Source organism: Propioniciclava sinopodophylli (assembly GCF_004324755.1).
GTDB lineage: Bacteria > Actinomycetota > Actinomycetes > Propionibacteriales > Propionibacteriaceae > Propioniciclava > Propioniciclava sinopodophylli.
The window spans coordinates 1-55,161 of the sequence record NZ_SDMQ01000012.1 but is presented as its reverse complement, the minus strand read 5'-3'; the positions used below and the strand labels follow the sequence as shown (position 1 = coordinate 55,161).

General features: G+C 71.6%; 49 protein-coding genes, 1 tRNA gene and 5 pseudogenes. 26 read left to right on the top strand and 29 right to left on the bottom strand.

Annotation, left to right across the window (positions count from 1 at the left end):
* Positions 1 to 97 precede the first annotated feature (97 nt).
* From ET989_RS15835 to arfB, 12 genes and pseudogenes are all read right to left on the bottom strand, one after another.
* The gene (locus ET989_RS15835; RefSeq protein ID WP_277751370.1) at positions 98 to 229 is read right to left on the bottom strand and encodes a hypothetical protein; all 132 of its coding nucleotides are present in this window, start codon (positions 227 to 229) and stop codon (positions 98 to 100) included.
* A gap of 163 nt (positions 230 to 392) precedes the next feature.
* Positions 393 to 905, bottom strand: a complete 513-nt coding sequence (locus ET989_RS11705; protein WP_131169171.1) for an FBP domain-containing protein — start codon at positions 903 to 905, stop codon at positions 393 to 395.
* Positions 906 to 1,006: 101 nt separating this feature from the next.
* Entirely contained in the window at positions 1,007 to 1,612 is a 606-nt protein-coding gene (locus ET989_RS11700; protein WP_131169169.1) for a TlpA family protein disulfide reductase, read from the bottom strand.
* 13 nt (positions 1,613 to 1,625) lie between these two features.
* Complete coding sequence (gene ccsA, locus ET989_RS11695; protein WP_131169166.1) at positions 1,626 to 2,552, bottom strand: cytochrome c biogenesis protein CcsA; 927 nt, start codon at positions 2,550 to 2,552, stop codon at positions 1,626 to 1,628.
* A 2-nt stretch (positions 2,553 to 2,554) separates the two neighbouring features.
* Complete coding sequence (locus tag ET989_RS11690) at positions 2,555 to 3,997, bottom strand: cytochrome c biogenesis ResB family protein (protein ID WP_131169164.1); 1,443 nt, start codon at positions 3,995 to 3,997, stop codon at positions 2,555 to 2,557.
* Positions 3,998 to 4,004: 7 nt separating this feature from the next.
* Positions 4,005 to 4,694 (bottom strand): tetratricopeptide repeat protein, encoded by a 690-nt coding sequence (locus tag ET989_RS11685; protein WP_131169161.1) that lies wholly within the window; start codon positions 4,692 to 4,694, stop codon positions 4,005 to 4,007.
* 219 nt (positions 4,695 to 4,913) lie between these two features.
* Complete coding sequence (locus tag ET989_RS11680; protein WP_131169159.1) at positions 4,914 to 6,365, bottom strand: ammonia-forming cytochrome c nitrite reductase subunit c552; 1,452 nt, start codon at positions 6,363 to 6,365, stop codon at positions 4,914 to 4,916.
* A 5-nt stretch (positions 6,366 to 6,370) separates the two neighbouring features.
* Positions 6,371 to 6,883: a cytochrome c nitrite reductase small subunit gene (nrfH, locus tag ET989_RS11675; protein WP_241656328.1), complete on the bottom strand. Its 513-nt coding sequence runs from the start codon at positions 6,881 to 6,883 to the stop codon at positions 6,371 to 6,373.
* A 142-nt stretch (positions 6,884 to 7,025) separates the two neighbouring features.
* The gene (locus ET989_RS11670) at positions 7,026 to 7,703 is read right to left on the bottom strand and encodes a response regulator (RefSeq protein ID WP_206662331.1); all 678 of its coding nucleotides are present in this window, start codon (positions 7,701 to 7,703) and stop codon (positions 7,026 to 7,028) included.
* Positions 7,700 to 7,942: pseudogene (locus ET989_RS11665) on the bottom strand (ATP-binding protein); the annotation flags it as partial. The pseudogene ET989_RS11665 and the gene ET989_RS11670, both read right to left, overlap by 4 nt.
* Before the next feature lie 21 nt (positions 7,943 to 7,963).
* Complete coding sequence (locus ET989_RS11660; RefSeq protein WP_131169155.1) at positions 7,964 to 8,602, bottom strand: sensor histidine kinase; 639 nt, start codon at positions 8,600 to 8,602, stop codon at positions 7,964 to 7,966.
* 57 nt (positions 8,603 to 8,659) lie between these two features.
* Positions 8,660 to 9,100, bottom strand: coding sequence for an alternative ribosome rescue aminoacyl-tRNA hydrolase ArfB (arfB, locus tag ET989_RS11655; protein WP_131169153.1), 441 nt, complete (start codon positions 9,098 to 9,100; stop codon positions 8,660 to 8,662).
* Positions 9,101 to 9,146: 46 nt separating this feature from the next.
* On the opposite strand from arfB, the gene ET989_RS11650 reads away from it, so the two are divergent.
* Complete coding sequence (locus ET989_RS11650) at positions 9,147 to 10,424, top strand: YibE/F family protein (RefSeq protein ID WP_131169152.1); 1,278 nt, start codon at positions 9,147 to 9,149, stop codon at positions 10,422 to 10,424.
* A 28-nt stretch (positions 10,425 to 10,452) separates the two neighbouring features.
* Here the strand turns inward: ET989_RS11650 and ET989_RS14995 are convergent, their stop codons facing one another.
* Entirely contained in the window at positions 10,453 to 10,629 is a 177-nt protein-coding gene (locus ET989_RS14995; protein ID WP_165490154.1) for a hypothetical protein, read from the bottom strand.
* Between the two features lie 174 nt (positions 10,630 to 10,803).
* Here ET989_RS14995 and ET989_RS15830 point away from each other — a divergent pair, with 174 nt between their 5' ends.
* Positions 10,804 to 16,335, top strand: coding sequence for an ATP-binding protein (locus ET989_RS15830; RefSeq protein WP_131169151.1), 5,532 nt, complete (start codon positions 10,804 to 10,806; stop codon positions 16,333 to 16,335).
* A gap of 132 nt (positions 16,336 to 16,467) precedes the next feature.
* Here ET989_RS15830 and ET989_RS11640 read toward each other — a convergent pair whose 3' ends face one another.
* Positions 16,468 to 17,067 (bottom strand): CueP family metal-binding protein, encoded by a 600-nt coding sequence (locus tag ET989_RS11640; protein WP_131169149.1) that lies wholly within the window; start codon positions 17,065 to 17,067, stop codon positions 16,468 to 16,470.
* A 130-nt stretch (positions 17,068 to 17,197) separates the two neighbouring features.
* On the opposite strand from ET989_RS11640, the gene ET989_RS11635 reads away from it, so the two are divergent.
* On the top strand, positions 17,198 to 18,766 hold the full coding sequence (locus tag ET989_RS11635; RefSeq protein ID WP_131169147.1) for an aspartate:alanine exchanger family transporter: 1,569 nt from the start codon (positions 17,198 to 17,200) through the stop codon (positions 18,764 to 18,766).
* A gap of 87 nt (positions 18,767 to 18,853) precedes the next feature.
* Positions 18,854 to 20,026 carry a nucleotide sugar dehydrogenase gene (locus tag ET989_RS11630; protein ID WP_131169146.1) on the top strand — a complete coding sequence of 391 codons (1,173 nt, stop codon included), beginning with the start codon at positions 18,854 to 18,856 and terminating at the stop codon, positions 20,024 to 20,026.
* 24 nt (positions 20,027 to 20,050) lie between these two features.
* Here the strand turns inward: ET989_RS11630 and ET989_RS11625 are convergent, their stop codons facing one another.
* Positions 20,051 to 21,127, bottom strand: coding sequence for an NADH:flavin oxidoreductase/NADH oxidase (locus tag ET989_RS11625; protein ID WP_131169143.1), 1,077 nt, complete (start codon positions 21,125 to 21,127; stop codon positions 20,051 to 20,053).
* A gap of 80 nt (positions 21,128 to 21,207) precedes the next feature.
* On the opposite strand from ET989_RS11625, the gene ET989_RS11620 reads away from it, so the two are divergent.
* Genes ET989_RS11620 through ET989_RS11610 form a run of 3 tightly spaced genes read left to right on the top strand, consistent with a single transcriptional unit; the run spans position 21,208 to position 23,158 of the window.
* Positions 21,208 to 22,062: a hypothetical protein gene (locus ET989_RS11620; protein WP_131169141.1), complete on the top strand. Its 855-nt coding sequence runs from the start codon at positions 21,208 to 21,210 to the stop codon at positions 22,060 to 22,062.
* On the top strand, positions 22,049 to 22,411 hold the full coding sequence (locus tag ET989_RS11615; RefSeq protein WP_131169139.1) for a GntR family transcriptional regulator: 363 nt from the start codon (positions 22,049 to 22,051) through the stop codon (positions 22,409 to 22,411). Before ET989_RS11620 ends, ET989_RS11615 begins: the two co-directional genes overlap by 14 nt.
* A gap of 12 nt (positions 22,412 to 22,423) precedes the next feature.
* Entirely contained in the window at positions 22,424 to 23,158 is a 735-nt protein-coding gene (locus ET989_RS11610) for a PIG-L family deacetylase (RefSeq protein WP_131169137.1), read from the top strand.
* 41 nt (positions 23,159 to 23,199) lie between these two features.
* Here the strand turns inward: ET989_RS11610 and ET989_RS11605 are convergent, their stop codons facing one another.
* Complete coding sequence (locus tag ET989_RS11605) at positions 23,200 to 24,882, bottom strand: DUF885 domain-containing protein (protein ID WP_131169135.1); 1,683 nt, start codon at positions 24,880 to 24,882, stop codon at positions 23,200 to 23,202.
* A gap of 67 nt (positions 24,883 to 24,949) precedes the next feature.
* Positions 24,950 to 25,873 (bottom strand): hypothetical protein, encoded by a 924-nt coding sequence (locus ET989_RS11600; protein ID WP_165490153.1) that lies wholly within the window; start codon positions 25,871 to 25,873, stop codon positions 24,950 to 24,952.
* A 182-nt stretch (positions 25,874 to 26,055) separates the two neighbouring features.
* On the opposite strand from ET989_RS11600, the gene ET989_RS11595 reads away from it, so the two are divergent.
* Positions 26,056 to 26,772 (top strand): glycerophosphodiester phosphodiesterase, encoded by a 717-nt coding sequence (locus ET989_RS11595; RefSeq protein WP_165490152.1) that lies wholly within the window; start codon positions 26,056 to 26,058, stop codon positions 26,770 to 26,772.
* A 4-nt stretch (positions 26,773 to 26,776) separates the two neighbouring features.
* Here ET989_RS11595 and ET989_RS11590 read toward each other — a convergent pair whose 3' ends face one another.
* Complete coding sequence (locus ET989_RS11590; RefSeq protein ID WP_131169129.1) at positions 26,777 to 27,436, bottom strand: GNAT family N-acetyltransferase; 660 nt, start codon at positions 27,434 to 27,436, stop codon at positions 26,777 to 26,779.
* A 39-nt stretch (positions 27,437 to 27,475) separates the two neighbouring features.
* Positions 27,476 to 27,715 carry a hypothetical protein gene (locus tag ET989_RS11585; protein ID WP_131169127.1) on the bottom strand — a complete coding sequence of 80 codons (240 nt, stop codon included), beginning with the start codon at positions 27,713 to 27,715 and terminating at the stop codon, positions 27,476 to 27,478.
* 114 nt (positions 27,716 to 27,829) lie between these two features.
* Here ET989_RS11585 and ET989_RS11580 point away from each other — a divergent pair, with 114 nt between their 5' ends.
* Both ET989_RS11580 and ET989_RS11575 read left to right on the top strand, forming a co-directional pair.
* Positions 27,830 to 28,162: a PadR family transcriptional regulator gene (locus ET989_RS11580; RefSeq protein ID WP_131169125.1), complete on the top strand. Its 333-nt coding sequence runs from the start codon at positions 27,830 to 27,832 to the stop codon at positions 28,160 to 28,162.
* Positions 28,159 to 29,037, top strand: a complete 879-nt coding sequence (locus ET989_RS11575) for a DUF1648 domain-containing protein (RefSeq protein ID WP_131169122.1) — start codon at positions 28,159 to 28,161, stop codon at positions 29,035 to 29,037. The genes ET989_RS11580 and ET989_RS11575 overlap by 4 nt, the downstream gene beginning before the upstream one ends.
* 136 nt (positions 29,038 to 29,173) lie before the next feature.
* Here ET989_RS11575 and upp read toward each other — a convergent pair whose 3' ends face one another.
* Positions 29,174 to 29,800 (bottom strand): uracil phosphoribosyltransferase, encoded by a 627-nt coding sequence (upp, locus tag ET989_RS11570; protein ID WP_180320783.1) that lies wholly within the window; start codon positions 29,798 to 29,800, stop codon positions 29,174 to 29,176.
* Positions 29,801 to 29,928: 128 nt separating this feature from the next.
* Between upp and ET989_RS11565 the strand changes: the two genes are divergently transcribed.
* The 4 genes from ET989_RS11565 (at position 29,929) to ET989_RS11550 (ending at position 32,898) form a co-directional block, all read left to right on the top strand.
* Positions 29,929 to 30,594: a tRNA adenosine deaminase-associated protein gene (locus tag ET989_RS11565; RefSeq protein WP_131169118.1), complete on the top strand. Its 666-nt coding sequence runs from the start codon at positions 29,929 to 29,931 to the stop codon at positions 30,592 to 30,594.
* A 26-nt stretch (positions 30,595 to 30,620) separates the two neighbouring features.
* Complete coding sequence (tadA, locus tag ET989_RS11560; RefSeq protein WP_206662335.1) at positions 30,621 to 31,076, top strand: tRNA adenosine(34) deaminase TadA; 456 nt, start codon at positions 30,621 to 30,623, stop codon at positions 31,074 to 31,076.
* A gap of 78 nt (positions 31,077 to 31,154) precedes the next feature.
* Positions 31,155 to 31,243: transfer RNA gene (locus tag ET989_RS11555), tRNA-Ser, on the top strand.
* A gap of 176 nt (positions 31,244 to 31,419) precedes the next feature.
* A complete protein-coding gene (locus tag ET989_RS11550) occupies positions 31,420 to 32,898 on the top strand; it encodes a potassium/proton antiporter (protein ID WP_131169114.1) in 1,479 nt (492 codons plus the stop codon).
* 12 nt (positions 32,899 to 32,910) lie between these two features.
* Here ET989_RS11550 and ET989_RS11545 read toward each other — a convergent pair whose 3' ends face one another.
* Positions 32,911 to 33,435, bottom strand: coding sequence for a LytR C-terminal domain-containing protein (locus ET989_RS11545; protein WP_131169112.1), 525 nt, complete (start codon positions 33,433 to 33,435; stop codon positions 32,911 to 32,913).
* A gap of 43 nt (positions 33,436 to 33,478) precedes the next feature.
* Positions 33,479 to 33,772, bottom strand: coding sequence for a type II toxin-antitoxin system VapB family antitoxin (locus ET989_RS11540; protein WP_131169110.1), 294 nt, complete (start codon positions 33,770 to 33,772; stop codon positions 33,479 to 33,481).
* 30 nt (positions 33,773 to 33,802) lie between these two features.
* On the opposite strand from ET989_RS11540, the gene ET989_RS11535 reads away from it, so the two are divergent.
* From ET989_RS11535 to ET989_RS11505, 9 genes and pseudogenes are all read left to right on the top strand, one after another.
* Positions 33,803 to 35,377 carry a helicase HerA-like domain-containing protein gene (locus ET989_RS11535; protein WP_131169107.1) on the top strand — a complete coding sequence of 525 codons (1,575 nt, stop codon included), beginning with the start codon at positions 33,803 to 33,805 and terminating at the stop codon, positions 35,375 to 35,377.
* Positions 35,378 to 35,622: 245 nt separating this feature from the next.
* The gene (locus ET989_RS11530) at positions 35,623 to 37,542 is read left to right on the top strand and encodes an ABC transporter ATP-binding protein (RefSeq protein ID WP_131169104.1); all 1,920 of its coding nucleotides are present in this window, start codon (positions 35,623 to 35,625) and stop codon (positions 37,540 to 37,542) included.
* Positions 37,535 to 39,472: an ABC transporter ATP-binding protein gene (locus ET989_RS11525; protein ID WP_131169103.1), complete on the top strand. Its 1,938-nt coding sequence runs from the start codon at positions 37,535 to 37,537 to the stop codon at positions 39,470 to 39,472. Before ET989_RS11530 ends, ET989_RS11525 begins: the two co-directional genes overlap by 8 nt.
* A 102-nt stretch (positions 39,473 to 39,574) precedes the next feature.
* A pseudogene (locus ET989_RS11520) lies at positions 39,575 to 39,972 on the top strand (TOBE domain-containing protein).
* A 1-nt stretch (position 39,973) separates the two neighbouring features.
* A pseudogene (locus tag ET989_RS16015) lies at positions 39,974 to 40,354 on the top strand (extracellular solute-binding protein); the annotation flags it as partial.
* Between the two features lie 26 nt (positions 40,355 to 40,380).
* Positions 40,381 to 40,692: a type 2 periplasmic-binding domain-containing protein gene (locus ET989_RS15640; protein WP_241656327.1), complete on the top strand. Its 312-nt coding sequence runs from the start codon at positions 40,381 to 40,383 to the stop codon at positions 40,690 to 40,692.
* On the top strand, positions 40,689 to 41,618 hold the full coding sequence (locus ET989_RS11510) for an ABC transporter ATP-binding protein (RefSeq protein WP_206662330.1): 930 nt from the start codon (positions 40,689 to 40,691) through the stop codon (positions 41,616 to 41,618). The genes ET989_RS15640 and ET989_RS11510 overlap by 4 nt, the downstream gene beginning before the upstream one ends.
* Positions 41,579 to 41,752, top strand: a complete 174-nt coding sequence (locus tag ET989_RS15295; protein WP_241656326.1) for a TOBE domain-containing protein — start codon at positions 41,579 to 41,581, stop codon at positions 41,750 to 41,752. The genes ET989_RS11510 and ET989_RS15295 overlap by 40 nt, the downstream gene beginning before the upstream one ends.
* 36 nt (positions 41,753 to 41,788) lie before the next feature.
* Entirely contained in the window at positions 41,789 to 42,859 is a 1,071-nt protein-coding gene (locus ET989_RS11505) for a hypothetical protein (RefSeq protein ID WP_131169097.1), read from the top strand.
* On the opposite strand, the gene ET989_RS11500 is transcribed toward ET989_RS11505, so the two are convergent.
* A complete protein-coding gene (locus tag ET989_RS11500; RefSeq protein ID WP_131169095.1) occupies positions 42,856 to 43,404 on the bottom strand; it encodes a DUF1697 domain-containing protein in 549 nt (182 codons plus the stop codon). The genes ET989_RS11505 and ET989_RS11500 overlap by 4 nt on opposite strands.
* A gap of 64 nt (positions 43,405 to 43,468) precedes the next feature.
* On the opposite strand from ET989_RS11500, the pseudogene ET989_RS15900 reads away from it, so the two are divergent.
* Positions 43,469 to 43,588 (top strand): annotated as a pseudogene (locus ET989_RS15900) (NAD(P)-binding protein); the annotation flags it as partial.
* Positions 43,589 to 43,845: 257 nt separating this feature from the next.
* Here ET989_RS15900 and ET989_RS11490 read toward each other — a convergent pair.
* From ET989_RS11490 to ET989_RS11470, 5 genes and pseudogenes are all read right to left on the bottom strand, one after another.
* Complete coding sequence (locus ET989_RS11490; protein WP_131169093.1) at positions 43,846 to 45,033, bottom strand: thiolase family protein; 1,188 nt, start codon at positions 45,031 to 45,033, stop codon at positions 43,846 to 43,848.
* 55 nt (positions 45,034 to 45,088) lie between these two features.
* Positions 45,089 to 45,850, bottom strand: a pseudogene (locus ET989_RS15635) (3-hydroxybutyrate dehydrogenase).
* On the bottom strand, positions 45,847 to 46,494 hold the full coding sequence (locus ET989_RS11480) for a CoA transferase subunit B (protein ID WP_131169091.1): 648 nt from the start codon (positions 46,492 to 46,494) through the stop codon (positions 45,847 to 45,849). Before ET989_RS11480 ends, ET989_RS15635 begins: the two are co-directional and overlap by 4 nt.
* Position 46,495: 1 nt before the next feature.
* A complete protein-coding gene (locus tag ET989_RS11475; protein ID WP_131169089.1) occupies positions 46,496 to 47,218 on the bottom strand; it encodes a CoA transferase subunit A in 723 nt (240 codons plus the stop codon).
* A 78-nt stretch (positions 47,219 to 47,296) separates the two neighbouring features.
* Positions 47,297 to 48,442 (bottom strand): PucR family transcriptional regulator, encoded by a 1,146-nt coding sequence (locus ET989_RS11470; RefSeq protein WP_131169087.1) that lies wholly within the window; start codon positions 48,440 to 48,442, stop codon positions 47,297 to 47,299.
* Positions 48,443 to 48,634: 192 nt separating this feature from the next.
* On the opposite strand from ET989_RS11470, the gene ET989_RS11465 reads away from it, so the two are divergent.
* Positions 48,635 to 51,625, top strand: a complete 2,991-nt coding sequence (locus ET989_RS11465) for a S8 family serine peptidase (protein WP_131169085.1) — start codon at positions 48,635 to 48,637, stop codon at positions 51,623 to 51,625.
* A gap of 64 nt (positions 51,626 to 51,689) precedes the next feature.
* Here the strand turns inward: ET989_RS11465 and ET989_RS11460 are convergent, their stop codons facing one another.
* Positions 51,690 to 53,408, bottom strand: a complete 1,719-nt coding sequence (locus ET989_RS11460; RefSeq protein WP_165490149.1) for an outer membrane protein assembly factor BamB family protein — start codon at positions 53,406 to 53,408, stop codon at positions 51,690 to 51,692.
* 746 nt (positions 53,409 to 54,154) lie between these two features.
* Here ET989_RS11460 and cysK point away from each other — a divergent pair.
* Positions 54,155 to 55,090 carry a cysteine synthase A gene (cysK, locus tag ET989_RS11450; protein WP_131169081.1) on the top strand — a complete coding sequence of 312 codons (936 nt, stop codon included), beginning with the start codon at positions 54,155 to 54,157 and terminating at the stop codon, positions 55,088 to 55,090.
* Positions 55,091 to 55,161 lie beyond the last annotated feature (71 nt).

The following is a 55,161-nucleotide window of genomic DNA, read 5'->3' as shown; positions in this document are numbered from 1 at the left end:
ATTCTTTCCCGTCCGCGCAAACACTGGACGCCCCGGCGAAGGGCCGGGGCGTCAAGCGTGGGGGCAGGTGACGGCGGCAGCCGTTGACCGAGTGTGCTCAGCGCCTGCAGAACATGGGGAACAGGTTGCACAGCCACGGCGGCAGCGAGTCGCCCTGGATGGCGGCGATGGGGATCACGCCGCTGCCGAGCACAGCGACGGCGACGATCGATGCGAGTAGAGACTTCATTGCCTTCTCCTGAACGGGTGCGCGCCTGATAGTCCACTCCGCAGGGTACGTGAGGACGGGGACCCTTGAAATGGGTCGAAGGTATGGCCTAGCTCATCCTTAAGGAGGAGCTAGGCACACGCCCGGGGGTGGTGCGGCGCGGCTCGGTGCCCATGGGCCGAGCCTAGGCCAGTCGCGGCGCGTCGCTGTCGACCACGCGGGCCAGGAAGTCCTCGACGTTTTCGCCCAGCCGGTGGATGCGGGCGTCCTGGTCGAGAGTCTCGGGCATCCGCCCGCCGCCCACCGACCGGCGCAGCCCCCGCAGGTAGAGCGAGCACGCCAGGTCGGCGCAGATGTAGGTGCCGACGGTGTTGTGGTTGAGCCCGGCCTTCCCCGCGCGGCGTGCGACCATCAGCAGGGCGCCCTGACCCGGGTGCTGGGTCCAGCAGAGGTTGCAGAGCGCGCGGCGTCCGTGGGGTCGGTTCTTCGGCAGGCGCAGGATGACCCCGACCACGCCGAACGACGTTTCCGAGACGAGGTAGCCGCGCTCGGGGAGCGCCGGGTCGACCCAGCCGAGGTAGTCCAGCGACTCCCACAGGGTCGCCCCGAACCACCAGGGCGGCTCCAGGCGCTCCAGTTCGGCCTCGGTGGCGTTCACGAAGCTGTCGCGGACCTCCGCCTCGGTCAGCGCTCTCATGGACCTGTTGTACCCCGGCGACGCTCCCCGAGCAGGTAGGGCACACCCGAACCAGGGCAAAGATTCACCATCGCCATCCCAGGAAGACGTCAACCCCGCCACTAGTCCAAGGTGGCAAGGGTGTCCTGGATCTGGTCCGGCCCGACGATGCCGACGCGGGTGGCGCGAATGGTGCCCGCCGAGTCGATGAAGTAGTGCACGGGGATCCCGTTCACCCCCCACGCCGAGGCGAGTGCCCGGTCGGGGTCGGGGACGTGGGCGTAGGTGAGGCCCAGGGCGTCCGCGAACTGGTCGACTGCCGCGGCGTCCTCGCCGAGGTAGACCGCGACGACCTGGACGCCGTGGGTCTGGGCTGCGTGCGCGGCCTGGATGTCCGGCGCCTCGACCCGGCAGGGGGCGCACCACGTGGCGCCGAAGGTGAGCCAGACAGGCCTGCCACGCAACTGGGCCAGCGAGATGGCCTCACCGGCGGTGGTGGTGGCGGTGAAGTCGGTCGCGACCGCGCCGACCACCGGGGTGCTGGCCGCCCCGTCGATGCGGACCGAGGTCACGGCGTCCGACCCCCCGTAGGTGGTGGGGCGGGACAGCCACCAACCTCCGCCGACCACGAGGGCGGTGACGGCGGCGATGGCCAGCAGGGTGCGCAGGCGCGAGCCGGCGGGGCGTTCCTCGACGACGGAAGGGCGTTCGGTGCTGGGGGCGCTCATGGGTGGACTCCGATCACGCGTAGCTGTGCAGGCCGCCGAAGAACAGGTTCCCGAAGAAGGTGAACAGGACGGCGGCGAAGCCCAGCAGCAGCAGTGCGGCGGTCTTCTTCCCACGCCAGTCCCGGACCACGCGGGCGTGCAGGTAGCCGCCGTAGATGAGCCAGGTCACCAGGGCGGAGGTCTCCTTCGGGTCCCAACTCCAGTAGCGGCCCCAGGCGATGTCCGCCCAGATGGCGCCGAGGATGATCATGATCGTGAGCATCGGGAAGGCGATGACGATGGCGCGGTAACCGATCTCCTCGAGCAGGTCCTCGCTCGGCAGGCCGGGGAACTTCAGGTGCGGGCGCAGCAGGTACAGGACGGCGGCACCGGCCGACACCCCAGCCGCACCGTAGGCGATGACGGCGGTGATCACGTGCGCGGTCAGCAGCAGGTGGTTCTGCAGGGCGGGCATCAGCCCGGACGCCTCCGAGCCGACGGTGCTGGCGTAGCCGAGCATCGCCAGCGGGAGGGGCAGCACCATCAGCGACAGGGCGCGGACGCCGTAGCGACGCTCGAAGAAGACGTAGGCCGCGGTGATGCCCCACGCGAAGGAGCACGCGAACTCGTACTGGTTGGCGAACGGGGCGTGCCCGGTGTGGATCGACCGGATCACCAGCGCCACGGTGATGGCCAGCAGGGCCAGTTCGACCGAGCGGTCGGCCGCCCACGCCACGCCACGCTTGCTCGTACGGACGGCGGTGACCGGACCGTCGTCGTCCAACGCCGCGGGGCTGAGCGGTGAGACGGGGTGGGACCCCCCGCGCCCGACCGCGACGGGCCTGACCGCCGTGGCCGCCGGGGCCCGGCGCCTGGTCGCGACCACGACGACGTTGACGAGCAGGGCGAGGGCCAGCAGGCCCGTCGCCAGGGCGAGCAGGGTGCGGGAGAGGTCAAGCATGGCTACTTCTTCCTGGTGTCGGTGTCACCGAGGCCGGCGACGAAGCTGTGGACCTGGCGGGCGAAGATCGAGTCGTGCCGGTCGGGGGAGGCGAGGGTCACCCGGGTTCCCTGGGGGATCGCCTCCAGGCGGACCCAGAGGCGCTGGTGGCGCAGGAACATCGTCCAGCAGGTGCCGATGGCCAGCAGCGCACAGCCCGTCCAGACGATGGGGCCGCCCGGGTCACGGCTGAGCATCAGGCCCGTGTACTGGCGTTCGCGCTCGAAGGTCCACGTGAGGTCGACGCCGTCGACCGGCTCACCCGGGGTCATGACCGTGGTGAACACCGGGGTGTCGGTCCCTCCGCGATACACCTCGACCTGCGCCTTGCCCGCGGGGATGTCGGGCACCACCTGGCCGGACGCCGGGGTGATGAGGTAGACGAGCAGGTCGGTGTCGGGCACCTCGACCTTGCCGTAGGCGTACCGGCCCTCGAGCTGGTACTGCAGCGGCAGCGCCTCGTCGAGGACGACGGCACCCGCGGCGTCCGTCACGCGGAGGTCGGCGGCGATGCCGAAGCTGGCCTGGTGGAGCGACCATCCTCCCCAGCGGAGCGGGGCGTTGACGCGGACGACCTGCTCGGCGACCTGCTGGCCGTCGGCGTACAGCACGAGGTCGCTGACGTAGTCGGACGGGCTGCCGTCGGGGTTGTAGGAGTCGGTGAACGAGCGGGCCTCGATCGACAGGTCGGTGCCGCGGCCCACCTCGATGCGGCTGCCCACCGGAACCGACAGGTCATCGGCGCGGAACCCGAAGGTGGTGGTGACGAACACCCCGGCCAGGATCACCACGAAGGCCACGTGGGCCACCACGGTGCCGAAGGGCGCGAACCGGTTGCGGTCGGCGTACAACGGCGTGCCGTCGGCGTCCGCGATCGTCCGGAAGTGCAGCTTGTGCAGGTCGGCCTTCAGGAGCGCCGCAGTGGGGGCCGCGTCGGCGCGGACCACCGTGGTGGCCCGCACGCGGGCGTGGTCGAAGAAGCGGTCGCGAACGCTCACGTGCGGGGCCATCGCCTGGGCCCACAGCTGGGGCAGCCGGTGCGTCGTGCAGGCGATGATGCTGAGCGCCAGGAGGATCGTCACGACCTTGAAGCCGATCGACCCGAACACCCCGAAGACGCCGAGGGCGGTCAGGATGTCGGTCCAGCCGCGGTAGCGGGGGCGCATGGTGTCCAGCCACGCGTCGCGCACGGCTGGGTCGGCCAGTGTCTCCCCCGGCGCCTGGGGGAACAGGACCCCGACCAGGGTGAACACGGCCATCGCCAGGATCAGCAGCAGGCCGAACCGCTTGTTGTGGAACAGGGCGTACAACCGCCGCAGCAGCTCCACCACGCTGAGGTCGTGCGCGTCCGGGTGGTCCGGGGTCGCCGGCGGGGTGGGGGTGTCGGGGCGGGTCTCGATGCTCATCGTGGCCTCACTGGTCGGGCGTCGGGGACGGGGAGGGTGCGGCACCGCCGGGCAGGACGGTGTCGAGCCGGTCCAGGTGCTGCGTCACGGTCTCGGCCATGGATGTGCCGGGCGCGATCTCGACGACCTTGCGCCACGCCGCCTCGGCCTTCTCGTCGGACGGGGGGTCGAGGCTCAGGTAGAGGAAGCCGAGGTTGTACCACGGCCCCGGATCATCCGGGGCGAGCTCGGTGGCGGCGAGCCACTGCTCCTCGGCCTCGGGGTAGCGACCCTCGTTGTAGAGCGCCACGCCGTAGACCAGCCGGTCATCAAGGCTGGTGGGGTCGGCGTCCACCTTCGCCTTCAGCGCCGACCACTGCTCGGCGGTGAGCGGCGTCGGGGTGGCGGCCGCAGCGGGGGCGTTGGTCGGGGGATGGTCCGACGGGAGTCGGGCGGCCGGGTCGTCCCCGAGTGACCACACGCCCCACACGATGCCCAGGCCGAGCAGGACGCCCAGGGCGGCGAACAGCCACGGCTTGCGGCGGGGGGTCACGGTGGCCGGGACGGCCGGCGCGGCGGCGGTGTCGGCGGTGTCGGCGGTGTCGGCGGTGTCGGTGTCGGTGTCGGGGGGTGTGGACCCGGTGGCCTCGACGGGGTCGTCGGACCAGACCGACACGTCCACGTACGTGCCGTCGTCGCCGGTGCGGGCGGGCGTCATCGCAAGCTCCTTGTGGGGGACCGGGTGATAGTCCGACCCACGGTCCACAGTCTGTCTCCTACGGGCCGTCGTAGACCATCCTCCCCCGGGTAGGTAGAGGGCACATCCGACCGCGAACGGCTGTATCCCCCGGCACATGGATGTGCAGGGGGACACAGCGGGAAGCGAAACGGGGATGGGGTCACCCTCCCCATCCCCGTCCGCGCCGAACCAAGGGGCTCAGGCCTCCTTGCTCGGGGCCAGCGGCACCGGGAACGTCCCGTCGGGGACGGACTCGGCCGGTCCAGCGGGCGCGTAGGTCACGCCGCGGAGCGCCATCTGGCCGCGCCGCGAGGCGTCCGTCACGTCGTTGAGGAGCCGGTTGGTGTAGGCCGGGGCGTGGAAGCCGCGGCTGTTCTCCGACACCACGTAGTCCAGGAAGAACTGCGCCTTGCGCTGGAAGCCGTAGGCGGCCTCGATGCGGTCGGTCGCCGTCCCGTCGTTCTTCGCCGCCTCGATGTCGTAGATCAGGGCGGTGAGGGCGTCGAACGCGACGTTCTTCGTCTGCTCGTACGTGTCGTGGATGCCGGCGACGCGGTCACGCATGGCCTGCTCGGTGGTGCTGTGGCACGTGAGGCAGGAGGCGTTGATGGTCTCGTCGCTGCGCATGGGGCTGGCGATCTGGTGGTTCGACACCTTGGCGGCACCCTCGCGCTGGTACGGCATGTGGCAGTCGGCGCAGGTCACGCCGGACTTCGCGTGGACGCCCTGGCTGAACGTCTCGAAGTCGGGGTGCTGGGCCTTGACGACCGGGGCGCCGGTCAGCTTGTGGGTGAAGTCGCTGAAGCCGACCTCGTCGTAGTAGGCGAGCGCGTCGTCGGCGGTGAGGCCCTTGTCCCACGGGAAGGTGAGGGTCTTCTCGTCGCCCTTGAAGTAGTACTCGACGTGGCACTGGGCGCACACGAAGTTCCGCATCTCCTGCGGGGTGGCCATCGTGTTGACGTCGTAGTTGGCGACGCCCTGGCCGGCCTTGTACTCCTTGATGCCCTCCTCGAAGGCGGGGCGGGTGACGCGGAGCTTCATCGTCTGCGGGTCGTGGCAGTCGATGCAGCCGACCGGGTGCTTGGCGAACTCGGTGGCCTCGGCGTACGGCATCTTGTTCATGGCCGCCCAGCCGGCGTCCTTGTCTCCGTTTCCGAGCGTGTCGACGACCTCGGGCAGCGAGGTGTGGCAGTTGAGGCAGGCGCCGGGCTGCTTGAACGGGTCCTGGACGCGCTTGACCAGCCGCTGGTCCTCGAGCATGTAGGCGTGGCCGCGCGGCTCGTTGTACTCGACCGCGAAGGCGTAGCCCTGCCACATGGTGACCAGGCGCGGGTCGTGGGCCAGCTTGCTCTTGGCCTTGACCGTGCGCGGGTCGGTGGCGGTGGGCGTCTGCGCCACCTGCTCGTCGGCCGGCATCTCGGAGGTCAGCCGCCAACCCTCGTACTGCAGCGGGAAGTTCTGGCCCCACACCGCCGGGTCGTAGGTCGTCTCGCTGAGCTCGGCGATGCGGAAGTACGGGTTCTCACCCTCCGCCCGCCGCTCGAAGACGCTCATCAGCATCGAGGCGATGCCGACGGTGACCAGGGCCCCTGCGACGAGGAACACCCCGGCCATCAGGAACCGGCGGTCCTTCTTCTTCTCGGTTTGCATATCGATCACCTCATGTGTCCGACTTCGGCGTGGCATTGGAGACAGTCGATCCGGGTGCTGTGGGCACCGACGGTCGTGGCGAACTTGCGCGGCTCGGAGATGTCGTCGACCAGGTTGCCGTGGCAGTAGAGGCAGGCCTCCTGGGTGATCTCGCGGTTTATCTCGCGGATCTTGATGTTCTCGGGGTAGTCGCGGGTGGTGAACTTCAGCGCGTGCCAGAAGCCGTTGTCGGCCTTGTTCACGTACTTGTGGATGATGTTGTCGTGCGGGGAGTGGCAGTCGTTGCACGTGGCGGCGTTCTTGTGGCTGCCCTTGAGCCAGCCGTTGTACTGCTCGTTCATCGCGTGGCACTGGTTGCAGGTGGCCGGATCGGAGCCCAGGTAGGCCCAGCCCCCGGCGTAGCCGAACGTGAAGATGGCGATGCCCAACAAGACACCGAGCAGCGCACCGGCGATCGTGATGGCGATGCCGCTGAAGCTGGTGAGGACGCCCATGATGCCCTTGCGCTGGCCGGTCACGGAGCCTCCCTTCCTGCGCGCACGACAGTCGTCTGCTGTCTGCTGCCAGCTTGTCCTCGATCGTGGAGGTTGCCCATCCGCCGGGAGGTACATTCCGGGCACAGCCACCGCCAGAGGGTGTGCCGTTCGGCCGTGCCGGCCCTCAGGCGCGGGGACGGCCCAGGCCCTGGCGGACTATGTAGGCCGCGGCCTGGATGCGGTTGTCCATCCCGAGCTTGGCCAGCGCATGGTGGACGTGGTTCTTCACCGTGCCCTGGGTGATGCAGAGCGCGGAGCCGATCTCCTTGTTGGACAACCCGTCCGCGACCAGGCGCAGCACCTCCAACTCACGCGCCGACAGGGCGTCCTCCTCGGTCGCCGGCACGGCCACCCGCCGGCCGTTCTCCCGGACGGCGGCCATGAGCCGTCCGACCAGCGCGGGGGAGAGGGGGGACTCGTCGCGGACAGCGGCCCGAACCATCGCGTAGAGCTCCTCTGGGTGCAAGTCCTTCAGCAGGTAGCCGTGCGCGCCGAGCCGGATGGCCGACAGGAGGGTCTCGTCGTCATCGAGCACGGTCAGCATGATGATGCGGGCGCCGGGCGTCACCTCGCGGAGGCGCGCCGCGGCGGCGATGCCGTCCATCACCGGCATCTCGACGTCGAGCAGGATGACGTCCGGGTCGAGGGCCTGCGCCATCTCGACGGCCTCGACCCCGTTGCCGGCCTGGCCCACCACCTGCATGTCCTCCTGCTCGTCCAGGAGCGTGGCGATCGCCCGGCGGAAGAGGGCGAGGTCGTCGGCGAGCAGTATGCGGGCCGGGCGTCCGAGGGGGAGGCTCACGCCGTCAGCTCCTCGACCCGGCTGCGGGCGGGCGCCGTCCGGGGCAGGTGGACGGTCACGCGCGTGCCCTCGCCGGGCCGGGACTCCAGGCAGAGGCGTCCGCGCACGGATTCCGTCCGCTCACGCATGGTGGTCAGGCCGAAGCCGTCACCGCCGGTGGCCCGGGCCACGTCGAAGCCCTGCCCGTCGTCGGCGATGACGAAGTCGACGGACGCGTCGTCCGCCCTGACGAGCACGCGGGCCGAACGCGCGCCCGCGTGCTAGCGGATGTTGGTGAGCGCCTCCTGGATCACGCGGATCACCTGCACCTCGGCGTTGGGGGGCAGGGCCAGCTCCCGTTCCGTGCACGCCTCCAGGGTGGTCGGAACCCCGCTGGTGCGGGAGAAGACACGGATGTAGTCCTCGAGGTGGTCGAGGAGGGAGCGGTCGGACCGCTGGGCGTCCTTCAGCCCATGGATCGCTTCCCGGACGTCGCGGTGTGCCTCGCGGCACAGGTCGGCGAGGTCTGCCACGTCCGCCCGGGTGCGCTCGTCGGCGGCGACGGATGGTCGCGCCTCCACGGCCCGGAGGCGGAGGTGGGCGACCCCCAGCACCTGGGCGAGGCTGTCGTGCAGTTCGCGGGCGATGCGGTCGCGCTCCAGCAGGGCGGCCGACAGCCGCTCGGCCTCGAGCGCCGCGTCATGGGCCCGGCCCAGGGACCTGAACATGGTCCACCCGAAGACGGCCGCGCTGAGGATCAGCACTGCGCTGAGCACCAGGTGGGCGCGTTCGCTGTCGAAACCCGCGGTGAGCGCCGGATGGAGGCACACCAGACCGGAGACGAAGAAGGGGGGCGCGGCGAGCCCGATCAGGCGCAGCCGGCCGAGGCGCGTGCCTTGCGGTGAGGCGTCGTTGACCACGGGTGTCCTCCTGTGGGTGATTCAGGACGACTTGCTCCGACATACAGTAGTAGACAATCAGTCCTCGTGGGAACGCCTGAGCGCCTTCTTCTCCGCCTGGTGCCGTTTGGCGGCCAGGCGGCGCGCCACACTGCCCCGGGTGGGGCGGGTGCGCCGGCGGGCCGGCGGTGGCGGGGCGAGGGCGTGGCGCAACGCGTCCGCCAGGCGCTCGCGCGCTGCGCGGCGGTTCAGGAACTGCGAACGCTGGTCGGCGGCGTCCACGGTGAGGGTCGTGCCGACGAGGCGTCCGGCCAGGTTGTTCAGCAGCCGGGCGCGCTGCACGTCGGTGAACGCCGTGCACGCCGCGATGTCGAGGCTCAGCTGGACGCGGGAGTCCGTGGTGTTGACCCCCTGCCCGCCGGGGCCGGACGCCCGGGCGAACCGCTCCTCCAGCTCGCCGGCCGGGATCGTCAGCCCACCCGCGACGCCCGGCCCGGGTGCGATCACCAACTCGGCCATGAACACACTCTAGGGCGGCCCGGGACGGTCCTGACAGACTGAGCCCATGGGAGCAGGACACAGCCACGGGGCGCCTCCGGACATCAGGATCTCGCGCCTCGCCCGTATCGCCAGCACGGTGTTGCTGGCCGTCGTCGCGGTCGTCACCGTCATCGGCGTCGTGGTGCTCTGGCCGGGCGAGCGCCAGGAGTTGAGCCAGCCTGCGCCCGGCGGGACGTCGTCCGTGGCTCCGATCGAGTCGGGCCGGGTGACAGGCCTCGTGGTGTGCCCCGGGGCCGAAGAGGCCTCGGAGGAGAGCGGGTCGATCCAGCACGCCTGCCAGGAGGCCACGGTCCTGCTCTCCAGCGGGCCGATGTCCGGGCAGTCGGTCGTGGTCGAGCTCATCGGCGTGTCCGCCCTGTCGGGGCTCTCGGTGGGCGACACGGTCCGGGTCTCGGACGTCGGCGGGGCGGAGGGCCGCTCCTGGGCGCTGGTCGTCATCGACCGTCTGGTGCCGCTGGCCTGGTTCACGCTGGCGTTCGTGGCGGTGGTCATCGCGGTCGCCGGCTGGAAGGGCGTGCGCGGCCTGGCCGGGCTCGTCGTGTCGGGCGCCATCTTCTTCGGGTTCATGCTGCCCGCGCTCGCCACCGGACGCCCGCCGGTCGCGGTTGCGCTCGTGGGCGGCGCGGCGATCATGTTCGCCGTCCTCTACCTCGCGCACGGCATCTCCATGCGCACGACGTCGGCGTTCGTCGGCACCTTGGTCAGCCTGCTCGCGACCGCGGGGCTCGGAGCGGTCGGCGTCTGGTCCGCCCGCCTGAGCGGCCTGTCGACCGACGAGAACATCGCGCTGGCCGGGCAGTCGGAGGGGCTGTCCTTCACCGCCCTGCTGACCTGCTCGCTGGTGATCGCCGGCCTCGGCGTCCTGAACGACACCACGATCACCCAGTCGTCCGCGGTCTGGGAACTGCGCGCCGCGGGACCCAACCTCAGCCGTTGGGAGCTGTTCGCCTCCGGCATGCGCATCGGACGCGACCACATCGCCTCCACGATCTACACGATCGTGTTCGCCTATGCCGGCGCCGCCCTGTCGACGCTCGTGCTGCTGGCCATGTTCCGCCAGCCACTCGGCCTGTTGCTGTCCACCGAGCCGTTCGCCGAGGAGATCGTGCGCACCCTCGGCAGCGGCATCGGCCTCGTGCTGAGCGTGCCCCTGACGACCGCGGTCGCCGCGCTGACCGTGGCGGGCGCGTCCGTGTCCCAGCGCGACCCGGACCACGACCACGTCCAGGAGCACAGGCACGACCAAGCGCCCGAGCACCGCCCGCGCCGCGCGATGCCGTGAGCGTCCTCGCCACCCTCAGCCCGGCAGGTCACCCGGCCGTGACGTCGGGCTCGGCGGGCTCGGTGCGCTCGTCGAGTTCGATCCACTCCGAATCGCAGCCGGGGCAGCGGTAGACGGGGGCACCCTCGACGCGTCGGTCGGTCGTCAGGGTGCCGCAGGCGTCCTCGCAGGGATGCGTGACGAGGTAGCGGGCGCGTGGTGCCATGGCGTCCATCTTGGAGGATCCCCACAAATTTCCAAGGCTGTGGTTGGTCGCGCCGCGGTTGAATTGTGCAACTTCCCTGACAACCCGCCCCGCCGGTTCGCACCCGTCCCGAACTGGTGGGAGATTCGGAGCATCCCCCGACCGGGGAGCGTTCGTCGTGCCAGAGGAGATCCCGTGTTCAAGCGCATCGCCATCGTCAACCGGGGAGAGGCCGCCATGCGGCTGATCCACGCGGTCCGCGAGATGAACGCGGAGCGGCGGTCGGCCGAGCCGATCACGACGATCGCGCTGTACACCGACGGCGAACGCTCGGCGATGTTCGCCCGCGAGGCTGACGAGGCTTACCCGCTGGGGGCGGCGTCCGAGCGCCCGTACCTCAATCACGACCTGCTCGCGCAGGTGCTCACGGACGCCCGCGCGGACGCCGTGTGGGTCGGCTGGGGCTTCGTCGCCGAGGACGCCTCCTTCGCCGACCGGATGGACGAGCTCGGCATCACCTTCATCGGCCCGAGCGGCGACGCCATGCGCAGGCTCGGCGACAAGATCGGCTCGAAGCTGCTCGCCGAGGAGGCGGGCGTCCCGGTCGCCCCGTGGTCGGGCGGCGGCGTGGACACCCTGGACGACGCGTTGGCCGCGGCCCAGCGCATCGGCTACCCCCTGATGCTCAAGGCGACCGCCGGCGGCGGCGGCCGGGGCATCCGCATGGTCGAGTCGGACGAGGACCTGCGCGACGCCTTCCAGCGCACCTCCGACGAGGCCCTCCGCGCCTTCGGCTCCGGCGTGCTGTTCCTGGAGAAGCTCGTCACCGGCGCCCGCCACGTGGAGGTGCAGCTCATCTCCGACGGCGAGACGGCCTGGGCCCTCGGCGTCCGCGACTGCACGGTGCAGCGCCGCAACCAGAAGATCATCGAGGAGTCGCGCTCGCCCCTGCTCACGCCCGGCCAGGTCGCCACGGTCGCCCGCAGCGCCGAGCGGCTCGCCCGCATGGTCGGCTATCGCGGCGCCGCCACGGTCGAGTTCCTCTACCAGCCGCAGCGGCACGAGTTCGCCTTCCTCGAGGTGAACACGCGCCTGCAGGTCGAGCACCCGATCACCGAGGTCGCCACCGGCTTCGACCTGGTCAAGGCCCAGATCCGCATCGCGACCGGCGAGAAGTTGCCCTCCGTGCGGCCCACCGAGGAGGGCCACGCGATCGAGGCACGCCTCAACGCCGAGGATCCGGACCGCGACTTCGCCCCCGCCCCCGGCCGCATCACCCGCCTCGACCTGCCGGCCGGCCCCGGCATCCGCGTCGACACCGGGTTCTCCGAGGGCGACACGATCCCGGCCGACTTCGACTCGATGGTGGCCAAGATCATCGCCCACGGACGCCGCCGCTCCGTCGCGCTCGCCCGCCTGCGGCGCGCGCTGGCCGACACCACCGTCGTCATCGAGGGCGGCGCCACGAACAAGAGCTTCATCCTGGAGCTGCTGGAGCAGACCGAGGTCATCGGCCCGGACGCCGGCGAGGAGCAGGACCTCTGGTCACCCGAGCCCGAGGCGCACGGCCACGCCGACCCCGCCACCACCGGATGGGCCGACACGGGTTGGATCGACCGCACCCGCGCCGAGGGAGGCCTCGTGGCGGACGCCCACGCCGGGGTCGCGCTCGTCGCCGCCGCCATCGAGGCCTACGAGGAGACCACCCGGATCGAGACCGAGCGCCTCCTGGAGACGTCCCGCGGCGGACGCCCGCAGACCCAGCACGCCTCCGGCGTCACGGTCGACCTCAAGCTGCGCGGCGTCGTGCACACCGTCACCGCCTACGCCACCGCACCCCACCGCTACCGCGTGGTCGTCGGCGGCCAGTCGTGCGAGGCCGAGATCCACCGGCTGGACGACGTCCACGCCCGCCTCGTCGTCAACGGCGTCCGTCACCGGATGGTGACCGCCACCCACGGCCCGGTGCACCTCGTCGAGGTCAACGACGTCATGCACCGCATCAGCCGCGACGAGGGCGGCGTGCTCCGCTCGCCGGCGCCCGCGCTGGTCGTGGCCACGCCGGTCGCCGTGGGCGACGAGGTCGAGGCCGGTGCGCCGGTCGTCGTCCTGGAGTCCATGAAGATGGAGACCGTGATCGGCGCCCCGTTCGCGGCGCGGGTCAAGGAGTTGCACGTCATGACCGGCTCGCAGGTCGAGTCGATGGCTCCGCTGGTCCGCCTCGAGGCCATCGGCGACGGCGACGAGGACGCCTCTGCCGAGCCCGCGGCGTCCGTCGACCTGCCGCCGCGCCCCGGCAACGGCGACCCGGCGGCCCGCGCCGCCCGCCTGCGCGCCGACCTGTCGGCCACCCTGATGGGCTACGACGTCGACCCGGGCGCCCAGACGCTCAAGCAGTACCTCGCCGCCCGCGACGAGGTGCTGGCCGAGGGCGGCGACGTCCTCACGGGCGAGATCGAGCTGATCGCGCTGTTCGCCGACCTCGCCCAGCTGAGCCGCAACCGGCCCAACGGCGAGCAGCAGAACACCGAACTGCGTGTGCACTCCGACCGCGAGCACCTGCACCGTTACCTGACCACGCTGGACGCCGAGCGCGCCGGCCTGCCGCAGACCTTCGTGGAGCGCCTGGGCAAGGCGCTCGGCCACTACGGCGTCGAGTCCCTCGACCGGACGCCGGAGCTCGCCGACGGCGTCTTCCGCATCTTCCTCGCCCAGAAGCGGGTCGCGCAGGACGTGCCCATCGTCTTGGGCATCCTCGACCGCTGGATCAACGAGCCCGCCCCCGACGCCGAGCGAGCCGCGCCCGCCCGCGCCCACCTGGAGCGCCTGGTTCGCGCCACCCAGCTGCGCTTCCCGGCCATCGGCGACATGGCCCGTTCGGTGCGTTTCCGCTGGTTCGACCAGCCATTGGTGGACGCCGAGCGCGCCTCGGTGCTGTCCGGTGTGGCCGCCGAGGTCGAAGCGCTGGCGTCCGACCCACGCCCGGCCGACTATGACGAGCGCATCGAGCGGCTGGCCGCCATCCCGGAGTGGACGGTCAACAACCTGGCCCGCCGTCTGGGCCAGGGCGTGCACGAGCACGAGCCGATGCTCGAGGTGCTGCTGCGCAAGTACTACGGGGACTACCACCTCGACGGCGTCCAGCGCTTCGCGGTGGAGGGGCGCGCGGTGGTCACGGCCGACTACCGGCTGGAGTCGCGCCCGACCCGCTTCGTCGCGACGATCGGCACCGCCGACGAGATGGCCCCCGATGGGCCGCTGGCCCGCGTGGTCGCCGGCGAACTCGGGCGTCGGCGTCCGGGCGACGACGCGGTGGTCGAGCTGTACGTCCTGTTCGGTGAGCGCCCCGACCCCGAGCAGCTCGGCGACTTGCTCTCGGCGTGGAGCTGGGACGACGGCGTCCGCCGGGTCGCGGTGGGCGTGTGCGGCGCCGACGGCGAGGTCGAGTACCACAGCTACCGGTTCGCCGGCGACGTCCTGCTGGAGGACGAGCGCATCCGCGGCCTGCACCCGATGGCCGGCCGCCAGCTCGACCTGTGGCGCCTGCGCGCGTTCCACGTGACGCGCATCCCCGCCCCCGAGGACGTGCTGCTGTTCGAGTGCGTCGCGCGCACCAACCCCGGCGACAAGCGACTCGTGGCGATGGCGCAGGTGCGCCAGCTCGCCGCGGTCCGGGACGCCGAGGGTCGCCTGCTGGGCCTGCCGCACGCCGAGCGCGCCGTCGAGAACTGCCTGGAGGCGATCCGCCGCACCCGCGCCGCGCGCGGCTCGGCCGGCTCCAAGCTCGACCTCAACCACGTGTGGGTGCACGTCTGGCCGGAGATCGACCTCGACATCGCCGACATCACTGCGCTGCGTCACAAAATCACCCCGTTGTCGGACGGCGCTGGCATCGAGGAGGTGCTGTGCCAGGGCCGGTTCGTCCGCGAGGGGCAGGGCACCGTGCCGGTCGCGATCCGGTTCCACGCCGCGCCGGGCGCTGGCGTGCTGGCCTCGGTCACCGAGCCGCCCACCGAGGCGCTGCAGCCGTTGGACGACTACGCCTCCAAGGTCCTGCGCGCCCGCCGTCGCGGGCTCGTCTACCCGTACGAGCTGTCGGCCGCGCTGGCCGGGCGGGGCGGCACGCTGGTCGAACTCGACCTCGATGAGTCGGGCGCGCTGGTGGAGGTGGCCCGCGAGCCCGGGCGGAACTCCGCCGGCATCATCGTGGCCCGCGTGACCACCCCCACCGACCTGCACCCCGAGGGCGTGACCCGCATCGTGCTCTCCGGCGACCCGACCAAGGGCCTGGGCGCGGTGGCCGAGCCCGAGTGCGCGCGCATCATCGCGGCCATCGACCTGGCCGACGAGATGGGCGTCCCGCTGGAGTGGTTCGCCCTGTCGTCCGGCGCGCGGATCTCGATGGAGTCCGGCACCGAGAACATGGACTGGGTCGGCGCCGCGCTGCGCCGCATCGTCGAATTCACGCAGGCCGGCGGCGAGATCAACATCGTGGTGGCCGGCATCAACGTGGGCGCCCAGCCGTACTGGAACGCCGAGGCGACGATGCTGATGCACACCAAGGGCATCCTCATCATGACGCCGGACTCGGCGATGGTGCTCACCGGCAAGCAATCGCTCGACTTCTCCGGCGGCGTCTCGGCCGAGGACAACTTCGGCATCGGCGGCTACGACCGCGTCATGGGCCCCAACGGCCAGGCGCAGTACTGGGCGCCGAACCTTGGTGCGGCCATGAAGCTGCTGCTGCAGCACTACGACGCGACCTTCGTCGCCGACGGCGAAGCCGGCCCGCGTCGGGTCTCCACGGCCGACCCGGTCGACCGCGACGTGTCGAGCTACCCGCACGCCGGCGACGGGTTCGCCACGGTGGGGGAGATCTTCTCCGCCACCCACAACCCGGACCGGAAGAAGCCGTTCGACATCCGCAGCGTCATCGCCGCGGTGTGCGACCAGGACGCCGAGCGGATCGAGCGCTGGGCGGGCATGGCGGACGCCGAGACCGCCGTCGTGATGGACGCCCGGGTCGGCGGGCACTCGGTCTGCGTGGTCGGCATCGAATCCAAGGCCATCGCGCGGGCGGGCTTCCCGCCCACCGACGGCCCGGACACGTTCACCTCCGGCACCCTCTTCCCGCGCTCGAGCAAGAAGGTGGCGCGCGCCATCAACGCGGCGTCCGGCAACCGGCCGCTGGTCGTGCTGGCGAACCTGTCGGGCTTCGACGGCTCACCGGAGTCGATGCGCAACCTCCAGCTGGAGTACGGCGCCGAGATCGGTCGGGCCATCGTGAACTTCGACGGCCCCATCGTGTTCGTCGTCATCTCCCGCTACCACGGCGGCGCGTTCGTGGTGTTCTCCAAGCAGCTCAACGAGAACCTGACGGTGCTCGCGCTGGAGGGCTCCTACGCGTCGGTGCTGGGCGGCGCGCCCGCCGCAGCGGTCGTGTTCGCCGGTGACGTCGACAAGCGCACCGCGTCGGACGCCCGCGTGGCCGACCTCGAGGCGCAGGTGCGCGACGCAGCCCCGGAGGAGAAGGCGGCCCTGCAGCTCGCCCTGGCCGACGTGAAGGCGGCCGTGCGCGCGGAGAAGATCTCCGAGGTCGCGGCCGAGTTCGACGGCGTGCACAGCATCCACCGGGCGGTCGAGGTCGGGTCGGTCGACCGGGTGATCACCACGGCGCAGCTGCGCCCGGCGATCATCGAGACGATCGAGGCACACAAGGCTCGGTAGGGCGCCCCGAACACCAGCAGGGGGATGTGGCCCATCGCCCAGTCCCCGGCGTCCGGGTTGCGTTCGCGCCAGACGCTCCACGCGCGAGGGGCTCCGCCCCCGGTCGGAGGTGGAGCCCCTCGGTGGTCTCGATCAGGCGACCTGCAGCGTGGTCAGGCAGGTGGCGTCCTCGGGACCGGTTGCGAACGGCACCGTGCCGGTCTTGCCGTCGGCGGTCACGGTCACCTCCCCGGTGATGTCCTTGGGCAGCCAGAAGCCGACGAAGCCGTTGGCGTAGGTGGTGGCGTCCTCGTCGACCAGCACGGTGCCGGCGGAGTCGACGATTGTCACGTGCACGTCGGCCGACTGCATCTCGCCCAGGCACGTCGCGAGGGAGTGGTAGAAGCACTGGTGCGTCTGCGAGGCGTACGGGGCGATCGACAGGTAGAACCGGTCGCCCTCGATCGGCACCTTGGTCTCGTTCGTGCCGTCGCCGACCAGCACGTGGTCGTAGCGCACCGACGCGCGCAGCGGCAGCGGGCGGGCGTCGGGGGCCTGATCGAGCTCGTCGACGATCTGCTTGCCGGTCTTGCCGGCCAGACCGACGGCGACCAGCACGTCACCCGTCTGCCCCACAGCGGGGCCGGACGCCGCGGGTGCGGGCGGGTTGCCTGCCGGAGCAGGGGTTGGGGCCGAGCAGCCGGACAGGGCTACCAGCACGGCGAACGACAAGGCGACAAGGGACTTCTTCACGGGTGCTCCTCGGGGATGCGGCTACGACACTTTGTAGTGTACATACGGGTGGGGGGTATCAGAAAAGGCGACAGGAGATCAACAAGGCATACTGTCGTCCCGCGGGGCGCTGGGCTCCACGGAGGTCGCCATGGAACTACTCGTCAGCTCGCCGCTGCTGGCCATCATGCTCGTGGTCGCGGTCGGTGCCGCGGTCGGAATGATCCCGTTCGGACCGATCCGCTTCGGTGCTGCGGGCGCACTGTTCGTCGGCCTCGCCATCGGCGCGCTGGTCCCCGAGGCGGGCGTGGGGCTCGGGCTCGTGCAGCAACTCGGCCTCGGGCTGTTCGTCTACATGGTCGGACTCGCAGCGGGTGAAACCTTTTTCGCCGACCTCCGCCGCCAGTTGCCCCTGATGATGCTCGGGCTCGGCACGGCCGCGCTTGCCTTCGTGGTCGCGGTTCTGGTCGGGCTCGGTCTCGGACTCGACGCCGGCTTCATCACCGGCACCTTCGCCGGCGCACTCACGTCCACGCCCGCCCTGGCGGCGGCCACCGCGGCCACCGGCTCGCCGAACGCTGCGGTGGGCTACTCGATCGGCTACCCGCTGGGCGTCGTCCTGGCGATCGTGGCGGTCGGTCTCGTCGTCGGACGCCGCTGGCCCGACGCCCGTGACCCCCGCAGCGCTGCCGCCGAGGGGCTCGTCGCCACCAGCACCTACGTCGAACGGGACGCCGCCCTGCGCGAGGTGCCCGGCTGGGCCGACGAGACCATCAAGATGAGCTACCTGGTTCGCGACGGTCGCACCCGCGTCCTCGCGCCCGGCGAGCACCTGCAGCCCGACGACCGCGTGCTCGTCGTCGGTGCGCCGGCCGCGGTCGAGGCGGCGGTCGCCTTCCTCGGGCACGCGTCCAAGGGCGAGCTCACCGACGACCGCCAGGCCGTGGACTTCCGCCGCTTCGTCGTCTCCAACCCCTCCGTCGCCGGCCGTTCCGTCGCCCAGCTGAACCTGCCCGGCCGTTTCGGCGGCGTCATCACCCGCGTCCTGCGCGGGGACGCCGACCTCCTCGCCCGCGACGACCTCGTCCTCCAGCCCGGCGACCGCGTGCTCGCGGTCGTCCCACGCTCCGAGATGGACGCGGTCGCCCGCCACCTGGGCGACTCCGAACGCAAGGTCTCCGAAGTGGACGCGCTGGCGCTCGGGCTCGGACTGTCGCTCGGCTTGCTGGTCGGTGCGATCACGGTGCCCCTGGGTGGGGGAGCCACATTCTCGTTGGGTGCTGCGGCCGGACCGCTGGTCGTGGGCATGGTGCTCGGGGCGCTGCACCGAACCGGGCCCCTCACCTGGGACGTGCCGCTGCCCGCGAACCTGACCATCCGCCAGCTGGGCCTGCTGCTGTTCCTCGCTGCGGTCGGGCTGGCGTCCGGGCCCGCCTTCGCGTCGTCGGCGTTGACGGCGACCGGCCTCCGCGCCGGTGCCCTCGGCGTGGCCGTCGTCGCGGTCAGCGCCCTGGCGTTCGCGGTCGGCGGACGCCTGCTGGGGCTCTCGGCGCCGCGCACGGCCGGCGGCCTCGTCGGGTTCGTCGGCCAGCCCGCGGTGCTGAGCTTCGCCACCGCGCGCGTCGACGACGACCGGATCGAGTCCGGCTACGCCGCGCTGTTCGCGGTGGGCATCATCGCGAAGATCCTGCTCGTGCAGGTCTTCGGGGGCCTGCTGTAAGGTCGAAGCCCACCCGTGCTTCACTGGTGATGCGGGCCTCATGAACGTTCCTCGGCTTGCTCACCCCGGAGTCCTAATGTGGACACCATGGAACGCACCCGCATCACCGTCGTCGGGCTCGGCTACGTCGGCATGGCCTCGGCCGTGCTGCTCGCCCAGCGCCACGACGTCGTCGCCCTCGAGATCGACCCCGAACGCGCCGCGCTGGTCAACGCCGGCCGCTCCCCGATCGAGGACGCCGACATCAGCGCCTTCCTGGAGCGCGGCGGGCTGTCGCTGCGCGCCACCACGGACCCGGCCGAGGCCTTCGAGGGCGCCGAGTTCATCATCATCGCAACGCCCACCAACTACGACACCGAGCTCGACTCCTTCGACACGACCTCGGTCGAGTCGGTCGTCGAGGCGTCCGCCGTCAACCCCGACGCCGTGGTGGTCATCAAGTCGACGGTCCCGGTGGGCTACACCATCGGGCTGCGCCAACAGCACTCGGGCCGCCGCATCCTGTTCTCCCCGGAGTTCCTCCGTGAGGGCAGCGCCCTGCACGACAACCTCCACCCGAGCCGCATCATCGTGGCCGACCCGGGGCCGGACGCCGAGCGCTTCGCGTCCCTGCTCGTCGAGGGGTCCCTCGACCCCGACGTGCCCGTGCTGTTCACCGGGGCGTCCGAGGCCGAGGCCATCAAGCTGTTCAGCAACACCTACCTCGCGCTGCGCGTCGCCTACTTCAACGAGCTCGACACCTACGCGCTGCAGCACGGGCTCGACACCCGCCAGATCGTCGAGGGCGTCGGCCACGACCCCCGCATCGGCACCCACTACAACAATCCGTCGTTCGGCTACGGCGGCTACTGCCTGCCCAAGGACACCCAGCAACTGCTGGCCAACTACCGCTTCGTGCCGCAGAACCTGATCCGAGCGGTGGTCGACTCGAACTCGACCCGCAAGGACTTCATCGCCTTCGACATCATCAAGCGCCAGCCGAAGGTCGTCGGCATCCACCGCCTGGCAATGAAGGCCGGCTCGGACAACTTCCGCGAGTCCTCCATCCAGGGGATCATGAAGCGGATCAAGGCCAAGGGCATCACCGTCGTGCTCTACGAGCCGCTGCTGGAGGAGGACGAGTTCTTCCGCTCCGAGGTGGTCAAGGACCTCGAGGAGTTCAAGTCCCGCTGCGACCTGATCGTCGCCAACCGCATGCACCCCGAGCTCGCCGACGTCGTCGACAAGGTCTACACCCGCGACCTCTACGGCAACGACTGACCGCTCCGTCGCGGCGGGGCGGGTTCAACGCTGGTAGTGGCTCCGCCAGCGCGCGGGCGCGTAGGGCGCATCCTCGGGCCGGACGCCGAGGGCGTGTGCCGCGCGCAAGGGCCAGTTGGGCTCCCGCATCGCCGCCCGGCCGAGCAGGACGGCGTCCGCGCGCCCGTTCGCCACGATCGCCTCGGCGTGGGTCGGGTCGGTGATGAGGCCCACCGCCGCCGTCGGCATTCCTGTCTCGTGCCGGATGCGCTGCGCGAAGTCGACCTGGTAACCGGGGCCGGCCGCGATGGGCGCCGGGGCGACACCCCCCGAGGACACGTCGACCAGGTCAACGCCCAGCTCGCGCAGCTCGGCGCCCAGCCGCACGGAGTCCTCGATCGACCAGCCGCCGTCCACCCAGTCGGTGGCCGACAGCCGCACGAGCACGGGCTTGCCCTGCGGGAACGCGGCGCGCACTTCCTCCGCCACGGTGCGGACGAGCCGGGTGCGGCCGGCGTGGTCGCCACCCCAGGCGTCCGAGCGGGTGTTCGACAGGGGCGAGTAGAACTGGTGCAGCAGGTAGCCGTGCGCGGCGTGCACCTCGACGGCATCGAAGCCCGCGGCGTCCGCTCGTCGGGCCGCCTGCACGAACGCGTCGACAACCATCTCGATCCCCGCCTCGGTGAGGCCGTCGGCGGCGTCCTCGTCGACCACGCCCACCGGACGCCACCCGCCCTCCTCGGGCGGCAGGACGCGGTCGGGGTACCCCGGCCACCAGCGGTTCGTGCTGGCCTTGCGCCCGGCGTGGCCGAGCTGGACAGCCATCGCCGCGCCCTGGGAGTGGGCGAAGTCCACGATCGACGACCACGCGGCCGCCTGCTCGTCGTTCCACAGGCCGGTGTCGAACGGGGTGATGCGGCCCTCCGGGGTGACCCCGGTCGCCTCCGCGATGACGAGCCCGAAGCCGCCGATGGCGAAGCTGCCATAGTGCACCGTGTGCCACGCGCCCGGGACGCCGTCCTGGGCGTCCACCGCGTACTGGCACATGGGCGGCACCCAGGCGCGGTTGCGCACGGTCAGGTCGCGCAGGGTGAGGGCCTGGAAGAGGGCTGGCGGGGTCACCGGCCCAGTCTAGGTGCCGCCCTCTTGCGTCGAGAGATTGTATTGCTACAATCTGGACGAAGTGTGACACAGGAGGCGGCATGGACATCCTGGCCCTCGTCTTCACCCTGGCCATGGGCGTGATCGCGGTCGCGGTCATCAACTCCCCTGCGCTCGCCAGCGCCGACCTGCGCCGCGAGCGGTACGCCCGGCACGGCATCCTGCGCCCCGGCCACGCCCCGGACGCCGACGCCCCACAGGGCTTCGTCCAGCGCGAGACCCGGGCCGAGCGCCTCGCCCTGAGCGGCAGCGCGGTGCTCGTGGCCGCGGCCGCGGCGGCCCTCGTCGTGGTCGGCCTGCCGGACTTCCAGGCCCTGCCCTTCCTGCTGCTCTGCGCCGCGCTGGTCGGGCGCTCGGTCGTGCTTGCGTTCCTGGCCGCCCGCGAGGCCGCGACCCAAGGGACGCCGGGACCACGCGTCTCCCACGGGCGGATCCGCGGGGTCGCCTCGCGCGTCCCCGCGCGGGCGTGGGCGCTGGTGACGGTCGCCCAGGTCGCCTTCCTCGCCCTCTACGTGCCGCAGTCGGGCGCACTGCGCCCTGAGCTCCAGGGCTGGGTGGTGGGCGTGGCCGTCCTCAGCCTACTGGTGACCGCCGGCGGCTGGGCGGGTGCCTGGTGGCTGGCCCGGAGCCCGCAGCTCGCCTCCGACGCGAACGAGCTGGCGTGGTCCGACGCCGCCCGCGCGGCCCAGCTCACCTCGTTGCTGGGCGCCGGCCCCCAGCTGGCGCTCGGCGTCATGGTCAGCGCCTTCGTTCCCGGGGACGGGCCGGCCCGCGACTCGGTCGGCTCGCTCCCGCTGCTGGCGTGGGCCTACCTCGGCCTCACGATCCTCGTCGCGGTGCTGACCGCCGCGCGCCGTGGACGCAACAGGGCGAAGGCCGAGCATGCTCGTCGTTGACCCGTCGCTCCCGACGCCGCCGTATGAACAGATCAAGAACCAGATCGTCGACCAGCGCGCCTCGGGCGAGCTGGCCGCGAACCACCGCCTCCCGCCCGTGCGGCACCTCGCTGTGGAGCTGGGGGTGGCGCCGAACACGGTGGCCCGCGCATACCGCGACCTCGAGGCGTCCGGCATCATCGAGACCCGCGGACGCCTCGGCTCCTTCGTCGTCGGTACCGACGCGTCCGCCCGGGCGGAGGCCGCCGTGGCGGCGCGTGACTACCTGGGCCGCATCCGCGCGCTCGGCCTGACCGAGGCCGACGCCCTGCTCGTGCTGCGCGAGGCCCTCGGCCCGACGCCGTCCTAAGGTGGGCGCGTGATGGCTGATCCGCTCCTCGACCTGCGCACCGTGCTGTTCGTGCACGCCCACCCCGATGACGAAACGCTCGCCACGGGCGGGCTGATCGCCGAACTCGCGGCCCGGGGCGTCCGCGTCGCGGTCCTGACCGCCACGCGCGGCGAGCAGGGCGAGGTGGTCGAGGGGCCGCTGTCCGCGCTGGCCGGGACGCCCGAGCTCACCGCCCACCGCGAGGACGAGGTGGCCGCCGCGTGCGCCGTGCTCGGGGTGCGCGAGCACGCGTTCCTGGGTGAGCCGCCCGCCCGCGCCGGGGCCGAACCGCGGCGCTACACCGACTCGGGTATGCGGTGGCTCGACGAGACCGAGACGGTCGCCGGTCCGGGCGACCAGGCCGGGCCGGACTCGCTGACGAGCGCGTCGCCGGACGAGGTCGCGGCCGACATCGCCGCGTACGCCCGCGCGATCGCGGCCGAGGGGATCGTCAGCTACGACGCGCACGGCGGCTACGGGCACCCGGACCACGTGGCCCTCCACGCGCCGAGCCGGGCGGCGGCGTCCCTGCTGGAACTGCCGTTCTGGGAGGTGGCCTCCGAGGTCGACCCCGCCGATGCTCTCGACACCCCGCAGCACCTCGCGCTGCTGCAGGAGGCGCTCGGACACTACGCCAGCCAGCTCACCGTCGACGGCTCCGACGTCGTCCACGTGGGTGGACAGCGCCAGCCGATCCAGACCCGCTTCACCGTCCGGAGGCCGTGACGCTCGCTCTGTCGGCCGAGGCGGTCCTGCTCCTCGGCTGATCAGCCGACCAGCGCACCCCGCAGCACGTCAAGGGGCAGCGAACCGAGGTTGAGGGCCTTGGAGTGGAAGTCCTTGAGGGAGAACTCCTCGCCCCGCGCCTGGGCCGCGGCCGCGGCGTCCGCCCGGATCTGCTCCCAGATGCGCTGGCCCACCTTGTAGCTGGGCGCCTGGCCGGGCCAGCCCATGTACCGGTTGAGCTCGAAGCGCAGGGAGCCCTCCTCCATGTTCACGTTGTCGACGAGCAGTTTCCAGGCCTTGTCGTAGTCCCAGGTGCCGCCGCCGTAGCGGTCGAAGGCGGGCTTGCCGAGGTGGACGCCGAGGTCGAGCACGACGCGGGTGGCGCGCAGGCGCTGCGCGTCGAGCATGCCGAACCGGTCACCGGCGTCGTCGAGGAAGCCGAACTCCTCCATGAGGCGCTCGGAGTACAGCGCCCAGCCCTCACCGTGGCTCGACAGCCAGCAGATCTGGCGGCGCCACCAGTTCAGCTCGGCGGCGTTGTACACCGCCTGGCCGATCTGCAGGTGATGGCCGGGGACACCCTCGTGGTAGACCGTGGTCTTCTCGCGCCAGGTGTTGAACGATGTCACGCCCGGCGGGACGCTCCACCACATGCGGCCGGGCCGGCTGAAGTCGTCGGTGGGGCCGGTGTAGTAGATGCCGCCGGACTGCGTCGGGGCGATCATCGCTTCGACGGCGCGCAGCGGCTCGGGGATGTCGAAGTGCACCCCGTTCAGGGCTGCGACGGCCTCGTCGGCGGTGGCCTGCATCCAGGCCTTGAGTGCGTCTGTGCCGTGGAGGGTGCGGGCCGGGTCCTCGTCGAGGGCGCGCACGGCGGCGGCGACGGTCGCGCCCGGGCCGGCGATCTCCCGGGCGAGGGACTCCTGCTCGGCGGTGATCCGGGCGAGTTCCTCGACCCCCCACTCGTAGGTCTCGTCGAGGTCGATGGTGGCGCCGACGAACAGGCGGGACATGCGCTGGTACAGGTCGCGCCCGGCGGCGTCGTCGGGACGCGCGGCCGGCGCGAGCTCGTCGCGCAGGAAGGCGGCGAGGCGCCCGTAGCCCTCGCGCGCGCTGGCAGCGCCGCGGCTGAGTTCGCCGGCGAGCGCCTCGCTCGGGGCCGCGCCGTCGGGCTGGGCGCCGTCGGCGAGGGAGGTGAAGAAGGAGCGCTCGGCGTCGGCGAGAGCCGTGGTCTCGGCGATGGCGAGCTCCACCTGGCGGATCGCGGGGGTGTTGCCCGCGGCGATACCGGCGCGCAGGGTCTCGATGTAGCCGTCGATCGAGCCCTGGAGGGCGCCCATGCGGCCGGCGATGTTCGCCCAGTGCTCGGCGGTGGCCGACGGCATCAGGTCGAAGATGTCGCGCAGGGTCTGCACCGGGGAGGCCAGGTTGTTCAGGTCCCGGAGGTGGTCGCCCGCCTCGTAGGACTCCAGCTCCAGGCCGAGGCGGTCGCGCATGGCGGCCGCGGTCACCTCGTCGGTGGCGTCCAACGGGGTGGCGGCGTCGAGCTTGGCCAGGGTGGCGCGGTTGAGCTCGGCCGACGCGGCGTGGCCCGCGAGGGAGAGGTCGGCGGACAGGTGGTCGCGTCCGGGCACGCCGAGGCTGGTGGCGAGCAGGGGGTTCTGGTCCACCAGGGCGCGGGTGTGGTCCTCCGCGATGGCGTCGATGGGGGTCGCTTCTCTCACGGGGCGAAACTACCGTCCCACTGGGTCGAGGGCATCGCGGTCCGCGGCGTTCAGTGTTCAGAGTGCCTCACGCGGCGACGCCGAGCAGCCCCGCCCGCTGTGCGGCCAGCTCGGCCACCAGGGCGGCGAACCGGCCGGGATCCTCCAGCACCCAGTCGGCCGGAACGCGCACCACCTCCCACCCCAGGCGACGCAGGTCGAGGTCGCGCAGGCGGTCAGAGCGGAAGGCCGCACGCGCGCCGTGGTGCTCGTAGCCGTCGATCTCGATGCCCAACCACAGGTGCGGCAGGGCGACGTCGAGGAAGACTGTGCGGCCGGGGGCGCGCTCCACCGCCCAGTTCGCGACCCAGCCGGTCACGGCCACCGCGCGGAGCGAGCGGTGCCCGGCCCGCTCGGCCGCCGACCACGGCTCGTCGCGTGAGTCGGCCAGGTAGGTGCGCAGCCGTCGATTGCCCGCCCGCCCCTTCTGCTGGGCGAGCGTCGCGTGCAGGGCGGCCAGCGGCTGGCCGTCGCGCAGCGCTTCGTCGATGCTGTCGGCGCCGTCGCGGCGCGCGAGGTCGAGCGTGGTCACCGCCTCATTCGTGCACTGGACTCCGACCGTGCCCGCCCCGGAGAGGGAGTCGAGCGCCTCGCCGCGCTCCACCACGAGGTCGGGGTCGATGCTGCGTCGGGTCAGCAGGAAGCCGGGCCGCGAGCCCTGGACTCGGCGGCTGGCTGCCTCCACCGCCTCGCCGGGTGCCGGCTCGCGCCACCCGAGTGCGACCGCTGCGCTGGCGCCGATCAGGACCGCGTCGGGGTCGAGGGAGAGCAGCGCCAGCACGCGCACCGCGAACGATGCGGCCGCAGCGGGGGTGGCGTAGCGGCCCCGCAGCACCGCCACCAACTCGCCGCGCTCCCTCGCGCGCCGCACACGCCAGGCCAACGCGGGGTGCTGCCCGATGGCAAGCACGCCACGGCCGGCGCGCAGGGCCTCCTCGATCGCCTCGTCCATGCCCGGACCATGGGCGGTGCGGGCCCGTGGCTGTCACCCGGTCGGGATTGTCCACAGGAGGCCAGCACGGGTTGCTCCGCCGTCCACAGGGGCACGCTCACGGCCGCTCGTGCAGACCAACGCGTGCTGGCTTCCGGTGGATCGTTCACCTGTTCGTCGATCGGCGCTGCCACGATGGGGCCATGACCGAGGTCTGGGCCCACCGGGGCGCGAGTGGACACGCGCCAGAGAACACCCTTCCCGCCTTCGAGCTCGCCCTGGAACAGGGCGCCGACGGGTTCGAGCTCGACGTGCAGCTCACGCGCGACGACGAGGTCGTGGTGATCCACGACGAGACGCTCGAGCGGACGACCGACGGCAACGGGTGGGTTGCCGACCACAGCCTGGAGGACCTCAAGAGGCTCGACGCGAGCTCCGGCCACGAGCAGTACGCGGGCACCCGCATCCCCACGCTCTCGGAGGTCTTCGAGCTGGTGCGCGACACCGGCACGGTCGTGAACATCGAGCTGAAGAACTCGCGGATGGCCTACAAGGGGCTGGAGGAGCGCGTACTCGCGCTCGTCGCCGAGCACGACATGGCGCACCGCGTCGTGCTGTCGTCGTTCAACCACTACTCACTGCGTCACCTGGTCGGGCTGGGCACCGAGCTCGCTCTGGGGGCCCTCTATTCCGAGCCGCTGTGGAAGCCGTGGCAGTACGCCGGCAAGCTCGGCGCCACCGCCCTGCACCCACCGCTCGCCGCGACCCGCCGCAAGATCGTGGAGAAGAGCCGCGAGCACGGGTTGGCCGTCCACGTCTGGACCGTCAACGAGCCTGAAGACATCGAGCGGATGCTGGCCCTCGACGTGGACGCGCTCATCACCAACTACCCGGACGTGGCGCGCTCGCTCGTCGGCTGACCGGTCAGTCGGCGGCCTGCTCCAGGCCGATGAATCGCCGCAGCGGCTCGGCGCCCTCCACGGTGATGGGCTCGCCCCGGACGAAGTCCTCGGGGAGCAGCAGCAGGCGACGGCTGGTGGCCCGCGTGCCGCGTGGGCTGCTCCAGGCGATGCCGTTGTCGCGGTAGCCGAGCTTCTCGCTCACCCGCAACGAGCCCGGGTTGTCCTCGAAGGACACCGAGGTGATGAACTCGAAGTCCAGGTGGTCGAACAGGAATGCGCACAGCGCCTGGCGCATCGCCGTGCCGATGCCCCGCCCCTGGAAACCGGAGCCCAGCCACGAGCCGGTCTCCCCGTACCGGAAGGTCAGGAAGTCGCTGGTGGCCACGCCCTGCACGCCGACGACCTCGCCCTCCCAGAGGGCGCACAGGTCGAGGGCCCAGGCCTCGCGACTCCACGTGGCCATGCCGCGGGCCCACCACTGCAGGTATTTGAAGGGCAGGTCCTGGGGGGATGCGTCGGTCCAGGGGAAGAGGAAGGGCATGCGCTCCGGCGCATGGATTCCGCCCTGCACCACGCGCAGCAGGGCGAGCATCTCCTCGTCGCCGATCCCGCGCAGTTCGAGCGGCCCGCGCGTGATGCGCAGGCCCAAGGGCGGGAAGATCTCAGCCAGACGGGGGTGCATGCCCCGATCCTCGCAGGGTCGGGACCGCCGGGGAAAGGGTCACCAGCCCCCACCCCCACCCCCACCGCCTCCGCCAGCCTCGGGCCGATCCTTCTCGTCGTCCTCGGCGGACACCGTGCCCTCGGAGTCCACCGCGAACGTCGAGGCGCTCGTGTCGGGGGCGTCGGTGACGTCGCCGTGCAGCATCTGCTCGGCCTTCTCGTCCGAAACCGGGCCGTCGACCTTGGATTCGCCGAAGCCGGAGCTGATGTCGCCGCCGTCCTTGGTCCCATCGGACATGGTGCCTCCTCCGCGTGGTTGGTGCGTCCAACCTAGTCAGCCACCAGACCTCGGTCCATGCCCTGCCCCACCCAGATCTATGCAGTGCAAGGTACTAGGTGCTACCATTACTGCATGGCTGATGAACGAACCGCCCAGATCCGACGGGGTGTGGTGGAGCTCGCGGTGCTCGGCCTCCTCGCCCAGGGGGAGCGCTACGGCTCCCAGATCGTGGACGAGTTGGCCGCCCGCCCCGCTCTCTCGCTCACCGGGGGGACCGTCTACCCGCTCCTCTCCCGCCTGCTCAAGGCAGGCCTCATCGACTCCACCTGGCAGGAGTCGCCGGTGGGCCCGCCCCGCAAGTACTACCGTCTGACCCAGGCCGGGCAGGCCGCAGAGCGCGACCTGCGTTCGGCGTGGGACTCCGTCCGCGACACCCTCGACGACCTGCTCAAGGAAGCACGATGATCACCTCCCTCGACCACCTCACCCCCACCACCCGCGGGGCCGCCCGCGCCTGGCTGGACGCCTCCGTCGCCGCCGTCCCCCACGACCTCCGCGCCGACCTGCGCGACGAGCTGACGATCGCCCTCTGCGAGCGACTCGACGCCACCTCCGGCCCCGACGAGCTCGCCCGCGTGGTGGCTGACCTCGGGCCGGTCGCCGCCGCGTCCTACTCCGGCGACGGGGACGCCGACCCCCGCGTCGGCCGGTGGTTCGGCGTCCCCTTCGACGTCCGGCCCCCCACGGGCGACCGGCTCAAGGAGTCGATGTGGGATCCCGCAGACCCCCGCCTGTTCAAGCCTTGCGCGTTCGGCGCCGGCTGGGACCTCAACTTCGGCGGCGCCGCCGTGAAGCTCGGCCTCATCGAGCCCGACGCCGAGGACGAGCCCTTCGCCAACACCCCCCACGAGGCGTTCAGTGCGGCCGCGGGCTTCCCGGCACTCATGGCCGCCGCCGTCGTCGCTCACTACGCCGTGCGCGGCCGCTCGCTGCCCGACCGCCTCCCCAACCACTGGGACGCCGCGGGTCGCCCCGACCGGTGGGTCGGCAAGGGCACGGCCGCCGCGGTCGATGTCGGGCTCTCCCTCGCCGCCGCCGGGCTCGGCGCCGCCGCTGCGGCCTCCCGCACCAACGGCGCCGGTCGCGCCGGACGCCTCGGCCTGGCCGCCGCCATCGCCGGCGGTGTCGCGAAGATGACCGTCATCCGCACGATGCGGGGTGGCTGGTGGGTCGGCCCAGTCCTGGTCGGGGGCGTGCTGGCACCCGCCGGCCTCACCCTCCTGGGCCTCGCGCTGGCCGGCCGCGACGCCGAGCGTCGCCGCGACCTGGGGCACTCCTGATCCACCGCGACGAGGTGTTCCTCAGCCACGACCGCCCGCGCTTCGATCGTCGTGATGTGGGCGTGTTCAAGCGCCGCGTCCAGCGCGGGCGCCCGGTTGGGCGAGCACCTCGGGATGACCCCCAAGTGACGGTTGCTCAGTCGGCAAGCCCGTAGAGGCGGTCGCCCGCGTCGCCCAGGCCGGGGACGATGTAGCCGTGCTCGTTGAGCTTCTCGTCGACGGCCGCGACCACGAGCGTGCACGGGACGCCGACGGGGTCGACGAGCTTGCGCAGGTTCTCGATGCCCTCGGGTGCGGCGAGCAGGCAGATGCAGGTGATGTGGTCGGCGCCGCGGTCGACCAGGAACTTCACCGTGCCGCCCAGGGATCCGCCCGTGGCCAGCATCGGGTCGAGCACGTAGCACTGACGCCCGGACAGGTCCTGCGGCAGGCGCTCGGCGTAGGTGAACGGTTCGAGGGTCTCCTCGTCGCGCACCATGCCGACGAAGCCGACCTCGGCGGTCGGCATGACGCGCATCATGCCGTCGAGCATGCCCAGACCCGCGCGCAGGATCGGCACCACGAGCGGCAGCGGGTGCGACAGGCGGGCGCCGGTGGTCGTGGTGATCGGGGTGGTCACCTCGGCGTCCTCGACGCGCACCGCGCGGGTGGCCTCGTAGGACAGCAGGGTGACGAGTTCGTCCACGAGGCGGCGGAAGGTGGGGGAGTCGGTGTCGACGTCACGCAACAGGCGGACCTTGTGGGCGACGAGCGGATGATCCACGGCGATGAGTTCCACGGGGGCCATTGTTGCAGGCCGCGGGGCGCCCGTGCCCGGGTGGGCGGCCGGTGCAACTAAGTGCCGAATCCCCGGGAGTCTGACACGATGGAGGCCGAGGAAGGGAGGCCACCATGGCCGGACGTGACGAGGAGTTCGACGCCGAGCTCGCCGACCGCGGCGACGACCGGCCGGGCATCGACGAGGCCGACGAGAACGACTACTCCGCCCTCGACCTGCTCGACCCCGAGGCGGACGACGCCAACGACGACGACGACGACACTGACGAGGACGACTACGACTACCCCGAGGACGCCACCGAGGACGACATCGACCTCGTCGCCGCTCTCTACCGCGAGGACGGCCAGCCGGCCGCCACGGCCCTCGACCTGGAGCTCGCCAACGACCTGGACGGCCTGATCGAGGCGCTCCGCCGCGTGCCCGGCGATGCCGGCGCGGTGGGCGTGGTCAGTATCGACTCCGACTTCTTCGTCATCGTGCGCGTGCGCGGCCCCAAGGTGGAGCTGTTCCTGTCCGACGTGTCGGCGGCCCTCGACTGGCCGATCGCGCGCGACGCCGCCGACTTCCTCGGTGTCGACCTGCCCGACGACGATGACGACTCCGAGCCCGTCGGCGACTTCGACCTCTTCGCCGACGCGGGCCTGTCGGAGATGGAGCTCGAGGCCATCACCACCGACGACGACGCCGACCCGCTGGAGTCGCTCGAGGCCATCGTCGACAAGCTCGGCTTCGCGGGCGTCTACGACAAGGTGGCCTCGGGCTTCGGCCTGGAGGGATGACCGGCGGGACGCGCTGGGCCACGGCCATGCGCCGTGCCCTGGCCCGGGCCTCGGACGCCGCCGCCCACGGGGACGTCCCCATTGGCGCGGTCCTGCTCGGCCCCGACGGCGCCGTGCTCGCGGAGGCCGGCAACGAGCGCGAACTCACCGGCGACCCCACCGCCCACGCCGAGGTGCTCGCCCTGCGCCGGGCCGTGGCCGGCGGCCCTTCCTCGACCCGGCAGTGGCACCTGGAGGACACAACGCTCGTCGTCACCCTTGAACCGTGCGCCATGTGCGCGGGAGCGATCGTCAACGCCCGCGTGGGGCGCCTCGTCTACGGCGCGCTCGACGCCAAGGCCGGGGCGGTGGCGTCCGTCTTCGACATCGTGCGCGACCCGCGCCTGAACCACCGCGTCGAGGTGACGGGCGGCGTTCTGGCCGACGAGAGCGCCGAGATGTTGAGGTCGTTCTTCGCGGGCCACCGCCTTCAGGATCCCTGAGGTGCGAGCGAAAGCGAGCCTCGTAGGGCCGGGCGCCCGATTGGATTCACGGCGCCGCCACCCGATAAGCTGACAGACGGTGGCGTGTCCGAGCGGCCGAAGGAGCGCGCCTCGAAAGCGCGTGATGGGTCTCCCATCCGTGGGTTCAAATCCCACCGCCACCGCCAGCAGAGCCCGGATCCTGAAGGATCCGGGCTCTGACGCATCACGGGCGCCTCACGTGGGCAGCAGGTCGTCGACGGTCATCCGCGCGGCGGAGGCCTCGGCGTCCGACCTGTAGCCGCCCGCGCGCGCACCCCTCTCCGGCAGGTTGCAACGATAGGCTGGCTCAGGGAGGTCGCCCATGAGCCTGGACGCCATGCTGTTGCTCGGCGCCGTCGTGCTCATCGCTGCCGTCGCCGCCGCCCGCATCGGCTCGCGCCTGGGCCTCCCGTCGCTGCTGATCTTCCTCGGGTTGGGCCTCTCGCTGGAGCTGTTCGGGCTCCGCATGACGGACGCCGCCCTCGCCCACGCGCTCGGCTTCGCCGCCCTGGTGTTCATCCTCGCCGAGGGCGGGTTCAGCACGAAGTGGGTCGACATCAAGGGTTCGCTCAGCATCGCCGGGCTGCTGGCGACCGTCGGCGTCCTGATCTCGATCGCCTTGGTGGCGGTCTTCTGCCACCTGGTGCTGAAGCTGCCGGTGGCCCAGGCCGCCCTGATCGGGGCGATCACCGCCCCCACTGATTCGGCGGCCATCTTCTCGGTGCTGCGCGGCATGCCCCTGCCCGCCCGCGTCCGGTCGGTGCTGGAGGGGGAGTCCGGCCTCAACGACGCTCCCATCGTGCTCCTTGTCGCCGCCGCGACCGCCTGGACCCTCGGCGACGTGCCCGGCGGCCCGCTCTCGCTCGGCCTCACCATCGCGTTCGAGCTCGCCGGCGGCGTGGTCCTCGGCGCCATCATCGGGTTCGCCGGCGGCTGGCTGCTGCGCAGTGTGGCGCTGCCCGCGTCCGGCCTCTACCCGCTGGCGGCGCTGTCGGTGGCTGTCCTCGCCTACGGGCTGGGAGTGTGGCTGCACCTGTCGGGGTTCGCGGCTGTCTACGTGGCGGCGCTGATCCTGGGCAACAGCAAGCTGCCACACCGCAACGCCACCCGCTCGTTCGCCGAGGGCATCGGCTGGATCGCCCAGATCGGCCTGTTCGTCATGCTCGGCATGCTCGCCTCGCCCGAGGGGCTGACGCTGCAGATGGTCGGCGAGTCGCTCATCATCGGCGCCTTCCTGACCTTCGTCGCCCGGCCCCTGTCGGTGGTGGTCTGCGCGATCTGGTTCAAGGTGCCGTGGCGCGAGCAGGCGTTCATCTCGTGGGCCGGCCTGCGTGGCGCGGTGCCGATCATCATGGCCACCGTGCCGCTGGCCGCGGGTGCCCCGTCGGCGGCCCGCATCTCCGAGGAGGTGCTGGTGCTCGTGGTGGTGTTCACCTTGCTGCAAGCGCCGACCCTGCCGTGGGTGGCGCGGCGGCTCGGCATCGCCGGAGAGGTGGACCCGACCGACATCGAGGTCGAGGTGGCGCCGCTCGACCGCATCCAGGCGGACTTCATGCAGGTCAGCGTCCCGGAGGGCTCGCGCCTGCACGGCGTCACGATCCGCGAGCTGCGGCTGCCGAAGTTCACGGTGATCTCGGTGATCCTGCGCGACGGGGAGCCGATCGTGCCCCAGCCCGGCGACCGCCTGTGCGAGCGGGACGAGCTGATGGTCGTGGTGCCGTCGGCCAGGCGCGCGGAGGTGGAGGAACGTTTTCGCAGCATCGGGCGTTCCGGACGCCTCGCGCGCTGGCTCCACCCCTGACGGGGAGACGGGTCAGCCGTCAGTGTTGGTGAGCTTCAGGTCGGGCAGGCAGGCCTTGCCGTCGGGCAGCGGGACTCCGAACTCGGGGGCCGGGTGCGGGGCGGGCTGCTCGGCGCCGATGATGACGTCGACGGTGCGGTCGGCGCGGCCGTCCGCCTCGAAGCCGATGTTCTCGAACGCCTGGCGGACCAGGATCACCTCGGGGGAGTCCTCCGAGTGGCCCTTCACGACCGACTGGACGTAGTCGTCACGGTCGGCGTTGGTGCGCTTGTAGACCTTGAACCCGTCGGCCGACAGGATCTGGCCCAGGCGCTTGGCCAGGCCGTCCTGCTTGGAGCCGTTGTAGACCATCACGTAGACGTGCTCGGGCTTGAGGACGGGGCCGACCTCCTGCACCACGCACGGGTCCAGTGGACGCGGCGGGATGGGGGCGCGGGCGGCGTCCATGCCCCAGCGGGCGGCGAAGTAGACCATCGCCGCCAGGATGAGGAGGGTCACCGGCGTCTTGAGCGCGCGAACGATGCGGCGGGCGTCCATGCCTTCCCTCCTCCTCGTTCGGGGTGATTGCGTGCCGCTCAGGTTACTTCAGGTCGAGCACGCGGGCGTGCACCGACTGGCGCTGCTGCAGCGCGGCGCGCAGCGTCCGGTGCAGGCCGTCCTCCAGGTAGAGGTCGCCGCGCCACGCGATGACGTGGGCGAACAGGTCGCCGTAGAACGTCGAGTCCTCCTCGAGCAGGGCCTCCAGGTCGAGCCAGCGCTTGGTGGTGACAAGCTGGTCCAGGCGCACCTGCTGCGGCGCGATCTGGGCCCACTGGCGTTGGGTGTAGCCGTGCTCGGGGTAGGGGCGCTCCTCGCCGACTCGCTTGAAGATCACCCTCCCAGTCTAGGCGCTAGCCTCTGAACCATGACCGACGCCATCGACGCCATCAGGGCCGGGTACTCCTTCGAGGAGGATTCGATCGAGCTGGGTGTCCTCGTGGACGAGGGCACCCCCGTTCCCGACGCGAGGATCCGCATCTCGCTTTCCATGCTGAACCGGCACGGGCTGGTCGCAGGCGCCACCGGCACCGGCAAGACCAAGACCCTGCAGCTGATGGCCGAGCAGGTCAGCCGCGCGGGCGTCCCTGTTTTCGCCGCCGACATCAAGGGCGACCTGTCCGGCCTGGCGATCCCCGGCGGGACCAACGACAAGCTGCTCGAGCGCACCGCCGCGATCGGCCAGGAGTTCACCCCGGCCGGGTGCCCCGTCGAGTTCTACGCGCTGGGCGGCCAGGGCACGGGCGTCCCGCTGCGGGCGACGGTGTCGCAGTTCGGCCCGCTGCTGCTGAGCAAGGTGCTGGGCCTGAACCAGACCCAGGAGAGCTCGCTGGCGCTGGTGTTCCACTACGCCGACACGAACAACCTGCTGCTGCTCGACCTCAAGGACCTGATGGAACTGCTGAAGTTTCTCACCTCCGCCGAGGGCAAGACCGAGCTCGCCGACATCGGCGGCCTGTCGAAGGCCACGGTCGGCGTCATCCAGCGCCAGGTGACCGCGCTCGCGGCGCAGGGCGGCGACACGTTCTTCGGCGAGCCCGAGTTCGACACCAACGACCTGCTGCACGTGACGACGGACGGCCAGGGCGTCATCTCCCTGCTCGAGCTGCCCAACCTGCAGGACCGTCCTGCCCTGTTCTCGACCTTCCTGATGTGGCTGCTCGCCGACCTGTACCAGGACCTCCCCGAGGCCGGCGACCTGGACAAGCCGAAGCTGGTGTTCTTCTTCGACGAGGCGCACCTGCTGTTCGACGGGGCGTCCAAGGCCTTCACCGACGCCATCGAGCAGACGGTCCGCCTGATCCGCTCGAAGGGCGTGGGCGTGTTCTTCGTCACCCAGACGCCCAAGGACGTCCCCGAGGACGTGCTCGCCCAGCTCGGCTCCCGCGTCCAGCACCAGTTGCGCGCCCACACGCCCAACGACGCCAAGGCGCTGAAGGCGACCGTGAACACTTACCCGAAGACCGACTACGACCTGGCGGAGCGGCTCCAGCAGCTCGGCATCGGCGAGGCCATCGTCACGGTGCTCAACCCCAAGGGCGCCCCGACCCCGGTCGCCTGGACCCGGATGCGCGCGCCCCAGGCGTCCATGGACCCACTCGATTCCACGGCCATGGCGGACGGCGTGGCGCGGTCGGTCATGCAGGGCAAGTACGGCACCGCGGTGGACCGCGAGTCGGCCTACGAGGTGCTCAACGCCAAGCTGCAGGCCGGCGCGGAGGCGGCGGCCGCAGAGGCCGCGGCGCAGGAGCAGGCCAAGCAGCAGGCGGCGTACCAGAAGGAGCAGGCGCGGCTCGAGCGCGGGACAGCCCCGCGCCGGACCACGCGCCGGGACAAGTCGTTCTTCGAGAAGCTCACGGAGAACACGATGGTGCGCCAGATGGCCCGCTCGGCCGCCCGCGAGATCACCCGCTCGATCTTCGGCACCGGACGCCGCCGCTGAGGGTGCGGGGGGTTGCCGGATCCGATTGACCCTGCGGGGCGCCCGGGCGTAACGTGGGCGCCGGTTCTGGAGTCGATCGGAAGGGGGCCGACATGATCAGCATGGTCACGTATGGCATCGGTCGGCCGCGCACTGCCGCAGGCACGCCTGTCGCAGCCACCGCCGCCTGACCCCACGCCGCCCCGGCACCCGCGGGCCCATCGCCCGCCCGGCACCACGCCCCCCCAGAACGCTTGAGGTAACCCATGTTTCGCCCTGTCGACGCGTCGACTCCACGCCCGCACGATCGCGACCCCAGCCTGCGCTGGGAGGGTCGCCACGACTTCCCGCCCCGGGTGGGCGGCTTCCGCGCCGGCGAGCCCGGTGCCCCCGACGTCCGGTCCCCGAGCCGGTTCCTGTTCTGGTTGATGCGGTCGATGGGCTGGGTCGTGCCGACCATGACCCTGGCCGCCCTGTCCTGGCTCGTCCCCGGCTCGCTGACGCCGTGGCTCCTGGGCCGCGCCATCGACGCGGGAATCCTGAGCCGCGACCTGGCGGCCACGCTCGGCTGGGTCGCGCTGCTGCTGGGCGTCATCGCGTTCGGTGTGGCGGGGGGCATCCTCTTCCACACGTTGGCCGTACGCATGTGGGTGATCGCCATCCACGGCACGCAGCGGCGCGTCGGCCGCAAGGCGGCCGACCTGGGCCACCTCCTCGGACGCCGCGTGCCGACCGGCGAGGCGCTCAGCATCTCCAACTCCGACTCCGACCAGTTCGGGGCGACGATCGAGGCCTTCGGCCACGTCATGGCGTCGGCGCTGAGCTTCCTGTTCGTCTGCGTGCTGATGTTCAGCACGTCGCCAACGCTGGGGCTGGTGGTGCTGGTCGCGACGCCGCTGCTGCTCGCGGCGTCCCTGCCGGTCATGCGCCCGTTGACGGCGGCGCAGACCGCCGAGCGCACCGAGAGCTCGCACCTGACCTCGCTTGCCACCGACATCGTCGCGGGCCTGCGCATCCTGCGCGGGATCGGGGGCGAGCAGACTTTCGCCCGCAACTACGAGCGCCAGTCGCGGAAGGTGCGCCGCCTGGGCATCACTCTCGGCACGTGGCAGGGGGTCGTCGAGGCGATCAGCGTGCTCCTGTCGGGCATCCTGCTCGTCGTGCTGGTGTACCTCGGTGCGCAGCACATGCTGGCGGGCGAGCTCACGGTCGGCGAACTGATCAGCTTCTTCGGCTACGCGGTGTTCTTGGTCACCCCGATGCGGACGTTCTTCGACTCGGCGCAGCGGTGGGTGCAGGGCCTCGTGGCGGCGCGCAAGACGATCGCCCTGTTCGCTGCCGACGTGCCGTGGGCGCACCGGGGCCGGCAGGTCGCCGAGCGTCCCGTGCTGCGCGACGAGTCCTCCGGGGTCGAGGTGCACCCGGGCCAGTTCCTGGCCGTCGTCTCGGCCGACCCCGAGGCGTCCGCCGCCTTGGCTGACCGGCTCGGGCGCTACCTGCCCCCACTCACCGGTGAGGAGCCGGAGCTCGACGACCTGAAGGGGCGCAAGCTGCGGTTGGCCCGCAAGGAGCGGGCCAGGGTTCGCGCCGAGCGGGCGCGGGCGGACGCCGAGCGCGCGGCCCAGTTGTGGGGCGTGACCGCCGACGGCATCGACTACGCGGAGTACGACCTCGCGAGCCTGCGGGAGCGGGTCGTGGTGTCGGACACGGGGGCGTCCCTGTTCGCGGGTACCCTCCAGGACGCGGTCGACCCGTGGGGCGCCCACACCCGCGAGGAAGCCGAGCGTGCGCTGCGCACCGCGTCGGCCGAGGACGTGTACGACGGGCTGCCCGGTGGTTGGCAGGGCCGGATCGACGAGAAGGGGCGCGGGTTGTCCGGAGGGCAGCGCCAGCGCATCGTGCTGGCGCGCGCCCTGGTGCGCAACCCCGAGGTGCTCGTGCTCGTGGAGCCCACCTCGGCAGTGGACGCCCACACCGAGTCCCGGATCGCCGAGCGCCTCGTGGAGCACCGCCGTGGGCGTACGACCGTGGTGACGACGGCGTCCCCGCTGCTGCTGCACCGGGCCGACGTGGTGGCGTTGCTGGTGGAGGGCCGCGAGGTCGCCCGCGGCACCCACGTCGAGCTGCAGGCACACCCCGACTACCGCCGCGTCATCGCGCGCGGCATGGAGGACGACGATGAGTGAGGTGGCGACCGAGGCGTTGGCGACCTCGGCGCAGACCTGGCGTGAGGGGCCCCCGCCCCCGCGCATGCCCGAGGGTCTGCGCCGGCCGCCTCGCGGCCGCGGCTGGGTCACACGCCTGCGCGACTACGCCGCCCTGAACCGGGTCCGTGAGGAGATGGCCTCGCGGACCATGGCCGAGGCACGCAACCCCGAGCGCGGGTTCCCGGTGTCGTCCGGCCGGACGGCCGTGGGCTTTGTCGGCGGGCTGCTGCGCGAGCGCCGGGCGGTGCTCGCGTGGGCCGTCGTCATCAACCTGCTCGCGAGCGGGGCGGCGCTGGTCGCGCCCTTCCTGTTGGGCGATCTGGTCGACGGTGTGGCCGGCGGAACCATCGGCGCGGGCACCCTGGACGCGACCGTGACGGTCATCATCGTGGCGATCGTCGTGCAGGCCGTCCTGGTGCTTCTCGCCCGCCGCGCCTCGGCCGTGCTCGGCTACGACACGCTGGCCGCGGCACGCGAGGAGGTCGTCCGGATCGTGCTGCGCCTGCCGCTGGGGCAGGTGGAGTCGTCGAGCTCCGGCGACCTGCTGACGCGCATCACCTCCGACGTGTCCAAGATGGCCGCCGCCGTCCGCTGGGCGCTGCCGCACTTCATCATCTCGATGGTGACCATCGTCGCTACCCTGGCCGCGATGCTGGCCAACTCGTGGCTGCTGGCCCTGCCCCTGGTCGTGACCGCGCTCATGATGTGGTTCGGGGGCCGGCACTACCTGCGCCGGGCGCCCGCGGGCTACATCACCGAGTCGCGTTCGTACTCGGTGATCAGCGCGACGCTGACCGAGTCGATCGAGGGCGCACGGACGGTCGAGGCCCTCGGCCTGTGCTCACACCGACGCGACCAGCTGGACGAGGACACCGAGCTCTCCGGGCAGGCCGAGCGCTACACCCTCGCCCTGCGCAACGTGCTCTTCTCGATGGTGGACGCCTCGTTCCAGCTGCCGCTCGTCGGCATCGTGCTCGTCGGCACGTGGGGCTTCAACGCCGACCTGGTCACCATCGGCCAGATCACGACCGCCGCCCTGTACGTGCAGCAGCTGCAGGGTCCGCTGGACCGCGTGATCATGGTGCTCGACCACCTCCAGATCGGCCTGGTCTCGACGACCCGCCTCATCGGCGTCGCCGAGGTCGAGGACGACCGGACGCCCCAGGACGTGGTGCCGGCCGGCACCGACCTCGAGGGGCGCGACCTGCGGTTCGCCTACCGCGAGGGCCACGACGTCCTGCACGGCGTGACGCTGGAGCTGGCGCCGGGCGAACGGGTGGCCGTCGTCGGCCCGTCAGGCTCGGGCAAGTCGACCCTCGGACGCCTCGTGGCCGGCATCAACCGCCCCCGCACGGGATCGGTCGAGGTCGGCGGCGTCGACGTCATGGACCTGCCGCTGGACCGGCTGCGCACCGAGGTCGCCCTGGTCACCCAGGAGCACCACGTGTTCGTCGGGTCGCTGCGCGACAACGTCGTCTTGGCCCGCGAGACCACGGCGAGCGACGCCGAGGTCGAGCAAGCCCTGCGCGTGGTGGACGCCTGGGGCTGGGTCGGCAAGCTCCGCGACGGGCTCGACACGCAGCTGGGCCATGGGCACCTGCAGCTCACGCCCGCCCAGGCGCAGCAGGTGGCGCTCGCCCGCCTGGTGGTGGCCGACCCGCACACCCTGGTGCTGGACGAGGCGACGTCGCTGATCGACCCGACCTCGGCCCGCCACCTGGAGGGCTCGATGCACGCACTGCTCGACGGGCGCGCCGTGATCGCGATCGCGCACCGCCTGCACACCGCCCACGACGCCGACCGGATCGCGGTCGTCATCGACGGGCGCATCGCCGAGCTGGGTTCGCACGACGAGCTCATCGACGCTGACGGCGAGTACGCCCGCCTGTGGCGGACCTGGCGTTCCTGACCGGCGCGGGCCGACTGCATTTCCGGGTGGCGTGACCCCAAGGATCCTTGGGGTCACGCCACCCGGAAATGATCCCGCACTTGCGGTGATACCCTCACTCTCATGTCGCATCTGCGGATCTCTGAGCTGCCTCCCTGCTGGGGGTCAGCGACGACACGGTGCGTCGGTGGGTGGACGGTGGGCGCTTGGCGTCCACGCTGGATGGCTCGGGGCGCAAGGTCGTGCCCGGCGCCGACCTGGCCGACGAGCTCGCCGCCGACGCGGCCGCCGACCCCGACTCCGGCCACCGCTCGGCGCGCAACCACTTCACGGGGCTGGTGACCGGCGTGGTTTCCGACGCCGTGATGTCGCAGGTGACGCTGCAGTGCGGGCCGTTCCGGGTGGTCTCGCTGATCTCGACCGAGGCCGTGCGTGAGCTCGGCCTCGAGGTGGGGTCGGTGGCCTCGGCCGTGGTCAAGGCGACGAACGTGCACGTCGAGACCCCCCGAGGACGGTCCTGACATGCACTCTCCAAGCAGATGCACCTCGAAAGTGAATCTGCACCCGCTGGAGCAGGTGCAGATTCACTTTCGAGGTGCACCTGCCCGCTGCGGCGCTGTCGCGGTGGTCGCCTTGGCACTGACATCGGTCGGCTGCTCCACCGGGCCCGCGGCGTCCGCCCCGACCGGGCCCCGACCCGTGACCGTGTTCGCCGCCGCGTCGCTCACCGCCGCTTTCACCGAGATCGCCGAGCTCGACCCGAACCTCGACGTCACCCTCAACTTCGATGGCTCGCCGACCCTGGTCGACCAGATCAAGGGCGGAGCACCGGCCGACGTGCTGGCGACCGCAGACGAGGCGAACATGGCCAAGGCCACCGAGGCCGGCATGGGGCACCCGATCCGACGATCTTCGCCACCAACTCCGGCGTGCTCATCGTGCCGAAGGGCAACCCCGCCCAGGTCACCGGCGTCGACGCCTCCCTGGACGGCACCAGGCTGGTCGTCTGGCCCCCGCCGTGCCGTGTGGCGCCACCGCCCTGGAGATCGCCGAGGCCGCCGGGGTTCACCCTGAAGCCCGTGTCGGAGGAGCAGAAGGTCACCGACGTGCGGGGCAAGGTGTCCTCGGGTGAGGCCGACGCCGCCCCGGCCCTCGCGCTGGTGCTCATCGTCGTCGCCGCGCTGACCGTCGCCGTCACCGGCTGGTTCTCCCGCCGCACCGTCCGCCGGAGGGCGTCGTGAGCGCCGTCGAGGTCCGCGCGCGGGTCGCGGCGCGCGGACTCGACGCCGACCTGGCCGTCGCGCCCGGCACGGTCGTCGCCCTCGTCGGGCCCAACGGTGCGGGCAAGTCGTCCATCCTCCAGCTCGTCGGCGGGCAGCTCCGCCCCGACGCGGGCACCGTCACGATCGACGGCACGATCGTCTCGGGCCCCGGGACGCACGTGCCCGTCCACCGGCGCCGCATCGCGGTGCTCGAGCAGCGCCCCCTGCTCTTCGAGCACCTGAGCGTGCTCGAGAACGCGGCCTTCGGGCCGCGGGCCCGCGGCGTCAGGGCCGGTGAGGCGCACGAGCGCGCCCAGGCCGAACTGGACGCCGTCGGCTGCGGCCGCCTCGCCCCGGCCCGCGCCTGGGAGGTCTCGGGCGGCCAGGCCCAGCGCATCGCGATCGCCCGGGCCCTGGCCCCCGACCCGCGCCTGGTCCTGCTCGACGAACCCCTCGCGGCACTCGACGTGTCGGTGGCGCCGGCGATCCGGTCGCTGCTCCGGCAGCGGATCCGCGACGAGGGGCGCACGGCCCTGCTGGTCACCCACGACGCCGTCGACGCCCTGGCCCTGGCCGACGAGCTCGCCGTCGTCCAGGGCGGGCGCGTGGCCGACACCGGGCCCGTCGCCGACCTGCTCGCCCGGCCGCGGTCGCCGTTCGTCGCCGACCTGGTCGGGGTGAACCTGCTGGCCGGGGTGGCCTCCGGCGCCGACGCGATCCTGTTGCCCGGCAAAGAGCGCGTGGTCGGGGTCGCCCAGGACGGCCTCGTCGAGGGTCCGCCGCCATCGCCTCCTTCGTGCCCGCGGCCGTCGCCGTGCACACGACCGAGCCGTCGGGCAGCCCGCGCAACCACCTGCGGGCCACCGTGGCCGGCATCGAGCCCCGGGGTTCCCTGGTCCGCCTGACCGCCCACCTGGCCGACGGCAGCCCGGTGGCGGCCGACCTGACGCTCGCGGCGTCCGTCGACGAGGGGATCGTGCCCGGCCGGTCGGTGTGGCTGGTGGTCAAGGCCGCCCAGGTGGTGCTCTACCCCCGCTGAGCCGCGGCCCGGCAGCACCGCTGGGATGATGGCCCAATGCTGACCACCCCCGACCTGCTGGCCGGCCCGCGCGGACGCCGTGTGCTGCTGGCGTTCGCCGTGGCGTCCGAGCACGCCCGGCTGCGTGAGGGCGAGGCGAGCGCGCTCGTCCAGTCCGTGTTCGACGTGTCCTTCCGCCTCGCCGAGGCCGACGGCCAGGCCATCACGCGCTTCGGCTGGGGCGGCCCGACCCCCGAGTACACGGTCGCCGACGTCGTCGCGGCGCTCGGCGCCGTCGACCTGGCCGAGGTGACCGCCGACGCCGCCCGGGACGCGCTCAACACGTCCGTCGACGCCGCCATGTACTGGCAGGGCCCCGACGGCGACGACCTGCTCTGCGCCCTCCCCGAGGTGCGGGACGCATTGGCCCGGGTCGCCGACCACCTCGTGGCGTCGCCCCACGTCCAGGCCTGGGACGCCCCGCTCGACGCGTCCGACCAGTGGCACCTGGTCTGGGACGGACGGGTGCTGCCGCGCCCCGACCTGTCCCGGTGGCGCGCCGCGGTGCGCGCCGGCGACGAGCAGGCCGCGCGCGAGCGTCCCGCCGATCCGACCGCCTCGTGGTCGGGGGAGTGGTGGTCGACCCCGCCCCACGGGCTGGTCGTGACGACCGGCACGTTCGGCGACGCCGGCCCGGTCGGGTTGTGGCTGGTTGAGGACTTCAGCGGGGCGCGGGTCGTCGAGGCCCAACGCGTGGCCATCGACCCCGCAGCCCGGGTGTTCGAGGTGGCCGGCCCTGAGGACTGGGCGGAGCTGTGTCGGCGGTTCCCCCTCGAGGTGACGGCCGAGAAGCGCCACGACTGGTACCGGGTGACCGGCCGGGACGGACGCTGGGTCATCCCCGACTGGAGCGCGGTCGCGGACCGGTTCGACGGGGTGCGCCTCGGCATCGGCGGCTACCTGAGGGCCGCGACCATGGCGATCCCGGTCGACGACGACACCGCCAGCGTCATCGCGGGGTGGGGTCCCGGCAGCACGTACTGGCTCACCGACGTGGCGCACCCGCACGGCGAGGGCGTCCGGTGGCGGTTCTCGCCGAGCGACCCGCGCTGGGTGCGCGAACGCTAGGCCAGCTTGGCCACGATCCGCTGCACGGTCAGCCACGTGCGGGTGGTGATGTCCCGACCGTGGGTCTTCTCGAGCCACGCCATCCAGTTGCCGGTCGTGCCGGGCACGCTGTTGTCCGTCACCGCCAGCACCGCGCGGGCCGCGGCGTCGTAGCCGATGATCCGCGTCAGCGGGTGGGGGTCGGTGGGCGGCTCCACGTCGAGCGGTGCCTTCAGGAACGTCGCCGTCAGGTAGGTCCCCGGCCCGTGGGTGAGCCCGGCGAAGGGGTCCCGGTCGAGCAGCCCCTGCATTTCGCCGAGGGTGCGGATGATCGTCCCGCCGCCGATCCCCAGCCGGCTGCGGAGCGCCTCCTCGATGGACGCCTCGAGCCCCGGCACGTCCTGCGCCGGCGCCCGGAACAGGATGTTCCCGCTCGCCAGCACGGAAGAGACCCGCTCGAATCCGAGCCCCTCGAACACCCCGCGCAGGTGCGCGTTGGACATGTTCTTCCCGCTCGGGGCGATCCCGCGCAGCAGGGCGGCGTACGCCTCGTCGGGTGGGGTCATGGCCCCACGATGGCACACGGTGGCAACCCGGGAACACCCCCGGCCTGGCCGCCGTTGACCGGGCATGCGTGAGGTGGAGGCGGTGGTGATCGGGGCCGGGCAGGCCGGCCTGTCGGCGGCCCACCACCTGCAGCGGCTGGTGATCGACTTCGTGGTGCTCGACGCCAACGACGGCCCCGGCGGCGCGTGGCGCCACCGCTGGGACAGCCTCACCATGGCCGACGTACACGGCGTCGCCGACCTCCCCGGGGTCCCCGCACCCGACCACGGCAGCGCCGCCGCCGCGAACGTCACCGTGCCCGCCTTCTTCGCCGACTACGAGCAACGCTTCATGAGAATTTCCCTCATCTTCTGTAACAGTGTTTCCCCTGGCCTGGGCGCCGAGGGCTTGAGTTTTCAGCGCCGAGGGCTTGGGTTACCAGCGCCGAGGGCTTGGGTTCCTCAGAGGCGTCGCCACAGCGACGCCACGGCCTGGCCGCCGCCGATGCACATGGACGCCAGCCCCCACTCGAGGTCGTTCTTCCGGATGTTCTCGATCGTGCGCATCGAGATGATCGCGCCGGTCGCGCCGATCGGATGGCCCCACGCGATCGCGCCGCCAAGCGGGTTGACCTTGGCGGGGTCGAGGTCGAGGTCGCGGGCCACCGGGAGGGCCTGCGCCGCGAAGGCCTCGTTGATCTCGTACCAGCCGATGTCGTCCTTGGACAGGCCGTTGCGCTCCAGGATCTTCTCGATGGCCGGCTTCGGGGCGTAGCCCATGATCCCGGGCTCGATGCCGACCTTGGTGAAGTCGACGAGCTCGGTGAGCGGGGTCAGCCCGCGCTCCTTGGCCACCGACAGCCGCGTCAGCACTAGCATGGCCGCGCCGTCGTTGATGCCGGACGCGTTGCCCGCTGTCACCGTGCCGTCCTTCTTGAAGACCGGCCGCATCCCGGCCAGCTTCTCCAGGGTCAGGCCTGCGCGGGGGTGCTCGTCGGCGTCCACGACCACATCGCCGCGGCGCGACGAGATCGTGACGGGGGTGATCTCGGCGGCCACCGCCCCGGACGCCAGCGCCTCCTGCGCGCGGCGCTGCGACTCGAGCGCGAACTCGTCCTGCGCCTCGCGGGACACGTCGAACCGCTCGGCCACGTTCTCGGCGGTGATGCCCATGGCCTCGCCCGAGAAGGGGTCGGTGATGAGCACGTTGGTGCCGTCCACGACGGTGCGGTTGCCCAGCGTCACGCCCGAGCGGGCCGAGAAGTCCATGAACGGCTGCGCCGACATGTTCTCGGTGCCGCCGGCCACGACGATGTCGGCTTCGCCGACCATCAGCTCCTGGGCGGCCAGGCCGATCGCCTGCATCGCCGAGCCGCAGAGGCGGTTGACGGTCATCGCCGTCGACTCCTCGGGGGCGCCGGCCTCGATCGAGACGCGGCGGCTGATGTAGGCGTCCGTGCCGGTCGAGCCGACACAGCCGATGATCCACTCCTGAGCGTCGGACGGGGTGAGGCCGGCGCGCTCGAGCGCGGCCCTGGCCGCGGTTGCGCCCAGCACGTGCGCGGGCACCGACGCCAGCGCCTTGCCGAAGCTGCCCACCGGCGTGCGGGCGTAGCCCACCACCACGATCGGGTCGTCGGTCTTCTTCATGTCTTCTCCTCGTGAAACTCAAGCCCTGGGCGCTGAAAACTCAAGCCCTCGGCGGTCAGTAGGCCGTCCAGGCCCCATCGATCGGGTACGACGTGCCGCTCATGGACGCCGAGGCCGGGCCGGTCAGGAACAGCACCAGTTCGGCCACCTCCTCGGGCTCGATGAGCCGCTTCACGTGCGAGCGGGTGAGCATGATCTTCTCGATGACCTCGTCCTCGGAGATGCCGTGCGTGCGGGCCTGGTCGGCGATCTGCTTCTCGACCAGCGGCGTCCGGACGTAGGCGGGGTTGACGGTCACCGACGTGACGCCGTGCGGAGCCCCCTCCAGCGCGACCACCTTCGAGAGCCCCTCGAGGCCGTGCTTGGCGGTGACGTAGGCGGACTTGTACTCCGAGGCGCGCAGGCCGTGGGCCGACGACAAATTGACGATGCGCCCCCAGCCGTTGGCGTACATGTGGGGCACCGACTGCCGGATCAGGTACCACGGCGCGTGCAGCATGACCCGCATGATGAACTCGAACTTCTCGACCGGGAACTCCTATATCGGCGACACCGTCTGGATGCCCGCCACGTTGACCAGGATGTCGACGTCGGTCGGCAGTTCGGCGATGGCGTCGTAGTCGGACAGGTCGCACGGGACCGGCTCGATGCCGTCCACCTCGGCGGCCAGAGCGGCCAGGCCGTCGGCGTTGATGTCCACGGCGAGCACGTGCGCGCCGGCCTGGGCGAACTTGATCGCGGCCTCGCGGCCGATGCCGGACGCCGCGCCCGTGACGAGCGCGCGGCGTCCGTCGTGGTAGTTCGGATAGGTGCTCATGCTGACTCCTGCAGGTCGACGGTGAACGCCGGTTCGGTCGTGTCCCGAACCTCATCCTCGCTCACGCCCGGTGCCAGCTGCCGCAGCACCAGCGCGCCGTCGACGACGTCGAACACGGCCAGGTCGGTGATGATGCGGTCGACCACGCCGACGCCGGTCAGCGGCAGGGTGCACCGCTCGACGATCTTCGGCTTGCCGTACTTGTCGACGTGCTCGGTCATCACGATGACGCAGGGGGTGCCGGCGACCAGGTCCATCGCGCCGCCCATGCCCTTCACGAGCTTGCCGGGGATCTGCCAGTTCGCCAGGTCGCCGTTGCCGGCCACCTGCATCGCGCCCAGGATCGCGGCGGCCATCTTGCCGCCGCGGATCATCCCGAACGACGTCGCCGAGTCGAAGATCGCGGCGCCCGGCAACAAGGTCACCGTCTGCTTGCCGGCGTTGATCAGGTCGGGGTCCTCGTCGCCCTCGTACGGGAACGGCCCCATGCCCAGGATGCCGTTCTCGCTCTGCAGGTGCACGGTGACGCCTGCGGGCAGGTTGTTCGCGACCAGGGTCGGCATGCCGATGCCCAGATTCACATAGTCGCCGTCGGCGAGCTCCGAGGCCGCGATGGCAGCCATCTCGTCACGTGTCCAGCCCATGTCAGGCCTCCGTCTGGTCGGCGGAGCCAGGGCGCGGGCGCACCGTCCGCTGCTCGATGTCGGTGGGGGAGATCGCACGGGTCACGTGGGTCACGTACACGCCCGGGGTGTGCACGGCGTCCGGGTCGATCGCGCCCGGCTCGACGATGGTCTCGGCCTGCACGAACGTGACCTCGCCGCACATCGCGACGACCGGGTTGAAGTTGCGTGCCGTGCGGCGGTAGACGAGGTTGCCGGTGGTGTCGGCGGTGTGCGCGTGCACGAGCGCGATGTCGGCGACGATGCCGCGCTCGAGCACGTAGGTGCGGCCATCGAAGTCGGCGGTGGGCTTGCCCTGCGCGACCTCGGTGCCCACACCGGTCGCGGTGTAGAACGCCGGGATGCCCGACCCTCCGGCGCGCATCCGCTCGGCGAGCGTGCCCTGCGGCACGAACTCGACGTCCAGCTCGCCGCTGATGAACTGCTGCATGAACAGGTTGTTCTCGCCGACGTAGCTAGCGAGCACCTTGGCGATCTGGTTGTTCTCCAGCAGCAGGCCCAGTCCCTTGCCGTCCACGCCCAGGTTGTTGGAGACGATCGTGAGGGCCTTGACCCCGGAGTCGCGCACGACCTTGATCAGGTCGGTGGGGATCCCGCACAGCCCGAAGCCGCCGACGGCCAGCGTCATGCCGTCGCGGAGCTTCTCTGTGAGCACGGGAGCGATGTCCTCGATGACTTTGCTCATGCGTCCAACCGTAGGGTTCGGCGGCGCTGCTTCGCCACGGTCGGCCGTCCAGCCTCACGGCCGCTGTTTTGTCCAGTTCTACAATCCGGACGCCTCGGGCTCGGGTGCGCCCAGCTCCGCCACCCACAGGACGCCCACGAGGTCGTCGGGGTCGTCGAGCTCGGCGCCGGTCAGCTCGGCGAACCGGCCCAGCCGGTGCCGGACGGTGTTGACGTGCACGTGCAGGGCCTGCGCCGCTCGCGGGATGTTGCGGCCCGCCGCGAACCACGCCTGCAGCGTGGCCAGGATCTCGGCGGCGTAGGCCGGGTCGCCGTCCAGCGGGGAGAGGAACCGGTCGGCGTAGTGCTGCCAGACGTCCGGACGGGAGGCGGCGGCCAGGCGCCAGCCGAGGTCGTCCACGCCCTGGGCGCCGGAGCGACCGAGGCGCCGGGCCAGCGCCAACGCCTGCTGCGCCACCCGGTCGGAGCGGGGGAGGTCGTCGAGGCGGCCGAACGGACCCATGCCGACCGGAACGTCCGCGACGGCAGGGACGGCGGACACCAGTCCGCGGCATTGCCCGCCGTCGACCACGACCATCGCGCGCGCTGAGGGCGTCGAACCGGACTCCTCCAGCCGGCGCCGCAGCCCCTCCGCACCGGCGGCGTCCGCGATGTCGCACCGGATCGCCGCGTAGGCGGCCGTCGGGTTGAGCGCGGTGCGCGCCTCGTCGGGCCGCTCGCCGGCGAGCAGCGCGCGGACGAGGGCGCCCCGCCGGTGCACGTCGCGCAGCGCGGCGTCGACCTCGAGGGCGTGGTACTCGGTGATGATGCGCGTGGTGAACGCGTCGGCGACGCCCCACATCAACCGGACGCCGCCCACCGTCGCCTCCGCGGGCAGCCGCCGGGTGACCGCCAGGTCGACGAACCGCTCGTGGATCAGCGCGATCGAGATGCGGAAGCCGCGCACGATCTCCTCGACCGGGACGCCCGACTCGAAACGCTCCCGCGCGGTCAGGGCCGCGCCGTCGAGGGCGGCCGGTTCCGGGACGGTGCCGGAGCGCAGCGCGTCCATGGCGGTGTCCAGGTTGCGGCGCACGGCGGCGGTCAGGGCCTCGTGTGAGATGGACGCGTAGGAGTCCAGTTCGCGGTAGATCTGGGAGCACGTCGCGTCGGCCAGTTCGGCCAGTGAATCCCCCAGTGGCGCCAGCACCGCGTGCAGAGCGCTCGGCTCGGGCGAGGGGGTCATGGACGCCATCGTAGGGGGCGTCCCGGGGGGCGCACGGCTGGCCGGAGTCGAAGAGTTAATGATGTTACGAAGTGAATACGAAGGTACCCGAATGTGTCTGTGACAAGGCAGGATCACGTTCCGTTCCGAGAGGCGCCCGACGGTGGGCATCGCGGGGCATGCCACTTGTTCGTCACCTCGAAGGGAATCCGCATGGGAACTCCATCCTCACGAGGGGCCCGGGTCGCAGCGCTCGCCGCCGCGTTCACGGTCCTCACTCCGCTCAGCCACTCAGCGTTCGCCGCTGAGCCTCAGCTCAAGCTCGACACGACCAAGAAGACCTACATCGTCCAGCTCGTCGAGGCCCCCGTCGCCTCGTACGACGGCGGCACCGCAGGCATCCCGGCGACGAAGCCGGCCCCCGGCCAGAAGGTCAAGGCCAACTCCCCGAACTCCAAGAAGTACGAGGCCCACCTGCGCAACGAGCAGCGCAAGGCCCTGCGCGCCTCGGGCGTGAAGGAGTCGGCCAAGAAGCAGGAGTACACGGTCGCGTTCAACGGCTTCACCGCGCAGCTGACCCAGGCCGAGGCCGACGCGCTGAAGTCGAACAAGGCGATCGCCAACGTGTGGGAGGACGAGATCCGCCACGCCGACACGGTCGGCACCCCCGAGTACCTCGGCATGAGCGGCCCCGGCGGCGTCTGGCAGACCCAGTTCGGCTCCGGCAAGGGCAAGAAGGCCACCGACGGCATCGCCGAGGCCGGTAAGGGCATGGTCGTCGGCGTCATCGACACCGGCATCGACCCCGAGAACCCGAGCTTCGCCCCGCTCGCCGGCGGCCCCGCGGCCCCGGCCGGCTTCGTGTGTGACACCGGGAGCGACGCCGCCTTCGAATGCACCAACAAGATCGTGGGTGCGCGCTACTACGGCACCGCCTTCGGCAACACGGTCGCGCACGACTACGACAGCCCCCGTGACCGCAACGGCCACGGCTCGCACACCGCCGGCACCGCGGCGGGCAACCACGGCGTCCCGATGTCGATCATGGGCATCGACATGGGCACCGGCTCGGGCATGGCCCCGGCCGCCCAGGTCGCCGTCTACAAGGCGCTGTGGCAGACCGCCGACGGCAACGGCTCCGGCACCTCGTCCGGCCTCGTCGCCGCCATCGACGACGCGGTCGCCGACGGCGTCGACGTCATCAACTACTCGGTCTCCGGTTCCTCCACCTACGTGGTGACCGCCGACGAACTCGCCTTCCTGGCCGCCGCCGACGCGGGCGTCTTCGTCTCGACCTCGGCCGGCAACAGCGGCGACACCGTGGGCGAGTCCTCGGTGGCGCACAACTCGCCGTGGACCACCACCGTGGCCGCGAGCACCCACAGCCGCGGCGCCGAGAAGAGGGTCACCCTCGGCAACGGCACCACCTACGACGGCATCGGCGTGGGTGGCGGCGTGGGCCCCGCCCCGCTCGTCGACTCCGAGGAGATCCCGGCCGCCGGCCGCACCACCGCCGACGCCAAGCTGTGTCTCCCCGGCTCCATCAGCGCGGAGGAGGCCGACGGTGCCATCGTCATCTGCACCCGCGGCAGCAACGCCCGCGTGGAGAAGGCCGACGTCGTGCGTGACGCCGGTGGCGTGGGCATGATCCTGGCCAACAACACCGACGCCGAGTCGCTGGTGGCCGACTTCCACTCGATCCCGAGCATCCACGTGAGCGGCACCATCGGCACCGCGATCAAGGCCTACGAGGATTCCACGGACGCCCCGACCGCCGAGATCCACGCGCACGTCCCGAGCAAGGTGGACGCCCCGAGCATGGCCGGCTTCTCGTCCTACGGCCCGGCCCTGGCCGGCGAGGGCGACCTGCTCAAGCCCGACATCACCGCCCCGGGCGTCGACATCGTCGCCGCCTACCACGAGGACCCGAACACGGGCGAGGCCACCTTCAACCAGATCTCGGGCACCTCGATGTCGGCCCCGCACATCGCGGGCCTCGGCGCTCTGCTCAAGCAGAAGTACCCGACCTGGAGCCCGATGGCCATCAAGTCGGCCATGATGACCACCGCGCGTCAGACCACCGACGCCGGTGAGCCGATCCAGTGGGCCGGCGGCGACGCCACCCCGCTGAACTTCGGTGCGGGCGAGGTCGTGCCGGCCAAGTCCTACAACCCGGGCCTGGTCTACGACTCCGACTGGCAGGACTGGTACAACTACGCCTGCGCGATCAACCATCTCCAACTCGTCGGCGGCGCCGCGTACTGCGCGGAGGCCCCGAAGATCGACCCGAGCGACCTCAACTACCCGAGCATCGCGATCGGCAAGCTCGCCGGTTCCCAGACGGTGACCCGCACGGTCACCAACGTGTCGGACAAGAACCAGAACTACCACGCCCAGATCGAGGCCCCGGCCGGCACCACCGTCACGGTGTCGCCGTCCACGCTGAAGGTCAAGCGCGGGGAGACCGCGACCTTCAAGGTCACGATCACCCGCACCGACGCGCCGCTGGGCGAGTACACCCACGGTGCCCTGACCTGGGTCACCGGCGCCGGCAAGAGCGAGTCCGTCCGCAGCCCGATCTCGGTCCGCCCGGTCGCCCTCGCGGCCCCGGGTGAGGTGCCGGGCACCGGCGTGGCCGGTTCGGTCGACCTCCAGGTGACGCCGGGCTTCACCGGCACCCTCGGCACCGACGTCGACGGCCTGCTGCCCTCGACGGTGCGAGACCTGGCCGTGACGAAGGCCGAGGGGACGGCGCTGGACGGCTCCTTCTTCTTCACCGTCCCCGCCGGCACCAAGGTCACCCGCGTGGCCACGTGGAGCGACGAGGTCGCGGCTGCCGACATCGACCTGAACGTGTACCGGTACAACCCGACCGGCACGATCACGAACGTCGGCAGCAGCGGCAACGCGGACTCCACCGAGTCGGTCACGCTGAACCTGACGCCCGGCACCTACGTGGCCGCGGTCGACCTCTACTCCGCAGAGGCGACGGTCACGGCGCCCGTCCACGTGTGGAACCTCGGCGACGCCGACGCCGGCAACCTGACGGTCGCCCCGTCGCCGGTGGAGGTCACCCAGGGCACGCCCGTGACCGTGACGGCCACCTGGTCCGGACTGGACGCCACCCAGCGCTACCTGGGTCAGGTCAACTTCCTCGAGGGCGCCGAGGTGGCGGGCAGCACGCTCGTCTCCGTCAACCCGTGAGTAGCTGATCCACGACCAAGGCCCCGCCCGGAGCGATCCGGGCGGGGCCTTGCGTCGTGTCAGGTCAGGAGATGCGGATGCCTTGGATCTTCCGGTCGTAGGTCGCCACGACCAGCATGTCGCCGAACGCGGAGACGGTGGCCTCGATGTTCTTGCCGCCCAGGGAGAGGGTCGAGAGGTCCTCGCCGGTCTGCGGGTCGATCAGGTGCACAACGCCGTCGCTGTCGGGCAGCACGACGTACTGCGTGCCTTCGGAGCCGGTCAGCAGGGTGGGGGAGCTCCACGAGTAGTTGGACAGGTGCCGTCGCCAGATGACGGCGCCGGTCTTCTTGTCCAGGGCCACGAGGTCTCCCTCGCGCGGTGCTGTCGTCCGGGACACGTTGAAGATCACCATGTCGGCGGTCGGCCCGCGCCCCACGATCGGCGTGCCGAGGACGCCGCCGTTGACGGCCGCGTCGTAGTAGGCGGGGATGTCGTACTGCCACACCTGCTTGCCGGTCAGCGCGTCGATCTTGCGGATGTTCGTGATCCGTTCCCCGCCGGTGGCGCCGCGGTGGTCGACCTGGTTGCCCGTGTAGAGGAACACGCCGTCGTCGGCGGCATCCAGCACGAGCGAGGCGTCCGTGTCGTCGTACACCTGGCGCATCCACAGCATCTCGAGCGTGGTGGCGTCCCAGGAGAAGAGGTTGCCGTCGTTGTCGGCGGCGAACATGAGGTTGCGGTAGGCCACCGCCGAGTTCTCGATGCCGTACTTCGCGCTGGCCGGGGTGGTGTAGCGCAGGCGGGTCACCTCGGGCTCGATGCTGACGGTCTTCGCCGCGGCGTCGTAGGCGCTGTTGAGCTTCACCTTGTAGATGAGCCCGTTCTCGGCCGGCACCATCAGCGTGTCGGACTCGGCGTCCACCAGCGCCGAGGAGTCGAACGCACCCCAGTCGACGCGCGGCGCGGCGGCGTCCAGCCCGGAGATGTGCCACACCTCCTTGTTCTGGATCAGGTCGAACACCCGGTGCCGCCACGGGCCGATCGTGCCGTTGGTGTCGTTGAGCCCCTGCCCGGCGTACAGCAGCGGGTAGCCGCGCGGGTCGACGGACGCCGTGCCCTTGAAGCCCCAGCCCACCTCGATGGGCGGCTTGGTCGGCTCGCCCGTGCGCAGGTCCAGCCGGTGGATTTTGCCCTCGAAGACGGGGTAGATCACCTCCACGAACGTGTCGTCGTCGACGTACTTGGCGTCCAGCCCCATCGCGACCTTGGTCTCGCGCGGCCACTGCACGAGCAGGGGCTGGCCCGTCCAGCCGGCGCCCGGCCAGTAGGAGCCCTCGCCGCGGATCTCGCCGATCTCCTTCGTCCACGCGACGTCGAGCTTGCGCTCGGAGATCTGCGCGGTGCCCCACGCGCCGCCCGTCCGCGCGTTGTTGCCGCGGAACGTCAGGACGCCGGGGATCTTGTTGTACGTCTCCGGGTCGCCGAACACGACCGCGTCGCCGCCGCGGTACGCCGTGGGATTGCCCTCGGCGTCCACCACCGACCAGGTGAACTGGCCGGACTCGTCGGTCAGGTTGCGGGTGAAGGTCTGCTCCTCGGACCCGGGACGCGGTGCGCTGTGGCCCGGCAGCTCGGTGAGGCGGACGGCGGGCGGGTCAGCGTCCACCGTCCGGGTCGAGGGGGTGGACGTCGGCGCGTTGGGTCGCTCCCCGGTGCGGACGGTCTCCGTGGAGCACGCGGTGGTGCCGAGGACGGCGGTCAGGGCCAGTCCTGCTACGGCCACGCGGCGTCCGTGCACCATGTCGTCTCCTCGCCGGTCGGTCTCGGGTGGGCGCACCCAGCCTACTGCCGTGCCGCGCAGCGTCCCGCAGCGACCGAGCCCCCGGCCCGCGCACGATGTCGAAATATGAGATGGCATTTGTGTGCCCGGGAATTGTTCCCTTATTGTTCAAGCATCTGAACCGGGCCGTCGTGCCCACCAGGCAAGGAACTACCTTCTCATGATTCGACTCGCGGACTCCCGCCAGCCCCACACCGAGCGCCTCGCGCTCGGTGCGTGTGTTGCTGCCTGTCCGTGTTGTTGTCGCGCCTGACGCTCGCCGCGTGAGCCGGCCCTGATTGGCCGTCGCCCACCGGACGCCCCGCGTCCACCCCTCGCATCCCCGCACCCGCTGATCGCGTCCTATTTTCGCACGAGCGCATTCGCGGATATTCCTGCGCGCCATTTCGCATATTGGGGACGCCCATTGCCTCGTCATTCCGACTACCAGGAGAACATCATGATCTCGTCATCGACTTCGACTGCACCCAGGCCACCGACTCGATCCCGCACTGGGCAGCCGCCGCTGGCTACCCCGTGACAAACTTCGAGCAGGTGGGCGCCTTCTGGGCCATCACCGTCCAGAAGGCCTGAATCACGGCGCCGACACCCACCCCCACACCCCGCAAGGCCTGGGAGGGGGCGTCCGCCGGGTGCACGCCACGCACGCCGGCCGACGTCCCTCCCGAAGCAGCACCACTCGCACAACCCAGAAAAGGAACCCTCCCATGACGAACTACTTCTCCGACGCCACCGCCCTCATCGGCCGGACGCCGCTGGTGCGCATCAACCGCCTCTTCGGCGACTCCCAAGCGGACGTGTACGCCAAGCTCGAGTTCTACAACCCCGCCAACTCGGTCAAGGACCGCATCGGCGTCGCGATCGTGGACGCCGCCGAGGCCTCCGGCGAGCTCAAGCCCGGCGGCACGATCGTCGAGGGAACGTCGGGCAACACCGGTATCGCGCTCGCCTTCGTCGGCGCAGCCCGCGGCTACAAGGTGATCCTCGCGATGCCCGAGACGATGTCCAAGGAGCGCCGCGCCCTGCTGCGCGCTTTCGGAGCCGAGCTCGTCCTGACCCCCGGCCCCGAGGGCATGAAGGGCGCCGTCGCCAAGGCCGAGGAGATCGCCGCCTCCACCGAGGGTGCGGTGCTGGCCCGCCAGTTCGCGAACCCGGCCAACGTCGCGGTGCACAAGAAGACCACCGCCGAGGAGATCTGGGCCGACACCGACGGCGAGATCGACATCGTCGTCGCGGGCGTGGGTACCGGCGGCACCATCACCGGCGTCGGACAGGTGCTCAAGGAGCGCAAGCCTGCGGTGCGCATCGTGGCCGTCGAGCCCAAGGAGTCGCCGCTGCTGTCGGGCGGCGCTCCCGGGCCGCACAAGATCCAGGGCATCGGGGCCAACTTCATCCCCGAGATCCTCGACCGCTCGGTGATCGACGAGGTCCTGCCGCAGGACTCCGAGACCGCCGTCGAGTGGGCCCGTCGCGCCGCCCGCGAGGAGGGCCTGCTGGTGGGCATCTCCTCCGGCGCCGCCCTGGCCGCTGCGGGTGAGCTCGCCGGCCGCGAGGAGAACGCGGGCAAGACGATCGTGGTGGTCATCCCGAGCTTCGGCGAGCGCTACCTGTCCTCGGTCCTCTACGCGGACCTGCTCGACTGATCCCCACCCCCACCACCCCGCCAGCACCCCAGGGTGTGCACTTCGAGGCGGCGATCCCATCGCTCCAGCGA

What these genes read in the sequence shown, in the direction of transcription:
- ET989_RS11575 (WP_131169122.1), top strand. Translation starts at nt 28,159, where the DNA reads ATGATCACCTCCCTCGACCACCTCACCCCCACCACCCGCGGGGCCGCC.
- ET989_RS11620 (WP_131169141.1), top strand. Translation starts at nt 21,208, where the DNA reads ATGGACATCCTGGCCCTCGTCTTCACCCTGGCCATGGGCGTGATCGCG.
- ET989_RS11635 (WP_131169147.1), top strand. Translation starts at nt 17,198, where the DNA reads ATGGAACTACTCGTCAGCTCGCCGCTGCTGGCCATCATGCTCGTGGTC.
- ET989_RS11505 (WP_131169097.1), top strand. Translation starts at nt 41,789, where the DNA reads ATGCTGACCACCCCCGACCTGCTGGCCGGCCCGCGCGGACGCCGTGTG.
- tadA (WP_206662335.1), top strand. Translation starts at nt 30,621, where the DNA reads ATGCGCCGTGCCCTGGCCCGGGCCTCGGACGCCGCCGCCCACGGGGAC.
- ET989_RS11590 (WP_131169129.1), bottom strand. Translation starts at nt 27,436, where the DNA reads ATGCACCCCCGTCTGGCTGAGATCTTCCCGCCCTTGGGCCTGCGCATC.
- ET989_RS11705 (WP_131169171.1), bottom strand. Translation starts at nt 905, where the DNA reads ATGAGAGCGCTGACCGAGGCGGAGGTCCGCGACAGCTTCGTGAACGCC.
- ET989_RS11615 (WP_131169139.1), top strand. Translation starts at nt 22,049, where the DNA reads ATGCTCGTCGTTGACCCGTCGCTCCCGACGCCGCCGTATGAACAGATC.
- ET989_RS11685 (WP_131169161.1), bottom strand. Translation starts at nt 4,694, where the DNA reads ATGACGCCCGCCCGCACCGGCGACGACGGCACGTACGTGGACGTGTCG.
- ET989_RS11585 (WP_131169127.1), bottom strand. Translation starts at nt 27,715, where the DNA reads ATGTCCGATGGGACCAAGGACGGCGGCGACATCAGCTCCGGCTTCGGC.
- ET989_RS11475 (WP_131169089.1), bottom strand. Translation starts at nt 47,218, where the DNA reads ATGAGCAAAGTCATCGAGGACATCGCTCCCGTGCTCACAGAGAAGCTC.
- ET989_RS14995 (WP_165490154.1), bottom strand. Translation starts at nt 10,629, where the DNA reads ATGGCACCACGCGCCCGCTACCTCGTCACGCATCCCTGCGAGGACGCC.
- ET989_RS11490 (WP_131169093.1), bottom strand. Translation starts at nt 45,033, where the DNA reads ATGAAGAAGACCGACGACCCGATCGTGGTGGTGGGCTACGCCCGCACG.
- ET989_RS11600 (WP_165490153.1), bottom strand. Translation starts at nt 25,873, where the DNA reads ATGGACGAGGCGATCGAGGAGGCCCTGCGCGCCGGCCGTGGCGTGCTT.
- ccsA (WP_131169166.1), bottom strand. Translation starts at nt 2,552, where the DNA reads ATGCTTGACCTCTCCCGCACCCTGCTCGCCCTGGCGACGGGCCTGCTG.
- ET989_RS11580 (WP_131169125.1), top strand. Translation starts at nt 27,830, where the DNA reads ATGGCTGATGAACGAACCGCCCAGATCCGACGGGGTGTGGTGGAGCTC.
- ET989_RS11465 (WP_131169085.1), top strand. Translation starts at nt 48,635, where the DNA reads ATGGGAACTCCATCCTCACGAGGGGCCCGGGTCGCAGCGCTCGCCGCC.
- ET989_RS11650 (WP_131169152.1), top strand. Translation starts at nt 9,147, where the DNA reads ATGGGAGCAGGACACAGCCACGGGGCGCCTCCGGACATCAGGATCTCG.
- ET989_RS11545 (WP_131169112.1), bottom strand. Translation starts at nt 33,435, where the DNA reads ATGGACGCCCGCCGCATCGTTCGCGCGCTCAAGACGCCGGTGACCCTC.
- ET989_RS11610 (WP_131169137.1), top strand. Translation starts at nt 22,424, where the DNA reads ATGGCTGATCCGCTCCTCGACCTGCGCACCGTGCTGTTCGTGCACGCC.
- arfB (WP_131169153.1), bottom strand. Translation starts at nt 9,100, where the DNA reads ATGGCCGAGTTGGTGATCGCACCCGGGCCGGGCGTCGCGGGTGGGCTG.
- ET989_RS11565 (WP_131169118.1), top strand. Translation starts at nt 29,929, where the DNA reads ATGGCCGGACGTGACGAGGAGTTCGACGCCGAGCTCGCCGACCGCGGC.
- ET989_RS11525 (WP_131169103.1), top strand. Translation starts at nt 37,535, where the DNA reads ATGAGTGAGGTGGCGACCGAGGCGTTGGCGACCTCGGCGCAGACCTGG.
- cysK (WP_131169081.1), top strand. Translation starts at nt 54,155, where the DNA reads ATGACGAACTACTTCTCCGACGCCACCGCCCTCATCGGCCGGACGCCG.
- ET989_RS11700 (WP_131169169.1), bottom strand. Translation starts at nt 1,612, where the DNA reads ATGAGCGCCCCCAGCACCGAACGCCCTTCCGTCGTCGAGGAACGCCCC.
- ET989_RS11480 (WP_131169091.1), bottom strand. Translation starts at nt 46,494, where the DNA reads ATGGGCTGGACACGTGACGAGATGGCTGCCATCGCGGCCTCGGAGCTC.
- ET989_RS11460 (WP_165490149.1), bottom strand. Translation starts at nt 53,408, where the DNA reads ATGGTGCACGGACGCCGCGTGGCCGTAGCAGGACTGGCCCTGACCGCC.
- ET989_RS11595 (WP_165490152.1), top strand. Translation starts at nt 26,056, where the DNA reads ATGACCGAGGTCTGGGCCCACCGGGGCGCGAGTGGACACGCGCCAGAG.
- ET989_RS11690 (WP_131169164.1), bottom strand. Translation starts at nt 3,997, where the DNA reads ATGAGCATCGAGACCCGCCCCGACACCCCCACCCCGCCGGCGACCCCG.
- ET989_RS11680 (WP_131169159.1), bottom strand. Translation starts at nt 6,365, where the DNA reads ATGCAAACCGAGAAGAAGAAGGACCGCCGGTTCCTGATGGCCGGGGTG.
- ET989_RS11500 (WP_131169095.1), bottom strand. Translation starts at nt 43,404, where the DNA reads ATGACCCCACCCGACGAGGCGTACGCCGCCCTGCTGCGCGGGATCGCC.
- ET989_RS11550 (WP_131169114.1), top strand. Translation starts at nt 31,420, where the DNA reads ATGAGCCTGGACGCCATGCTGTTGCTCGGCGCCGTCGTGCTCATCGCT.
- ET989_RS11535 (WP_131169107.1), top strand. Translation starts at nt 33,803, where the DNA reads ATGACCGACGCCATCGACGCCATCAGGGCCGGGTACTCCTTCGAGGAG.
- ET989_RS11470 (WP_131169087.1), bottom strand. Translation starts at nt 48,442, where the DNA reads ATGACCCCCTCGCCCGAGCCGAGCGCTCTGCACGCGGTGCTGGCGCCA.
- ET989_RS11530 (WP_131169104.1), top strand. Translation starts at nt 35,623, where the DNA reads ATGTTTCGCCCTGTCGACGCGTCGACTCCACGCCCGCACGATCGCGAC.
- ET989_RS15835 (WP_277751370.1), bottom strand. Translation starts at nt 229, where the DNA reads ATGAAGTCTCTACTCGCATCGATCGTCGCCGTCGCTGTGCTCGGCAGC.
- ET989_RS11630 (WP_131169146.1), top strand. Translation starts at nt 18,854, where the DNA reads ATGGAACGCACCCGCATCACCGTCGTCGGGCTCGGCTACGTCGGCATG.